The sequence below is a fragment of the Corynebacterium sp. KPL2680 genome (assembly GCF_040225675.1).
Classification (GTDB): domain Bacteria; phylum Actinomycetota; class Actinomycetes; order Mycobacteriales; family Mycobacteriaceae; genus Corynebacterium; species Corynebacterium rhinophilum.
In genome coordinates this window covers 57,045-112,914 of record NZ_JBEHFM010000005.1, presented here as the reverse complement: position 1 = coordinate 112,914, position 55,870 = coordinate 57,045, and the positions used below count along the sequence as shown (strand labels likewise).

General features: G+C 59.0%; 55 protein-coding genes (2 of these 55 only partly in view). 39 read left to right on the top strand and 16 right to left on the bottom strand.

Annotated elements, in window-relative coordinates; all coding sequences use genetic code 11:
- Positions 1-572 carry the 3' portion of a type I methionyl aminopeptidase gene (map, locus tag ABRP66_RS04155; RefSeq protein ID WP_284784337.1) on the top strand. It extends 298 nt beyond the left edge of the window, so 572 of the gene's 870 nt are visible here — the last part of the coding sequence; its start codon lies off the left edge, out of view; it ends in the stop codon at positions 570-572.
- A 117-nt stretch (positions 573-689) separates the two neighbouring features.
- Here map and mtr read toward each other — a convergent pair whose 3' ends face one another.
- Both mtr and ABRP66_RS04145 read right to left on the bottom strand, forming a co-directional pair.
- Complete coding sequence (gene mtr / locus ABRP66_RS04150) at positions 690-2,090, bottom strand: mycothione reductase (RefSeq protein WP_284782153.1); 1,401 nt, start codon at positions 2,088-2,090, stop codon at positions 690-692.
- A 35-nt stretch (positions 2,091-2,125) separates the two neighbouring features.
- Entirely contained in the window at positions 2,126-3,163 is a 1,038-nt protein-coding gene (locus ABRP66_RS04145) for an alpha/beta hydrolase (protein WP_284851988.1), read from the bottom strand.
- Between the two features lie 285 nt (positions 3,164-3,448).
- Between ABRP66_RS04145 and mqo the strand changes: the two genes are divergently transcribed.
- A complete protein-coding gene (gene mqo, locus ABRP66_RS04140) occupies positions 3,449-4,945 on the top strand; it encodes a malate dehydrogenase (quinone) (RefSeq protein WP_284782151.1) in 1,497 nt (498 codons plus the stop codon).
- Between the two features lie 110 nt (positions 4,946-5,055).
- Here mqo and ABRP66_RS04135 read toward each other — a convergent pair whose 3' ends face one another.
- Both ABRP66_RS04135 and ABRP66_RS04130 read right to left on the bottom strand, forming a co-directional pair.
- A complete protein-coding gene (locus tag ABRP66_RS04135; protein ID WP_349838375.1) occupies positions 5,056-6,411 on the bottom strand; it encodes a protein adenylyltransferase SelO in 1,356 nt (451 codons plus the stop codon).
- 1 nt (position 6,412) lies between these two features.
- Positions 6,413-7,237, bottom strand: coding sequence for a PhzF family phenazine biosynthesis protein (locus ABRP66_RS04130; protein ID WP_349838374.1), 825 nt, complete (start codon positions 7,235-7,237; stop codon positions 6,413-6,415).
- Positions 7,238-7,303: 66 nt separating this feature from the next.
- Between ABRP66_RS04130 and ABRP66_RS04125 the strand changes: the two genes are divergently transcribed.
- Genes ABRP66_RS04125 through ABRP66_RS04110 form a run of 4 tightly spaced genes read left to right on the top strand, consistent with a single transcriptional unit; the run spans position 7,304 to position 10,964 of the window.
- The gene (locus ABRP66_RS04125; RefSeq protein ID WP_349838373.1) at positions 7,304-8,485 is read left to right on the top strand and encodes a sensor histidine kinase; all 1,182 of its coding nucleotides are present in this window, start codon (positions 7,304-7,306) and stop codon (positions 8,483-8,485) included.
- The gene (locus ABRP66_RS04120) at positions 8,478-9,239 is read left to right on the top strand and encodes a response regulator (protein ID WP_284769609.1); all 762 of its coding nucleotides are present in this window, start codon (positions 8,478-8,480) and stop codon (positions 9,237-9,239) included. Before ABRP66_RS04125 ends, ABRP66_RS04120 begins: the two co-directional genes overlap by 8 nt.
- 59 nt (positions 9,240-9,298) lie before the next feature.
- Complete coding sequence (locus ABRP66_RS04115) at positions 9,299-10,198, top strand: ABC transporter ATP-binding protein (RefSeq protein ID WP_284782146.1); 900 nt, start codon at positions 9,299-9,301, stop codon at positions 10,196-10,198.
- A gap of 28 nt (positions 10,199-10,226) precedes the next feature.
- Positions 10,227-10,964: an ABC transporter permease gene (locus ABRP66_RS04110; RefSeq protein ID WP_349838372.1), complete on the top strand. Its 738-nt coding sequence runs from the start codon at positions 10,227-10,229 to the stop codon at positions 10,962-10,964.
- Positions 10,965-10,986: 22 nt separating this feature from the next.
- Here ABRP66_RS04110 and yaaA read toward each other — a convergent pair whose 3' ends face one another.
- Complete coding sequence (yaaA, locus tag ABRP66_RS04105) at positions 10,987-11,709, bottom strand: peroxide stress protein YaaA (RefSeq protein WP_284769612.1); 723 nt, start codon at positions 11,707-11,709, stop codon at positions 10,987-10,989.
- Between the two features lie 30 nt (positions 11,710-11,739).
- Between yaaA and ABRP66_RS04100 the strand changes: the two genes are divergently transcribed.
- A complete protein-coding gene (locus tag ABRP66_RS04100) occupies positions 11,740-13,509 on the top strand; it encodes a proline--tRNA ligase (protein WP_349838377.1) in 1,770 nt (589 codons plus the stop codon).
- Positions 13,510-13,569: 60 nt separating this feature from the next.
- Positions 13,570-13,932 (top strand): DoxX family protein, encoded by a 363-nt coding sequence (locus ABRP66_RS04095; RefSeq protein ID WP_284782145.1) that lies wholly within the window; start codon positions 13,570-13,572, stop codon positions 13,930-13,932.
- 128 nt (positions 13,933-14,060) lie between these two features.
- On the opposite strand, the gene ABRP66_RS04090 is transcribed toward ABRP66_RS04095, so the two are convergent.
- Complete coding sequence (locus tag ABRP66_RS04090; RefSeq protein ID WP_502879903.1) at positions 14,061-14,390, bottom strand: transglycosylase family protein; 330 nt, start codon at positions 14,388-14,390, stop codon at positions 14,061-14,063.
- 182 nt (positions 14,391-14,572) lie between these two features.
- The gene (locus tag ABRP66_RS04085) at positions 14,573-15,421 is read right to left on the bottom strand and encodes a DUF4439 domain-containing protein (protein ID WP_284769615.1); all 849 of its coding nucleotides are present in this window, start codon (positions 15,419-15,421) and stop codon (positions 14,573-14,575) included.
- A gap of 38 nt (positions 15,422-15,459) precedes the next feature.
- On the opposite strand from ABRP66_RS04085, the gene rimP reads away from it, so the two are divergent.
- The 9 genes from rimP to ABRP66_RS04040 all read left to right on the top strand — a co-directional run bounded on the left by rimP (position 15,460) and on the right by ABRP66_RS04040 (position 24,983).
- Entirely contained in the window at positions 15,460-15,999 is a 540-nt protein-coding gene (rimP, locus tag ABRP66_RS04080; protein WP_284769616.1) for a ribosome maturation factor RimP, read from the top strand.
- 23 nt (positions 16,000-16,022) lie between these two features.
- Positions 16,023-17,039 (top strand): transcription termination factor NusA, encoded by a 1,017-nt coding sequence (gene nusA / locus ABRP66_RS04075; protein WP_284769617.1) that lies wholly within the window; start codon positions 16,023-16,025, stop codon positions 17,037-17,039.
- 84 nt (positions 17,040-17,123) lie between these two features.
- On the top strand, positions 17,124-17,486 hold the full coding sequence (locus ABRP66_RS04070; RefSeq protein ID WP_284769618.1) for a YlxR family protein: 363 nt from the start codon (positions 17,124-17,126) through the stop codon (positions 17,484-17,486).
- 107 nt (positions 17,487-17,593) lie between these two features.
- Positions 17,594-20,467, top strand: coding sequence for a translation initiation factor IF-2 (gene infB, locus ABRP66_RS04065; RefSeq protein ID WP_284769619.1), 2,874 nt, complete (start codon positions 17,594-17,596; stop codon positions 20,465-20,467).
- A gap of 221 nt (positions 20,468-20,688) precedes the next feature.
- Complete coding sequence (rbfA, locus tag ABRP66_RS04060) at positions 20,689-21,132, top strand: 30S ribosome-binding factor RbfA (RefSeq protein WP_284769620.1); 444 nt, start codon at positions 20,689-20,691, stop codon at positions 21,130-21,132.
- Positions 21,133-22,101, top strand: coding sequence for a DHH family phosphoesterase (locus ABRP66_RS04055; protein ID WP_284769621.1), 969 nt, complete (start codon positions 21,133-21,135; stop codon positions 22,099-22,101).
- Positions 22,091-23,401 carry an MATE family efflux transporter gene (locus ABRP66_RS04050; RefSeq protein ID WP_284769622.1) on the top strand — a complete coding sequence of 437 codons (1,311 nt, stop codon included), beginning with the start codon at positions 22,091-22,093 and terminating at the stop codon, positions 23,399-23,401. The genes ABRP66_RS04055 and ABRP66_RS04050 overlap by 11 nt, the downstream gene beginning before the upstream one ends.
- 101 nt (positions 23,402-23,502) lie before the next feature.
- The gene (locus ABRP66_RS04045) at positions 23,503-24,309 is read left to right on the top strand and encodes a metallophosphoesterase family protein (protein WP_284769623.1); all 807 of its coding nucleotides are present in this window, start codon (positions 23,503-23,505) and stop codon (positions 24,307-24,309) included.
- A complete protein-coding gene (locus tag ABRP66_RS04040; RefSeq protein ID WP_284769624.1) occupies positions 24,309-24,983 on the top strand; it encodes a 4'-phosphopantetheinyl transferase family protein in 675 nt (224 codons plus the stop codon). Before ABRP66_RS04045 ends, ABRP66_RS04040 begins: the two co-directional genes overlap by 1 nt.
- 48 nt (positions 24,984-25,031) lie before the next feature.
- On the opposite strand, the gene truB is transcribed toward ABRP66_RS04040, so the two are convergent.
- On the bottom strand, positions 25,032-25,925 hold the full coding sequence (gene truB / locus ABRP66_RS04035) for a tRNA pseudouridine(55) synthase TruB (protein WP_284769625.1): 894 nt from the start codon (positions 25,923-25,925) through the stop codon (positions 25,032-25,034).
- A 23-nt stretch (positions 25,926-25,948) separates the two neighbouring features.
- On the opposite strand from truB, the gene ABRP66_RS04030 reads away from it, so the two are divergent.
- From ABRP66_RS04030 to ABRP66_RS04015, 4 genes are all read left to right on the top strand, one after another.
- Positions 25,949-26,971 (top strand): bifunctional riboflavin kinase/FAD synthetase, encoded by a 1,023-nt coding sequence (locus tag ABRP66_RS04030; RefSeq protein ID WP_349838370.1) that lies wholly within the window; start codon positions 25,949-25,951, stop codon positions 26,969-26,971.
- Complete coding sequence (locus ABRP66_RS04025; RefSeq protein WP_349838369.1) at positions 26,972-27,913, top strand: nucleoside hydrolase; 942 nt, start codon at positions 26,972-26,974, stop codon at positions 27,911-27,913.
- 149 nt (positions 27,914-28,062) lie between these two features.
- Positions 28,063-28,332: a 30S ribosomal protein S15 gene (gene rpsO / locus ABRP66_RS04020; RefSeq protein ID WP_005278802.1), complete on the top strand. Its 270-nt coding sequence runs from the start codon at positions 28,063-28,065 to the stop codon at positions 28,330-28,332.
- 213 nt (positions 28,333-28,545) lie between these two features.
- Positions 28,546-30,792: a polyribonucleotide nucleotidyltransferase gene (locus ABRP66_RS04015; protein WP_284769628.1), complete on the top strand. Its 2,247-nt coding sequence runs from the start codon at positions 28,546-28,548 to the stop codon at positions 30,790-30,792.
- A gap of 85 nt (positions 30,793-30,877) precedes the next feature.
- On the opposite strand, the gene ABRP66_RS04010 is transcribed toward ABRP66_RS04015, so the two are convergent.
- Positions 30,878-31,609: an AMIN-like domain-containing (lipo)protein gene (locus ABRP66_RS04010; RefSeq protein ID WP_284769629.1), complete on the bottom strand. Its 732-nt coding sequence runs from the start codon at positions 31,607-31,609 to the stop codon at positions 30,878-30,880.
- Positions 31,610-31,726: 117 nt separating this feature from the next.
- On the bottom strand, positions 31,727-32,116 hold the full coding sequence (locus ABRP66_RS04005; protein ID WP_284769630.1) for a VOC family protein: 390 nt from the start codon (positions 32,114-32,116) through the stop codon (positions 31,727-31,729).
- A 125-nt stretch (positions 32,117-32,241) separates the two neighbouring features.
- Between ABRP66_RS04005 and dapB the strand changes: the two genes are divergently transcribed.
- From dapB to ABRP66_RS03970, 7 genes are all read left to right on the top strand, one after another.
- Positions 32,242-32,988, top strand: a complete 747-nt coding sequence (gene dapB / locus ABRP66_RS04000; protein WP_284769631.1) for a 4-hydroxy-tetrahydrodipicolinate reductase — start codon at positions 32,242-32,244, stop codon at positions 32,986-32,988.
- A 4-nt stretch (positions 32,989-32,992) separates the two neighbouring features.
- Complete coding sequence (gene thyX / locus ABRP66_RS03995) at positions 32,993-33,739, top strand: FAD-dependent thymidylate synthase (RefSeq protein WP_284769632.1); 747 nt, start codon at positions 32,993-32,995, stop codon at positions 33,737-33,739.
- A 54-nt stretch (positions 33,740-33,793) separates the two neighbouring features.
- Positions 33,794-34,702 (top strand): 4-hydroxy-tetrahydrodipicolinate synthase, encoded by a 909-nt coding sequence (dapA, locus tag ABRP66_RS03990; RefSeq protein ID WP_284769633.1) that lies wholly within the window; start codon positions 33,794-33,796, stop codon positions 34,700-34,702.
- A 2-nt stretch (positions 34,703-34,704) separates the two neighbouring features.
- Positions 34,705-36,855, top strand: coding sequence for a ribonuclease J (locus tag ABRP66_RS03985; protein WP_349838368.1), 2,151 nt, complete (start codon positions 34,705-34,707; stop codon positions 36,853-36,855).
- 65 nt (positions 36,856-36,920) lie between these two features.
- Entirely contained in the window at positions 36,921-37,559 is a 639-nt protein-coding gene (locus ABRP66_RS03980; RefSeq protein WP_284769802.1) for a TIGR03085 family metal-binding protein, read from the top strand.
- 254 nt (positions 37,560-37,813) lie between these two features.
- Positions 37,814-41,038, top strand: a complete 3,225-nt coding sequence (locus ABRP66_RS03975) for an FtsK/SpoIIIE family DNA translocase (protein ID WP_502879904.1) — start codon at positions 37,814-37,816, stop codon at positions 41,036-41,038.
- Between the two features lie 169 nt (positions 41,039-41,207).
- Positions 41,208-42,329, top strand: a complete 1,122-nt coding sequence (locus ABRP66_RS03970) for a TerC family protein (protein ID WP_349838366.1) — start codon at positions 41,208-41,210, stop codon at positions 42,327-42,329.
- A gap of 4 nt (positions 42,330-42,333) precedes the next feature.
- Here the strand turns inward: ABRP66_RS03970 and ABRP66_RS03965 are convergent, their stop codons facing one another.
- Positions 42,334-42,624, bottom strand: a complete 291-nt coding sequence (locus ABRP66_RS03965) for a YciI family protein (protein WP_284864379.1) — start codon at positions 42,622-42,624, stop codon at positions 42,334-42,336.
- Between the two features lie 59 nt (positions 42,625-42,683).
- On the opposite strand from ABRP66_RS03965, the gene pgsA reads away from it, so the two are divergent.
- The 4 genes from pgsA to ABRP66_RS03945 all read left to right on the top strand — a co-directional run bounded on the left by pgsA (position 42,684) and on the right by ABRP66_RS03945 (position 45,166).
- Positions 42,684-43,268 carry a CDP-diacylglycerol--glycerol-3-phosphate 3-phosphatidyltransferase gene (pgsA, locus tag ABRP66_RS03960; RefSeq protein ID WP_349838365.1) on the top strand — a complete coding sequence of 195 codons (585 nt, stop codon included), beginning with the start codon at positions 42,684-42,686 and terminating at the stop codon, positions 43,266-43,268.
- 5 nt (positions 43,269-43,273) lie between these two features.
- Positions 43,274-43,789 carry a CinA family protein gene (locus tag ABRP66_RS03955; protein ID WP_284782133.1) on the top strand — a complete coding sequence of 172 codons (516 nt, stop codon included), beginning with the start codon at positions 43,274-43,276 and terminating at the stop codon, positions 43,787-43,789.
- Positions 43,790-43,797: 8 nt separating this feature from the next.
- The gene (locus tag ABRP66_RS03950; protein WP_005278839.1) at positions 43,798-44,175 is read left to right on the top strand and encodes a helix-turn-helix domain-containing protein; all 378 of its coding nucleotides are present in this window, start codon (positions 43,798-43,800) and stop codon (positions 44,173-44,175) included.
- Between the two features lie 133 nt (positions 44,176-44,308).
- Positions 44,309-45,166, top strand: coding sequence for a PspA/IM30 family protein (locus ABRP66_RS03945; protein WP_284782132.1), 858 nt, complete (start codon positions 44,309-44,311; stop codon positions 45,164-45,166).
- A 124-nt stretch (positions 45,167-45,290) separates the two neighbouring features.
- Here ABRP66_RS03945 and ABRP66_RS03940 read toward each other — a convergent pair whose 3' ends face one another.
- The 3 genes from ABRP66_RS03940 to ABRP66_RS03930 are packed head-to-tail and all read right to left on the bottom strand — an operon-like array spanning position 45,291 to position 47,184.
- On the bottom strand, positions 45,291-45,914 hold the full coding sequence (locus ABRP66_RS03940; RefSeq protein ID WP_284852006.1) for an energy-coupling factor transporter transmembrane component T family protein: 624 nt from the start codon (positions 45,912-45,914) through the stop codon (positions 45,291-45,293).
- A 14-nt stretch (positions 45,915-45,928) separates the two neighbouring features.
- Positions 45,929-46,621, bottom strand: coding sequence for an energy-coupling factor ABC transporter ATP-binding protein (locus ABRP66_RS03935; RefSeq protein WP_349838364.1), 693 nt, complete (start codon positions 46,619-46,621; stop codon positions 45,929-45,931).
- On the bottom strand, positions 46,621-47,184 hold the full coding sequence (locus ABRP66_RS03930) for a biotin transporter BioY (protein ID WP_284769642.1): 564 nt from the start codon (positions 47,182-47,184) through the stop codon (positions 46,621-46,623). Before ABRP66_RS03930 ends, ABRP66_RS03935 begins: the two co-directional genes overlap by 1 nt.
- 130 nt (positions 47,185-47,314) lie before the next feature.
- On the opposite strand from ABRP66_RS03930, the gene ABRP66_RS03925 reads away from it, so the two are divergent.
- From ABRP66_RS03925 to ABRP66_RS03905, 5 genes are all read left to right on the top strand, one after another.
- Positions 47,315-47,530: a DUF3046 domain-containing protein gene (locus ABRP66_RS03925; RefSeq protein ID WP_284769643.1), complete on the top strand. Its 216-nt coding sequence runs from the start codon at positions 47,315-47,317 to the stop codon at positions 47,528-47,530.
- 181 nt (positions 47,531-47,711) lie between these two features.
- On the top strand, positions 47,712-48,848 hold the full coding sequence (gene recA / locus ABRP66_RS03920) for a recombinase RecA (protein ID WP_005283473.1): 1,137 nt from the start codon (positions 47,712-47,714) through the stop codon (positions 48,846-48,848).
- 39 nt (positions 48,849-48,887) lie between these two features.
- Positions 48,888-49,487 (top strand): recombination regulator RecX, encoded by a 600-nt coding sequence (gene recX, locus ABRP66_RS03915; RefSeq protein WP_284784281.1) that lies wholly within the window; start codon positions 48,888-48,890, stop codon positions 49,485-49,487.
- Positions 49,488-49,658: 171 nt separating this feature from the next.
- The gene (gene miaB, locus ABRP66_RS03910) at positions 49,659-51,185 is read left to right on the top strand and encodes a tRNA (N6-isopentenyl adenosine(37)-C2)-methylthiotransferase MiaB (RefSeq protein WP_349838363.1); all 1,527 of its coding nucleotides are present in this window, start codon (positions 49,659-49,661) and stop codon (positions 51,183-51,185) included.
- A 23-nt stretch (positions 51,186-51,208) separates the two neighbouring features.
- Positions 51,209-51,835 (top strand): Rv2732c family membrane protein, encoded by a 627-nt coding sequence (locus ABRP66_RS03905; RefSeq protein ID WP_284853255.1) that lies wholly within the window; start codon positions 51,209-51,211, stop codon positions 51,833-51,835.
- Here ABRP66_RS03905 and ABRP66_RS03900 read toward each other — a convergent pair.
- On the bottom strand, positions 51,832-52,932 hold the full coding sequence (locus tag ABRP66_RS03900; RefSeq protein WP_284853254.1) for a GNAT family N-acetyltransferase: 1,101 nt from the start codon (positions 52,930-52,932) through the stop codon (positions 51,832-51,834). The two genes, ABRP66_RS03905 and ABRP66_RS03900, sit on opposite strands and share 4 nt — an antisense overlap.
- Positions 52,932-54,236 (bottom strand): DUF349 domain-containing protein, encoded by a 1,305-nt coding sequence (locus ABRP66_RS03895; protein WP_349838362.1) that lies wholly within the window; start codon positions 54,234-54,236, stop codon positions 52,932-52,934. The genes ABRP66_RS03900 and ABRP66_RS03895 overlap by 1 nt, the downstream gene beginning before the upstream one ends.
- A gap of 136 nt (positions 54,237-54,372) precedes the next feature.
- On the opposite strand from ABRP66_RS03895, the gene ABRP66_RS03890 reads away from it, so the two are divergent.
- Together ABRP66_RS03890 and miaA are read left to right on the top strand one after the other, a co-directional pair.
- A complete protein-coding gene (locus ABRP66_RS03890) occupies positions 54,373-54,993 on the top strand; it encodes a protein-L-isoaspartate O-methyltransferase family protein (protein WP_284769649.1) in 621 nt (206 codons plus the stop codon).
- A protein-coding gene (gene miaA, locus ABRP66_RS03885; protein ID WP_284769650.1) for a tRNA (adenosine(37)-N6)-dimethylallyltransferase MiaA crosses the window boundary here: on the top strand, positions 54,975-55,870 show its 5' portion. The gene runs 4 nt beyond the window's last position; 896 of the gene's 900 nt are visible here — the first part of the coding sequence; it begins with the start codon at positions 54,975-54,977; its stop codon lies off the right edge, out of view. Before ABRP66_RS03890 ends, miaA begins: the two co-directional genes overlap by 19 nt.

Here is a 55,870-nt window from a genome sequence, read left to right as displayed (position 1 = left end):
GATTTACCAAGGGCACCTGTGTATCGCTTAATGAAATCGTCTGCCACGGCATTCCGGATACCACCGTGATTGAAGAGGGCGACATCGTCAATATCGATGTCACTGCTTATAAGAATGGCGTGCACGGCGATAATAACGCTACCTTCTTGGCCGGTGACGTATCTGAGGAGCACCGACTATTAGTAGAGCGCACCAAAGAGGCCACGATGCGCGGCATTAAGGCCGCAAAGCCGGGCCGTGAGATCAACGTTATCGGCCGCGTTATCGAGTCTTATGCCAAGCGCTTTGGCTACAACGTTGTACGTGATTTCACCGGTCACGGCGTAGGGCCCACCTTCCACAATGGGCTGGTGGTCTTGCACCACGATTCCACCACGTACCGCGATATCTTGGAACCGGGCATGACCTTGACGGTAGAGCCGATGATTAACCTGGGTTCGCTGGATTACGATATTTGGGATGATGACTGGACCGTGCAGAACCGAGACGGTAAGTTCACCGCCCAGTTCGAGCACACCTTGGTCATTACAGAGGATGGCAATGAAATCCTGACCATCCCAGATGAGGATTAACCGCTGCGGCCCTTCTTAAAAGGCCCGAGGCACAGCGAAAGCCGCCTCCTTTTTCACTCGCGTGAATTACTGCGCGAGGGTCGGGGAGGCGGCTTTAGCTATGGGGCCTTTGGGGCTTTAGTCCCACTCGAGACCCAAGATGGCGTTTTCTACGACCTCAGGAAGAGCTGGGTGGATCCAGTACTGCTTGCGGGCAAAGTCGCGCAGGTCGATCTCGTAGGTCATTACGGTAATCAGCTGCTGGATCAGGGTGGAGGACTGCGGGCCCATCAAGTGGGCACCGAGGAGCTGGCCCGTCTTGCGGTCCGCAATCAGCTTGCAAATACCCGTGGTATCTTCCATGGCCCAGCCGTAGGCCACATCGCCGAAGTTCTGAATCTTCACGGTGACATCGAAGCCCTGCTCCCGAGCTTCTTCTTCCTTCAAGCCCACAGTAGCGATCTGTGGGTGGGTGAAGATGGCGGCAGGAACGTTGTCGTGCGGAAGCTCCTGCAGATCCTCTGGGTGGAGCAGGTTGTGCTGGATGGTGCGGGCTTCGGCATTGGCAACGTGCTTGAGCATGTAGGGCGAAGAGACATCGCCAAGCGCCCATACGCCCTCTGCATCCGTGAGGCCATGAGCATCGGTGGAAATGCGGCCATTGTCCAGTAGCTTGATGCCGGCGTTGTCCACATCCATGAGATCGCCGTTCGGCTTGCGGCCAGTGGCGACCAGGATCGCATCTGCCTCGAGGGTATCGCCATTATCGAGCTCGAGCTTCACACCCTTGTCGGTTTCTTCCAGCTTGGTGCCATTAGCAATCCGCACATCAAAACGCTCGCGGGCAAGCTCGTTGAAGCGCGAGGAGAGATCGGAATCGAGGTGGCGCAGCAGGGTTTCGCTGCGGTTGACCACGGTGACCTTGGTGCCGAGGCCATCGAAGACGTGGGCAAACTCCATGGCGATATAGCCGCCGCCTACGATGATCAGGCTTTCTGGTTGGCGGTCCATCCGCATGATGTCTTCGTTGGTGTAGTACTTCACGCCGGAATTGGCGTAGACCTCAGGGATTACCGGGCGGGAGCCAGTAGCGACGACGATCTGGTCGGCGCTGATGACGTGATCGCCGGTCTGGATGGTCTTAGGGCCAACGAAGCGAGCGTGCTCATCGTAGACGGTGATATTTGGGGTCTTGTCACCGCGGCGGTAGTCCTCGCCGCTTTGGGCGATCTGGTCAATGCGGTTGTGGAAGACGCGCTCCACGATGGAGCTCCACTCCACGTTGTTGACCTGGGCATCAATGCCGAGGCGCTCGCCTTCGCGGGCGGCGAGGGCGACATCGGCGGCGTAGACGTACATCTTGGTGGGGATGCAGCCGACGTTCAAGCAGGTGCCACCGAAACGGCCCTTTTCGATGATGGCAATCTTCTTATCGTGAAAGTCGCGGTTAGCAATGGAGTTGCCGGAACCGGTGCCGATGATGATGAGGTCGAAGTGTTCCTCTGCGGCAGGAGTATTTGCTGTATCAATTGTGGTCATATCTGTACCTTAATTCATGTGTCCAATTCGGGTATTTATGCTGGTGTAGGGGCTTCCACGATGGTGGGAAGCCACGCATCGCACGCTGCGAAGGCCTCTTCTAGGGGGTGGGGGAGGGATAAAAAGACATCGTGGCGCGCGCCTTCGATGGAATACAGCGTGTAGTGCGCGTCGAGCTCTTTTGCCCACCGCCGGGTCTGGGCGACATCGATGATGCAATCCGCATGATTGACCGCATCGCAGTACGGAGTTCCCAATAGGGAGCGGGTAGATTGCAGCGTCAATACGGGGACTCCGGTGTTAATACGGCCGCTGTGAATGGCATCGAAACCGTGGAATACGGCGGCCAACCATCCGATATATTTTTTATGCCCGGCTAGGGGTTTCATGCTGAGGTCATAGTCCCACTCGCCGTAGTAATCACTGTGCACCGATTCGCCGTAGGCAGTGAGGTTGCCCCCAAACAAGGCGGTCTTGGGTGCAATTTTGGCGGTGGAATATATGACAGGCTTCAGCGCGGAGACTGCCCAACCGGGAACGCCCATCATGTCGAGCCAAGGGCTATTGAGAATCAGCCCCTTAAGGCGGGAGAACCGCTCCGGATCATGGCGGCGTAAAAAGTCCATCCATAGCGGCGCAATCAGGCCACCGGTGGAGTGGGCCATAACGATTACCTTGTCATTCGCAATGGCATCGAGGGCCACGGAAAGATCCGCGTTGTATAAGAACAAATCTGAAACGTAGTGCCAGGACTGGCCCGGGCGATGCGAGCGGCCGCATTTGCGCAGATCGACCGCATAAAAGTCATAGCCTTGCGCCGCAAAGTGTTCTGCAACGTGTGAGTGAAAGAAGTAGTCAGTCATCCCGTGCAGCCACACCAGGGCCGGGCGGGAAGGCGATGAAGAATCGGCAGAGCCCGCCGCCCCGGAGCCTTCGCTTGATCCTGGTGCGTAATGGACGAGGGTGGTGACAACGTCCCCCTCGCCATCGGGATCGGGGCCAAGGTCGAGGGTGGCTGATTGAAAATCGGGGCCGAGGATATCGGGCCCCCATGACGGAGTTGCTGTAGCCATGACACGAGTCTAGTCAACTCTAGGGGTTCGCTACGGTAGCTGCGTGACCTGCCATTACTTCCACTCAATGTGAAGTGTATTACACGGCGTCCTATAATGTGGCGGCCAGGGTGGGGGAGAAAAACCAATCGAGTGGAGAAAAGCGTAAGGTAAGGCGTTAATGCGTGACACATCGGCAGGTTGGCTGTGCAAAACAGTCGCGGTGTGGGGCGCAAAGCGCTTAAAATATATGGTGCAGAACGCGCCGATGTATATAAATTTTCAATTCGAAGAGGTTATAACACAGTGTCCTCAGCAAAGAAGACAGCACAAGTTGTAGATGAGGTCGATGTCGCACTGGTTGGTGCCGGCATCATGAGCGCCACCCTGGGCGCTATGCTCCGCGAGTTGGAGCCCAGCTGGACCCAGATGATCTTTGAGCGCCTTGATGGCCCCGCCCTGGAATCCTCCTCTCCGTGGAATAACGCTGGTACCGGTCACTCCGCCCTGTGCGAGCTCAACTACACGCCAGAGAAGAACGGCCGCATTGATATCTCTAAGGCCATTGCCACCAACGAGAAGTTCCAGAAGTCGCGCCAGTTCTGGTCCCACCAGCTCAACAACGGCATCCTGACTGAACCTAGCGAGTTCATCAACCCAGTCCCACACGTGTCCTTCGCTCAAGGTGAAATCCAGGCGGACTACCTGAAGCGCCGCTACGAGGTGCTGAGTGAAAAGCACATGTTCCCCGGCATGCAGTTCTCTGATGACGAATCCACCTTCGCGGAGAAGCTGCCGCTCATGGCTGACGGCCGCGACTTTTCCAATAAGGTCGCTATCTCTTGGACCGAAGTCGGAACCGATGTGAACTTCGGCGCCCTGGCCAAGCAATTCCTGACCGCTGCGCGCGCATCTGGTACGGAGATCCGTTACGGCCACGATGTCTTCGATATCGACCGTGATGGAAATGACTGGAAGGTCTATTCCAAAAATAAGCACACCGGCGATATCACCGTGGTGAAGGCGAAGTTCGTCTTCGTCGGTGCCGGCGGCTACGCCCTAGACTTGCTCCGCAAGGCAAAGGTGAAGGAAGTGGCAGGATACGCCGGATTCCCCATTTCCGGTCTCTGGTTGCGTGCCAAGAACCCGGAGCTCATTGAGCAGCACCAGGCCAAGGTCTACGGTAAGGCTGCAGTGGGTGCTCCTCCGATGTCCGTGCCGCACCTGGATACCCGCGTTATCGACGGCGAGAAGGGCCTGCTGTTTGGCCCGTACGGCGGTTGGAGCCCGAAGTTCTTGAAGAAGGGTTCCTACCTGGACCTTTTCAAGTCTATCCGCCCGGATAACATCACCTCCTACCTGGGTGTTGCGGTACAGGAATTCGGCCTGACCAAGTACCTCATTGATGAGGTGCGCAAGGACTTTTCTGACCGCGTCGAGTCCCTTCGCGAATACGTCCCGAATGCGAAGGAAAGCGACTGGGAGACCGTGATTGCCGGTCAGCGCGTACAGGTCATTAAGCCTGCAGGCGCACCGCGTTTCGGTTCCCTCGAGTTCGGAACCGCATTGGTCAATAACCAGGAAGGCAATATTGCCGGCCTGCTCGGCGCTTCCCCGGGTGCTTCCATTGCCCCAGCCGTCATGCTGGAGCTGCTCGAGCGTTGCTTTGGCGAGCGCATGATTGACTGGAGCGATAAGATTCGCGAGATGGTCCCGTCCTACGGCATGAAGCTGGCCAATGATGAGGACTTCTACAACGAGATGTGGGAATACACCCAGAAGACGCTGAAGCTGGAGCGCTAAACACCCACCCTTCGGCTTTGGGCTAATTCCTGGCCCCTGCCCTCCGTGCAAAACCTATTGCGCGGAGGGCTTTGTGATGCCCAACCCCTGAATTCGGAGTTGTTAGAAAATTAGGTGCCGCAGTAGGTAAGAAAACCTGCAAGCCCATCCGGATCGGGTTGTTCGTAAGACGGATTCGGCTGCCACGGATGGGTCGCGGCGTGGAGCAGATCAGTAAAGGGCTGCATATCGCCTGCCTCAGCGGCGCGCAGTGCGGCTTCGACGGCCATATGGCGGGGAATGACCCGGGGCATGGCAGCATCCACGGCATCCGGGGAGGGGTGAGTGGCTAGATAGCTATCCATGAAGTCCGTGTCTGCGAAGAGTTCTTGGGCAGGAAGGGTGCGGCCGCGGGCGGCATCGGCAAGCGCACGGTGCGCCAGCGTGATATCCGGCCGGTAAAGCTGCATGGCAGTAAAGTAGGCCGAGGCTACCTCGGTGGAGGTATCGAGGGCGCTTGCCAGATCGCTGCGGCGCTGGGAGGCGAATTTCTCCTGAAACCCATTGATGGTTTCTTGCGCGAAGTCGACCCCGGCATTGATATCGGCATCGAATAGCGGCACCAGTGATTCCGCGAGCCGGGCGAGGTTCCAGCCCAAGATCGCTGGTTGATTGCCAAAGGCATAGCGTCCCTGCTGGTCAATGCTGGAAAAGACCGTATCGGGTGAGTAGGACTCCATAAAGGCACACGGGCCATAATCAATCGTTTCGCCGGAGATGGTGGTGTTATCCGTATTCATCACCCCGTGGATAAAGCCCAAGCGCATCCACGAAGACACGGTGGCAATCTGGCGGTCCATGACACCTTGGAAAAACTCCCGGTAATCTGCCCCAGGGTAGTGGCGCGCTATGGCATAGTCCGCGAGGTCTTGGAGGTGGCCAGACTGCGCGGCATAGTGAAAAGTTCCGACCCGGATATGGCTTGCCGCCACGCGGACCAGGACGCCAGCCGGCTGTACGTGGCCGCGCTGGATGGGACGGCCGGTAGAAATCACAGCAAGCGAGCGGGTGGTGGGTACGCCGAGGGCGTGCATGGCCTCAGAAACCAAGTACTCGCGCAGCATGGACGAGAGGGTGCCGCGGCCATCGGCACCCAACCGCGAATAAGGGGTAAGCCCCGTGCCCTTGGCGTGGAGATCCCAAAGTTTTCCGTCTTTGTCCACCTCGCCCAAGAGCATGGCCCGGCCATCTCCCATCTGTGGGTTGAAGGAACCGAATTGGAAGCCGGAATAGGCCATGGCATGCCCGCCGTCGCGGCCTAAAAGGAAATCCAGGCCGTCTGCAGAGCGCAGCCAGTCAGTATCCAGGCCCAGCTGCACTGCCAGCTCTTCATTGAGGACTACGAGCTTAGGATCCGGTTGTTCTTCGCCGTGGGTTGCCGCCACAAATTCCGGCAGGTGATCGGCATAGTCGTGGTGTAGGTGCATTTTAGACCTCCAATTGTCCTTGCACGCGGATGTGGACGCGGCCACCGACCCAAATATCGGTGCCGTCATCGTGGATAAAGACCTCGCCGTTTCTTCCCAGCTGGCTGCCCTGGCAGGCGGTGTAGCGGGCGGGAACCAGCCCGCGCGAGCGCATGAATTGCGCGGCCCCGCCGTTGAAAGAGCCGGTGACGGGATCCTCGAATTCTGCGGTAAACGCGCGCACTTCATAGGCAGCGGAGCCCGCGTCTGCGGCGCTATCACGCATTCCCACCACGCCCACCTTGGGACGAGTGGCAGCGGGCTGAACCGCGCGCACGGCCGCGGCATCGCGCAGCTGTATAAGCCGCCAGCCGGGCCCATTATCCACCCAGGCGGAATCAAGGACGTCTGCTTCCGAGATATTCAATCCCGCACAGGCCTCTGCAAGCTCAGCACTGCTCAGTGGCCCACTAGCGCGCAGAGGCGGGGCGGCAAAAGAATAAATACCCTCGTTCTCGCGCACGGAGACCAACCCCACCCCGCATTCCTGCACTATGGTGCCTTCCTTCTGAGGTTCATTGCTGAGCGCCCGCCAGATGGCGGCGCTACCCAAGGTGGGGTGGCCGGCGAAATCAAACTCCTCGTGCGGGGTAAAAATGCGCACGCGATAGTCCGCCGCGGGATCGGTGGGCTCGAGCAAGAACGTGGTTTCAGAAAAATTGGTCCAGTGCGCGATGGCCTGCATCTGTTGCGTCGAGAGCCCATCGGCATGGGCCACGACGGCGAGCGGGTTACCGGAAAACGCCGAGGTGGCAAAGACATCGACTTCAAAGAACTGGAGTTGCATGCCAGCCAGTCTAGTCAGCCCTGAGGATGAGGCCGGCGGGTTAGCTTCTGCGCTAGCCTTGCCCTTATGTCTAAGCTTTGGCCGGATCGTCTGCGCGACTGGATTGGCCCGCCGTGGCGAATCCTCATCCCCGTGTTCTTCGGCGTGCTTTTGCCCAACGCCGCGAACTTTTTGCACACCGATTCACCCTTCCAGGCCATCGTGGCGGTCTTGTACACCGTCGGCATTCCGCTCGCGCTGTGGCTGCATCCCAAGCTGCAAGAAAAGTCCATTTTCTTCATCGCCGGCACCATGACGTTGTGCATTTTTACGCCCTTGGCCTCCCTGGCGAACTTCCACGCCCCGATTTTCGCCTACACGGCTTTTCTCATTGGCACGCACTCGCGCAAGCGCTTGCGCTATATCTGGCTTGCATGGATTGCCCTGGGCTCCCTGGCGGGAACCACCGCAAGCCTGTTTGGTGAAAAGGTCTTCGCGGGCAGCGATATCGGCTTGGGCGATGCGACCATGAGCCCGCTGCTTGCCTATGCCGGCACGGTCTTGCTCGGCTGGCCGGTCCTCGGCTTTTTCTACTTGCTCGGCACCAATAACCGGAAGCGCCGGGAGGGCCAACAGCTGCTCATCGAGCGCGCGGAGATGGCCGGCGCCGTGGAGCGCAACCGCATCGCCCGCGAGATGCACGATATCGTCGCCCATAACCTCGCCGGGGTCATTGCGCTTGCCGATGGCGCCCGGTTCGCCGCCGCAAAAGACCCCAAGGTAGCCACGGAGGCGCTCGATACCATCGCCTCCACCTCCCGCGAATCCCTAAAACAGATGCGTAGCCTGCTATCCGTCTTGCGCGAAGAAGACGCGCGCGGGGAAACCAAAGCCCCAGGCACCTCAGACATCGCAGGCCTATTTTCGGAGGCCCGGCGCGCCGGCTTCGATATCACCGTTTACGGCATGGAAAAGCTACCCGCCGATAGCGACGAGCTTTATCAATTCACCATCTACCGCATCGTGCAGGAGATACTGACGAATATGCTGAAATACTCGAGCCAGAACAGGGGAACTCTGCGCTTTCGCAGCGATAAGTCGACGCTCACTATCGAAGGGTACAACCCCATGGCGCAGCCGGACGAGGACCACAGTCCCGGCTATGGGCTCATCGGGATGGAAGAGCGTGTGAAGGCCTATGGTGGCAGTGTGTCCACCAAGGCCGAGGATGAAACGTTTGCAATCACCGTGGAGATACCGCATGTCTAATCCGGAACAGGAACCTGAGCCCATTCGCATTGCGCTTGTCGATGACCAACCGCTCCTGCGCGCCGGGTTCGCCATGCTGATTGGCTCGCAGGAGGATATGAGCGTGGTCTGGCAGGCCTCCGACGGCGATGAGGTACTGGACCTGGCGCGGCAAGAGCCCGTCGATATCATCCTCATGGACGTGCAGATGGCGCGGGTCAATGGCATTGCGGCCACGGAGGAAGTGCTCCCTGAATTCCCAGATACCAAGGTCATCATGCTGACCACCTTCGATGATCACAACTTTGTCCACGGCGCAATCTCTGCCGGGGCATCCGGATTCTTGCTCAAAGACGTCGAACCCGAGGAGCTGCTCTCAGCCATTCGCACCGTGCACTCAGGCGAGGCCGTGCTCTCACCGCGCATTACCGCTCAGGTGCTCCAACAAGTCCGCAGCGAGGAGGGTGGGGACAGCAGGAAGGCGCACTCGGCTGCGCACACCGCTGCGGATGCACAGCCAGGCGCCACCACCGCGACGGCTCCGCCGTCCGCGGAACTTACCCCGCGCGAGATGGATATTTTAAGGCTTATGGCGCTGGGGTATTCCAATACCGAAATCTCTGAAGAGGAGTTTGTCTCTATGGCAACGGTCAAGACCCACGTGCGCCACGTGCTGACCAAGACCGGGTCGCGCGACCGCGTCCAGGCCGTGCTGTATGCCTATACCCATGGGGTGGTCACCGTGGAAGAGCTGCTTTCTCATCCCCAGGGATGAACGGCTAAATCCGCCTCGAGGATGGTTACATCGCGCCGGGAAAACGACACGATAAAACCATGCTCACAGTCACACAGCTTTCCAAGAAGTACGGTTCCTTTACAGCAGTAGACAACCTCTCCTTTGAGGTTCCCGATGGCCAAGTCACCGGGTTCTTGGGGCCCAATGGCTCCGGCAAATCCACCACGATGCGCATGTGCGTGGGGCTAGAAAATCCCACCTCCGGCACCGCTACATTCGATGGCACCCCATTTCGCGAACTACCCGATCCCGCCTCCACGGTGGGCACCTTGCTTGATGCCAATTGGTTCCATCCCGGCCGCAGCGCCCGCGCGCACCTACGTTATATGGCGGCGCTGCAGGGGGTATCGATGGATCACGTCGATGACACCCTGGAGCGCGTTGGGCTCGGAAAGGTGGCGAAAAAGCGCATCGGGGGTTATTCGCTTGGCATGAAGCAGCGCCTCGGCCTTGCCTGCGCCATGATGGGAGAACCTAAGCACTTGCTTCTCGATGAACCTGTCAACGGCCTCGACCCCGAGGGCGTTCACTGGATGCGCGACCGCATCCGGGAATTCGCCGCTGGGGGATGCTCCGTGCTGGTTTCTTCCCACCTGTTGTCAGAAATGCAGCTGACGGCGGACCGCCTGGTGGTCATCGGCAAGGGCAAGCTCGTTGGCGAAGGAACGGTAGAAGAATTCGTCAATGCCTCCGGTGCCGCCACCGTGGAGGTCGTGGTGGACCAACCAGAAGAACTGGCCCGCTTGCTGCACGGTTCGCAGGCACAAACCTCCTTCGATGGGGAAGTGCTGCGCATTACCGGCCTAGACCGCGATGAGGTCGGCCAATTGTGCTTTGACCACCGCATCCGCATCAGCAGCCTTGAGGTCAAGCACCCCTCCTTAGAAGACGCCTTCCTTGGCGCTACCGCAGATCACCTGGATTACCGCTCCGCATAACTCGCTTAAGAAAGGCAGATGACGAGCCATGAGTACCATCGTTTCCGAATCCTGCAAGATATTTTCCCTGCGCTCTACGTGGGTCTACCTCGCTATCATCACCGTTGGGCTAACAGCCGCCAACGTGCTGATGGGAGCTCTCCGCACTGACGACAGCGCCCTCCAATCCTCCGATCTAGCCATCGGCGCCATCTTTGCCGTGGTCATCATGATCTTTTCCTCGGCCACGCTAGTCGGCGGAGACCTACAAAAAGGCACCGTAGCCTGGAGCTACCTATCTACCAATCGGCGCCTGCAGGTGCTTTCGAGCCAAATCCTCGTCATTACCGTGGCCAACGTCGCCGCCGCGGGCCTGGCCGGCGTCCTCGGAATGTTGTTTAACGCTGCGCTCGGCAGCTCGTATGACTTCTCCAGCTTCGTGCACTACCCGGATAACGCCGTGTTTCTGTTTACCTTTATGGAATACATCGTCTATACCCTGCTGGCCACCAGCCTGGCTTATATCCTGCGCAGCGGCACCTTTGCGGCCATGCTGCTCATTATCGAATACTTCGTCATCGAAAGCGTGCTGACCTCGATGGACATGGGCTGGGCCAAAATCATCCTGCAGATTTTTCCCGATGCCAACCTGCGCACCTTCTTTCAAGGCCAAGACACCTTCGGGCTCATGGCCCCGCAATGGGCATCCGGAGTCATCGTCTTGGCCATGGTGGTAGCGGTCCTCGGCGGGGCCGCGGCCGTCCAGCGACGCCGCGCCGTGGTCTAGGCTCCCCGCGGACACTCACACCTTATGGGGATACGACGAGGGTAAGCTCCCTTGAGCCGTGCGGTGGTTCTTCTACCGTCATGCCGGCAGCGCGCGCAATAGCGGCGACATCGGCGGCGCTGAAGGCATCGGCAGGCGAAAGCGCCAGCTCCCGGGCCAACAGGCCTTTATAGTGCTTATTAAAGTGGCTGACCACTTTGCGCGAGCCATCCGGCTGCACGCTTTCTACCCGCACCGTCACGGCCGAAGGCAGCCGGCCCAGTTGCTGGTAGGTGCCCGAGCGCAGATCCACAACCAGCTCATCGATGTTTTCTAACGCCTGCGTTACCTGCTTGCCCCAATAAGACTTCATGGTGCGACCGCCCAGCTTGGTACCGCCCGATAAGCGGTAATGGGGGATAGGGTCGTCCGCGCGCAGGAGCCCGAAGAGGGCATCGCCAATAGCAAGGCGTTGCCATGAGGGAAGGGTGGATGCAGAAAGTGCATCAAAAAGCACGCCAGTATAGCGCTCGAGTGCCGGCATGGTGGGGGTGGTAAAAAGCTGATTGTTCGATTCAGCCTCACTGCGTAGCTTCTCCGAGAGCTTAAGCACAACCATCGCCTCATCGATGGGAAGAGACTGCAGCTCAGCAGCGATTTCGCGCCGGGTATCGCTTAGTTCGGGAAAAGATAGGTTGGCAAAATCAAGCGGCTTTCCCGTGCCGCCATGAGCCTTGGTTTCTGAAGGAGGGAGGACAATGAGCATATAGATAGGGTAGCGATGTATATTTTGACCATGATTACCCGCCTTTCTGAACTATTTCTCCGCACCCTTCGTGAGGACCCAGCCGATGCCGAGGTCCCCAGCCACAAGCTGCTGGTGCGTGCCGGTTATGTGCGCCGCGTCGCGCCGGGCATTTATACCTGGCTGCCGTTGGGGCTGCGCACCCTGCGCAAGATTGAAGACGTAGTACGCCAAGAAATGGACGCCATAGGCGGGCAAGAGATGCTGTTCCCGGCGCTGCTACCGCGCGAGCCCTATGAAAAGACCAACCGTTGGGTGGAATACGGTCCCAACCTATTCCGGCTGCAGGACCGCAAGAACGCGGACTTGCTGCTGGGCCCCACGCACGAGGAAATGTTTGCCAATGCCGTTAAGGACATGTACTCCTCGTACAAGGATTTCCCAGTCACGCTGTATCAAATTCAAACCAAGTACCGCGATGAGGAACGTCCCCGCGCCGGGGTGCTGCGCGGGCGCGAGTTCGTGATGAAGGATTCCTACTCCTTCGATATGAACGATGAGGGCCTCGATTCCTCCTACGCCCGCCACCGCAAGGCGTATCAAAATGTTTTTGACCGCTTGGAAATCGATTACGCCATTTGTAAGGCCACTTCTGGGGCGATGGGCGGATCCGCCTCCGAGGAGTTCTTGGCAGTTTCTGAGGTGGGCGAAGACCTTTTTGTTCGCTCTACTGAGGGCGATTATGCAGCCAATGTAGAGGCGGTCGTGACCCAAGCGCCCCCAGAAAAGGACATCGCGGGCCAGCCGGCGGCAAAGGAATACCGGACCCCGGATGCCGCCACCATTGAAGCGCTTGTGCACTGGGCGAAGACCGAGGACATTGCGGTCGACGGTCATGAGGTTCGGGCCACAGATATCCTCAAGTGCGTCATGGTGGAGGTAACCCACCCGGCGCTAGAGGATTATGAAGAGAAGAAGGAATTGGCGGCCGTGCTGATTCCGGGCGACCGCGAACTAGATCCCAAGCGCCTTGAAGCGGCCTTGGAACCGGCAGAGTTCAGCCTGGCAAGCGATAAGATTTACGCGCAATACGATTTCTTGGAGCAGGGCTTTGTGGGCCCTCGCGTGCTGAATTCCAATGGCGTGAAGGTCTTTGCCGATCCCCGCGTGGTCAAGGGATCTTCCTGGATCACCGGCGCCGATGCACAAAGCTGCTACGTCGTGGGCTGCGTGGCAGGCCGCGATTTCCACGTCGATGAGTTTGTGGAAGCGGCCGAGGTTAAAGAGGGCGATCCCGCACCAGATAACCAGGGCACCTTGGCTTTGCAGCGCGGCATCGAGCTGGGCCACATCTTCCAGTTGGGCCGGAAGTACACCGAGGCTTTTGACGTGCAGATTCTTGATGAAAACGGGAAGCGCGCTATTCCCACAATGGGCTCTTATGGTATCGGCATCTCCCGCATGCTGGCCGTGCTGGCAGAGCAGCGCCACGATGATAAGGGCCTGAATTGGCCGGTTGCGGTGGCGCCGTACCAGGTGCACGTGGCGGTGGCGAATAAGGATGCAGCGGCCATGGAGGCCGGCGATAAGTTGGTAGAAGAGCTGTCCCAGGCGGGCCTTGAGGTGCTTTTCGATGACCGCCCTAAGGTCTCTCCAGGCGTGAAGTTCAAGGATGCAGAGCTGCTCGGCATGCCGTTTGTGGCCATCTTGGGACGCGCCTTCAAAGATGGCATCATCGAGCTGCGCATCCGCGGGCAGGAAACGCTGGAGGTCCCAGCGGAGAAAATCGTGGATAAACTCCTCGAGTTGGTGCGGGCTTAGCTCAAAGCACCGCGCCAAGGCCCAGCGCTCATAAGCAGCGGCAAGGTATCGTGGGGAAGCATGAGACTTAATAAGAAGGTGCTTCCCACGGCTCTTATCGCCATGGGAGCGTTGCATTTCCTACGCGCGAAGAATTTCGAATCCATTGTGCCGCCGCAGCTGCCGGGCTCGCCGCGGTTGTATAACTTTGCCTCCGGCGCCTGGGAAATAGCTACGGGCTGTTTGCTTACCGATCGCGCCACCCGCGAATCCGGCGGCGCGTCAGCCGCGGCGCTATTTCTTGCCGTGTGGCCGGCGAATATGTACCACGCCTGGATCGAGCGCGACGCAGGATGGCCGAAGAAGCTTTATCACATCATTCGGCTGCCGCTGCAGATTCCGTTGATTCGCTACGCATGGAAGATTGCGCAGGGTAGGGCATAAAACCAAAAAGAACCGACTCCCCTGTTTTCCCGGGCAATAGGGTCCGAGAAGAATACCGGGGGGAGTCGGTTGTCTGCGTGATGCCGCGCTGGCGGCGGCATCACGCTACCGCTGTGGGAGGAAGCCGATTAGCCAGCCACGGGGCCGCCGCAATTAGGCCATGCGCCAGCACCCTGGGTGGCAAGAACGTTTTCAGCGATTTCGATCTGCTGTTGCTTGGTGGCTTGATCAGCGGTAGGCGCGTACTGGGTGCCGCCGCTACCGGCCCAGGTTTGCTGCGAGAACTGCAGACCGCCGTGGTAGCCATTGCCGGTGTTGATGTGCCAGTCACCGCCGGACTCGCACGCGGCGACCTGGTCCCACGCGCTTTCCGGGGCGGCGTTGGTGGCAGGGGCGGCAATGCCCGCGATGCCCAACGTAGCTGCGGCCATAGTGAGCAAAGTCTTCTTCGTACGCATTGAGAAAGCACTCCTTCTCATTGTGTTTTTGGGGCTTGTGGTATCTCCACCAAGCACGTAATCCACCAAATTACGTAAGGGCCGAACGAATTATCAATGAATATCGGCCTATAACTCGCTGACTTTTCTCTGCCCGCCGAACAGTGAATATTCAGGTAGACACGGTGGGTCAATACTCGAAGCTATGCGGCCTTGGCTTCGGCGGCGATGCCGATTAACCAGTTCAGCCACTCCTGGTTTGGGCTTTCTTGTTGTGCGGCAGCCACCGCAGCCGCGTGCCACTTGTCTGCGTCTAGTTCAACCAAGGTATCGAGGAAGGCTGCAGCGGAGTCCGCATCGCTGGGAAGCGTGGCTGCGCCGGAAGAATAGGCAGGCTCCGGCTGGGGAGCCTCGCCATTCTGGCTAAGCGCCTCTTGCAGTTGGTCGATGCGGCGGTGATGGAGGCTTAAGAGCTTATCGATGCGCCCCTCGGCAGCAGGATCGCTATAAGCCCGAGCGAAATCCAGGCCAAAGATCTGCTCGTATTCCCACTGCAACAAAGCAGCCGCGCTCTCGCGGTGTGGCTGGGAGAGCGTGGGAATATCGGGGGCATCGCCAGGCAGCCAGGCATTAAGCGTGATGGCCTGTTGCGTGACTATGGGCCGCGACTCAGAACTGACCTCATCGGCGGCTTCCGTTGTGGCAGAGGCGGCTTCTTCTAGCAGCTGGGAGGAATCTGTGGCAGGTGGTGCCTGCGTCGGGCGTTCCACCTCACAGCTGTGTGGGACGTTTCCTTGGTCATCGGTGCCGCAGAGGCGCGCAATCTCCTCATACAGCGCATCGGCCTGCGAGCTGCGCATATCCGCGGCCGCATCATCGACGCCCTGGAGGGCGAGGCTATCGCTCGCGGCGGCCACGGCGAGGCGCTCGAGCGCGTCTTCTGGGCGCGGGCCAAAATAGTCGACGACGGAATCGACTGCGGAACAGCCCGCGAGGGCGGGCAGCGCGGCAGTCGAGGCTACACAGGTTAAAGCAATACGTCGGCGGTTCACCCAAAAGACTGTACCTCGAAGGACGTAGGCTAGTGGGCATGGCTTTCCCAGATGCACAACAATTAACTGATTTGCTCCAACCTCGCCTAGAAGCCCGCGGGCTGGACGTGGAGGATATTAAAACCACCAAGGCGGGAAAGAAATCACAGGTCATCATCCGCATCGATGGCGATAGGCGGCCCAGCTCTGACGTATTGGAGGAAGTCTCCGACGATATTTCAGCCTTCTTCGATGAAAAAGAGGCGGCGGGCGAGCTGAATTTTGGCGCCGGATATACATTGGAGGTCTCTACCCCCGGTGTGGATTTGCCGCTGACCGCACCGCGTCACTGGCGCCGCAACAAGGGGCGGAAGGTGACTTTTAACCGCGGCGACGACACGAGCCACACCGCGCGCATCGGCGCGCTCAACGCGGACGAAGATGCCGTTGTCCTTATCACCTCTGAAAAAAACGAGGTGCATACAGAAGTGGAGCGATTGGAAAACATTGCCCACGCAGTGGTAGAAATTGAGTTTGCACAGCCATCACAGCGTGAGTTAGACGCCGTGCACCAGCCATTTGCAGAAGCCGAGAGTTAACCGGCAATCGAGAGGATAGACAAGTGAATATTGATCTTGAGGCACTTCGTACCATCGAATCCGAACGGCAGGTCCCCGTCAATGACCTGTTGGAGTCGATTGCAAGTGCCTTGTTGTATTCCTACCTGGATTACCGCGAATCCACCGCGGAGAGCAAGGCCGAAGGCACCAAGTCCCGAGTAGACATCGACACCACCACCGGTGCCGTCAGTGTCATCGTTACCGAGCGCGACTCCGAAACCGGGGAGGTAACCAGCGAGTACGATGACACCCCGGATAACTTTGGCCGCGTGGGTGCACGCGCCGTGCGCGAAGCCATCTTGCGCAAGCTGCGCGAGGCCGAAGCCGAGCGCACTTTTGATTCCTATTCGGAGCTTAGCGGGCGTGTAGTCAGTGGCATCGTCCAGCGCGATGCGCGTGCCAATGCCCGCGGCATCGTTGTGGTCCAGCTCGGTTCCGAGTTGGAATCGCAGGACGGAATCTTGCTTCCCGCAGAACAAATCCCCGGAGAGAAGCTGCAGCACGGTGACCGCATCAAGGCTTATGTGGTGGGGGTAAACCGCAATGGCGCCAATGTGCAAATCAACTTGTCCCGGACCCATCCGGAGCTAGTGCGCGGGCTTTTTGAACTGGAAGTTCCGGAAGTTGCGGATGGCAGCGTGGAAATGATCGCCATCGCCCGCGAAGCTGGGCACCGCTCCAAGGTCGCTGTTATTGGCCACGCTAAAGGCCTCAACGCCAAGGGCGCGTGCATTGGCCCGCGCGGTCAGCGCGTGAATAACATCATGCGCCAGCTCGGTGGGGAAAAGATCGACATCATTGATTACAGCGAGGATCCCACCGTATATGTGGGCAATGCTTTGGCCCCCTCCAAGGTGATCAAGGTGACCGTGCTCGATAGCGAAGAGCAGGTGGCGAGAGTTATCGTCCCTGACTACCAGCTGTCCCTTGCCATTGGTAAGGAAGGCCAGAACGCGCGCCTAGCCGCCCGTTTGACCGGCTGGAAGATCGATATTCATTCAGACGCGGACGCGAATTAAGGAAATGCGGATAAATAGCGTAGGCTAGTAAACGGCCCAGATGCAGAAAGGGACATGCAGACGCAGCGAAAGTTAAGGAGTTCGATGTCGCAGACTCAACGGCTTCGTACTTGCATCGCTACGCGTCGCCGCATGCCCGATACGGAGCTGCTGCGGGTGGTCATTGATGCCAATGATCCTCAAGGCAGCCGCGCGGTGGTGGATCCATTCCGGCGGCTTCCCGGCCGCGGCGCATGGATTAGCCCCACGCTTTCTGCACTCGAGCTAGCTGAGCGCAAACATGCTTTCAAGCGCGCGCTCCGCACGTCCGCATCCGTGGACACAGGTCAGGTACGTAGATACTTGGAAGCACAGTACGAAAATGTACAGGGCGAAAAAGTACCGTGTGCGGAACAAGCTGCACAAGATTCGTACACACCAGAGTTAAAAAGGAAGACCGAACACTGATGAGCGAACAACGATGAAGCATCAGCGATGAAAGTCCAGAACGTTTAACTAGGAGTCAGGCCAGTTTTTCGCGGCCTTGGCTCCTAGGCGATACCAAGAGGAGACAAGTGCCCGGAAAGCTACGTGTTCACGAGTTGGCAAAACAGCTCGGAGTAACCAGCAAGGAACTGCTCGCCACCCTGAAAGAACAAGGCGAGTTCGTGAAAACCGCATCCTCGACCATCGAACCACCGGTGGTCAAGAAGATGCGTGCTCACTATGAAGCACAGTCCGGTGGCGATGCCACCGAAGCTAAGGCAGACAAGGCTGAGAAAACTGCCAAGCCCGCTAAGCCCGGTCAAGGCAGCGCCAAGAAGCAGGCATCGCCTGCGCCAAAGCCAGGCGCTGGCGCACAGGGCGGAGCGAAATCCGCTGCGCCTAAGCCCGGCGCACCGAAGCCAGGGGCACAGGCACCGAAGCCATCCGACGCTGCGCCGAAGCCAGGCGCAGGGTCCGCTAAGGCTGCCCCCAAGCCTGGTAAGGCAGCACCAAAGCCGGGCGCTGCCGCTGGCAAGCCAGCACCGAAGCCCGGCCAAGGTGCACCGAAGCCAGGTCAAAACGCAGGCCAAGGCGATGCCAAGAAGTCGGGCGAGCGTCCGACCCCAGGCAACGCCATGCCGCGACCGATGCCTAAGCCCGGTGGATCCCGCCGCGTTGCCAATAACCCATTTTCCACGGGTGGCGGCGATAACCGACCAGGCCCACGTCCCGGTGGCTCCAAGGGCCAGCGCGGCGGCAACCGGCCTGGCGATAACCGCGGTGGAAAGCGCGGCGGCCGCAACGAGGGCGGCACTAACCGTCAGGGCCAGGATCAGAATCAAGGCCAGGGTGGCGGCGGTGGACGTCGTCCGTCGCCAGCCATGATGCCTTCGCATCCGAACCCTGCCTCGATGCCCTCCAAGGCACCGAGCGGTGGTGGACGCGGCGGCCGCGGTCGAGGTGGTCACGGCGGACCTGGTGGTCCAGGCGGCCCAGGCGGCGGTCGTCCCGGCGGTTTCCGCGGTGGACGCGGTGGGCGTCGCGGCGGCACCGCTGGTGCATTCGGCCGTCCAGGTGGCGCACCACGCAAGGGCAAGAAGTCGAAGCGGCAAAAGCGCCATGAGTTTGAAGAGCAGCAGAAGCACGTCGTAGGCGGCGTCCGCTTGCCAGATGGCAAGGGACAGACCGTCCGCCTGCGCCGCGGCGCTTCGCTGTCTGACTTCGCGGAGAAGATCGGTGCCGATCCAGCAGCATTGGTACAGGCACTGTTCAACCTTGGTGAAATGGTCACCGCAACCGCATCCGTATCGGAAGATACGCTGCAGCTGCTCGGTGACGAGATCAACTACAAGGTAGAAGTCGTCTCCCCAGAAGACGAGGACCGCGAGCTGCTCGAGTCCTTCGACCTGCAATTCGGCGAGGATGAAGGCGGCGAAGAGGCCCTCGAACACCGCCCTCCAGTCGTCTCCGTCATGGGTCACGTTGACCACGGTAAGACCCGCCTGTTGGATACCATCCGTAAGACCAATGAGGCAGCCGGTGAGGCCGGCGGTATTACCCAGGGAATCGGTGCTTACCAGACCACGGTTGACGTGGATGGCGAGCGCACCATCACATTCCTGGATACCCCTGGTCACGAGGCCTTTACCGCCATGCGTGCCCGCGGTGCGAAGTCTACTGACTTGGCCATCTTGGTAGTCGCCGCCGATGACGGCGTCATGCCACAGACGGTTGAGGCCATCAACCACGCCAAGGCTGCCGATATCCCGGTGGTCGTGGCCGTGAACAAGGTGGATAAGCCGGAGGCGCAGCCGGAAAAGATCCGTGGCCAGCTCACGGAGTACGGCCTGGTGCCTGAAGAGTACGGCGGCGATACGATGTTCGTGGACATCTCTGCTAAGCAGGGCCAGAACATCGACCAGCTGCTGGAATCTGTCATCCTGACTGCCGATGCCGCCCTCGAGCTCACGGCTAACCCAGAGATGGATGCCCAGGGTGTGGCCATCGAAGCTCACTTGGACCGCGGTCGCGGCCCGGTGGCTACGGTCATCGTCCAGCGCGGTACGCTGCACGTCGGCGATTCCATCGTGGTAGGCGATGCACACGGTCGCGTGCGCCGCATGCTCGATGAGTTTGGTGAGGACGTCAAGGAAGCCGGTCCTTCCCGCCCGGTACAGGTGCAAGGCCTGTCCGGCGTTCCAGGTGCTGGCGATAACCTGCTCGTGGTTGATGATGACCGCGTGGCCCGCCAGATTGCTAACCAGCGCGATGCTCGTAAGCGTTCTGCCTTGCAGGCAAAGCAGCGCAAGCGCGTGTCCCTGGAGGATCTGGACAAGGTATTGCAGGAGACTTCGACCCTCAACCTCATTCTCAAGGGCGACAACGCCGGCTCCGTCGAGGCGCTGGAAGATGCCCTGTTGGACATCAAGACCGAGGACGAAGTCGAGCTCAACATCATCGACCGCGGTGTTGGTGCCGTAACGGAGACCAATATTTCGTTGGCCGCCGCTTCCGATGCCGTCATCATTGCGTTCAATGTTCGCTCGGAGGGCAAGGCCACGGAGATCGCTACCCAAGAGGGCGTGGATATCCGCTACTACACGGTTATCTACAAGGCCATCGAGGAAGTCGAGGCCGCTCTCAAGGGCATGCTCAAGCCGATCTACGAGGAGCGCGACACCGGTGCGGCCGAAATCCGCGCCCTGTTCAAGTCCTCCTCGGTGGGTACCATCGCCGGTTGTATGGTCACCGAAGGCAAGGTTGTCCGCAACGGCAAGGTTCGCCTGCTCCGCGATAACAACGTGGTTACTGCCGATGCCAAGATCGAGTCCCTGCGTCACGAAAAGGACGACGCTACTGAGATCAAGGCCGGCTATGAGTGCGGTATGGTGCTGTCCTACCCGGATATCCAGGTAGGAGATATCATCCAGGCTTATGAAGAAGTCGAGGTACCGCGCGACTAGTCGCTGCTAGTTTCGGCCCGCTGTGCGTGCCCACCTCAAGATTCTTTCTCCCCGGAGGGAGATCGCGAGGTGCGGCAGGTAGAGCGGGCCGTTTCGCGTTTTCGCATGTGAGGTTTTCAAGCGGTTTCCATTGGGTGCGGTGAGTAACTAAACTGGTGGTTTCTGATACCGCGACACGGTAATTTAGGAATAAATTTTTCCCCTTTAGCTTGGAGGTTCTCATGGTCGATCACGCACGCGCGGCGCGGCTAGCAAAACGAATTCAGGAAATCGTGGCTAGTGCGATTGAGCTGCAGATTAAGGATCGCCGCTTGGAGATGGTCACCGTGACCGATACACGCGTCACCGGTGATTTGCACGACGCTACCGTCTTTTACACGGTGCGTGGCCACGATATCGATGCGGAACCCGATTATGACCAGGCTGAGGAAGCACTCAAGCGCGCGAAGGGACAGTTGCGCAAGATCGTTGGCGATCAGTTGTCCGTTCGCTTTACCCCAACCCTTGCTTTTGAGCTCGATACCGTCCCGGAAGCCTCCGCGCACATGGAAGAGCTCTTGGCGCGCGCTCGGGCTCGCGATGAGGAGCTAGCAAAATTGAAGGAAAACGCTAAGCCCGCGGGCGAGGCCAATCCGTATAAAACCTCCGATGAAGACGAGGCTTAAGTGACCCGCAAGGAATATCAGGACGCAGTCGATGCCATTTCTGGCGCGCAAAGCATCTGTATTATCACTCACTTGCGCCCGGATGCCGATGCCATTGGTTCAGCCACGGCGTTGCTCTTAGCCGTGCAACAAAGTGGGAAAGAAGCCTGTGCGGTCATTGGCCAGGACAAGGACTTTGCGCCTAATCTTTACTCCATTCCCGGCGCAGATCACGTTAAGGTCATGCGGGAGCTCCCGCAGGGATATGACCTTTATGTCACCGTGGATTGTGGGTCGATCGATCGCACTGGTTTGTTTTCTGCAGATATCGCCGAGCTGACAGAGGCAGGGCGCGTGCTGTGCATCGACCACCACTCGTCCAACCTCGGGTTTGGCTCAGTGAACTTGGTTGATTCAGAGTGCGAGTCCACCACGGTGGCCATATTGACCATCCTGGATATGCTGTCGGTGCAAATCGAAAGCAGCATCGCACACTGCCTGTATGCGGGTCTTTTGACCGATACGGGTAGCTTCCGGTGGGGCAGGCCCGCCATGCACGATGTGGCCACGCGCTTGATGCGCTATGGCCTGGATACCAAGCAGATTGCCACGGATCTGCTCGATGCCACGACTCCAGATGATCTGCAGATGGTCGGCCGCGTGCTTGCAGGACTGCGCATTGAACATGCTGGTGAAATGGGTGTGGGCATCCTCGTTGCAGGCTTGGCCGATATCGAAGGTCATTCGGATTCCGCAGTCGAGTCCCTAGTAGATTTCGTGCGTGCCCTTGAAGGCACCGAATTGGGTGTGGTCTTTAAGGAACAGTCGCCTGGGATATGGGCGGTATCGCTGCGTTCGACTACGATCAATTGCGCCGCCTTGGCAACCCAATTTGGTGGCGGCGGGCATATTCCCGCTGCTGGGTACATGACATCGGGAAGCGAAGAACGAATCGTCGCGGAGCTGGTGAGTGCCATCGATGAGCACTAGGCAGTCAACCCCCACGACAGTAAGCGCACGCGAGGTCTTCGGCCTCGCGTTTCCTGCGCTTGGAGTCCTGGCCGCGATGCCGCTCTACCTCTTGCTCGATACCGCAGTGGTGGGGCGCCTGGGTGCCCAGGAATTGGCTTCGCTCGCCGCGGCAACCACGATCCATACCGTGGTGACCACGCAGCTGACCTTCCTGTCCTATGGCACGACGGCTCGCTCGTCTCGCCTTTTTGGCGCTGGTAAGCGCGCCGAGGCAGTGGCAGAAGGTGTGCAAGCAACCTACGTGGCCCTGGGCGTTGGTGGGCTTTTAGCCCTCATCATGTGGATCTTCGGCGGTGTTTTTGCCCAGTGGCTTACCGGGGATCCTACGACTGCGGCCGGAACTGCACTGTGGCTGCGGATCGCTGCACTGGCGATTCCCGTAACGTTGGTGGAAATGGCCGGAAATGGCTGGATGCGCGGTGTGCAAAATACCAAGAAGCCGCTCTATTTCACCCTTGCCGGAATGATTCCCGGAGCCATTGCCGTACCCGCATTCGTGTATTGGTGGGGCCTTGCCGGGTCTGCCATTGCCACCGTATTGGGGATGAGCATTATCGCGAGCCTCTTCGTGCGCGAGCTGTATAAACAGCACGAAGGTTCGTGGAAATTTCGGTGGCACATCGTGCGTAAACAGTTGATCTTGGGCCGCGACCTTATCTTGCGCTCCGCTAGCTTTCAGGTGGCCTTTCTAACTGCAACGGCCGTGGTATCCCGCGTGGGCACGGCCGCGTTGGGCGGCCACCAAATCATGATGCAGCTGTGGAATTTCATGTCGCTGATTTTGGATTCCTTGGCCATTGCCGCTCAGGCCTTGACTGGAGCTGCCTTGGGCGCTGGTTCGGCGCGCCACGCGCGCAGCGTGGGAAGCAAGGTAGTGATGTATTCTACGATTTTCTCAGCCTTCCTCGCCTTGGTTTTCGCCGCTGGGGCCGGGTTCATTCCGCGCGTCTTTACATCCTCTCAGGAGGTCATCGATGCCATGAGCCAACCATGGTGGATCCTGGTCGGCATGGTCATCGCCGGTGGCGTGGTCTTTGCCCTGGACGGCGTTCTATTGGGGGCAGGGGATGCGGCATTCTTGCGCAGCCTGACTATTGCCTCGGTTCTTCTGGGATTTTTGCCCGGGGTGCTCCTCGCACATGCCATGGGCACGGGCCTTACCGGCGTGTGGTGCGGCTTGGCTGCATTCATTACTTTCCGCCTCATTGGCGTGGTCTACCGCTTCTATTCCATGAAATGGGCTGTAGTAGCAGAGTAGTACCTGCGCTACAGTGACTGTAACGAGTAGCAACAGCACTACAGATTTAACTACAGCGAGAGACTCCGTAACGATGATGAGCAAGGCGGGTGGGAGCGGTAATGCCAACGCTATGGGCAGTAGCAGACTTGCACGGCGCGATCCGTGAAAATTTAGCGCGCATTGCAGAACTTAACCCACCCGATCCGGCCGATTGGCTCATTGTGGCAGGCGATGTTGCAGAGCGCAGCGAGCTTATCCTGCGCATCTTGCGGGACTTGGCCGCGCGCTATGACACCGTCATTTGGGCACCAGGCAATCACGATTTATTTTCTCGTTCCCAAGACCAGTACAAGGGGCGCGAAAAATACGATTACCTGGTGGCCGCCTGCCGGGAAATCGGCGTTATCACCCCAGAGGACCCCTATCCGGCTTTTAATGGGATAACGATTGTGCCGCTTTTTACCCTGTATGACTACAGTTTCCGCCCACCGGGTACCTCGGTGGAAGAAGCGGTGCAGCAGGCACACTCTAAAAAGCTTGTCATGACCGATGAGGTAGCAATCGCTCCCTTCGTAGACGTGCGCGCATGGTGTTGGGACCGCTTGGCGTATTCCATTAAGCGTTTATCCCGAGTACAGGGCCCAACTATCTTGGTTAACCACTGGCCACTGGTGCAAGAACCTACGATGGTTCTGCGCTTTCCAGAGATTGCCCTGTGGAGCGGCTCGCGGCATACGCGTTCGTGGCCGCGACGGTACAAGGCAGAAGCTGTCATTTACGGCCACTTGCACATGCCTTCAAAGATGAATGTGGATGGGGTAGACCATATCGAAGTCTCATTAGGCTACCCGCGCGAATGGCGTAACCAGCCGCACCGTATCCCGTGGCCATACCCAGTTACTTCGACGTTTGGGGAGGTGAATTGATGTTATACCCCGACCTGTTCCCAGAAACTACCCGGTATTGCTATGTGCGTACGGATGCCCGCGAGTCCGACCTACTCAACTATGATCAGCTCGACCCTAAGGAACAGTCCATAGTCTCGCAGGCGGTCGATATCCGGAAGTCCGAATTTGGCGATGCCCGGTGGTGTGCGCACCAGGCCCTGCGCGAGCTGGGCTTTACAGGTACTAACCCGATTATGCGCGGAGAGCGGGGCATGCCGCTGTGGCCCGAAGGATTTATCGGATCCATGACGCATACGGAGGGCCTGCGCGCAGCGGTGGTGGCCTCCACTACGGATTTTCGCTCCATTGGCCTTGATGCGGAGCCGGCGCAGCGGCTGCCCGAACATGTGTTGACCATGATCGCCCGATCCGGGGAAATGCCGCAGCTGCCGCGCCTAGAAAAGGCGGGGGTGCACTGCCCAGACCGCCTGCTATTTTGCGCCAAGGAGGCCACCTATAAGGCGTGGTTTCCCATGACGCATCGGTGGCTCGATTTCGATCAGGCAGAAATCGATATCCGCGAAGATGGAACCTTTATTTCTTATATCCTGGCCCGCCCCACGCCAGTGCCGTTTATCACTGGCAAGTGGATCCTAAAGGGCGGTTATGTCGTGGTTTCCACGCTGGTTCCGGCCCTTGATTTCTCCGCCTAAACCGAACGTTCGCACTGGTCCCCTTGGTCTTCCCTCTAAGGCTCTGGTTTAGAGGGTAGACGGCCGCGCCACAAAGACCGTGGCCAACCTTTTTCCCTTCTCCTTAATGAGCGCGATGGCCTGGCCATTGGGGGCTACCGCCGCATGCACCCCGGATAGCCCGCGCGGCTCGAGCCATTTGCCCATCGCTAAAGCCGCGGCCTCGTCCTCGGTGACGGGCAGCACGGGGAAACTGCGCTTGAGTGCTTCGTCGAGGCTCAAGGACAGGCGGGGGTTTTCTGCGAGATCGTCGAGGAGGTGGGCATCGGCAAGCGCAAAGGGCCCCACCGTCGTGCGGCGCAGGGCGGTTAAATGCCCACCGACGCCAAGTGCCTCGCCCATATCGCGCGCCAAGGAGCGGATATAGGTGCCGGAGGAACACTCCACGGATACATCGATGTCTAGAAAATCGCCCTCGGTGCGCATGTCATGAATATCAAAACTGTGGACGGTGACCGGGCGGGCGGGGATATCTACCTCTTTTCCCTCGCGCACCAATTCATGCGCCCTTTTACCTTTGATCTTGATGGCGGAAACCGCGGCGGGCTTTTGCATAATCTCACCGGTCAATGTGGCAACCTCGGCCTCGATGGCGGATCGATCAAGCGCTGCTGCGGGCTTTTCCCAGCGAAATTCGCCCTCGGCATCATCGGTGGTGGTAGAAGCGCCGAGGCGAATGGTGGCCGAATAAGACTTGGTGGAAGCAACCATGTGCGCGAGGAATTTGGTGCCGCGTTCGATGCCAAGGACCAGCACCCCAGTTGCCATGGGATCTAAGGTGCCGGCGTGGCCGACCTTTTTGGTGTGAAAATACCTGCGTAGGCGGCTAACAACATCGTGAGAGGTCATGCCGGCAGGCTTATCAACAATGACAAGTCCGGAATGTGCGAGCGCATCAGTCATAGGGTACAAGTCTATGCTCTACGATGGATTACGTGGATATTTGTTACGGAATCGATGACATCCCCGCGGATGTGGGGCCGACCTCGGTAACCATTGGCGTCTTCGATGGCTTGCACCGCGGCCATCAACAGCTCGTTTCTGCCTGTGTGAAACACGCGCGGGCGAATAATCAGGTCCCCGTCATGGTGACCTTTGACCCGCACCCGGTCTCCGTTTTCTTGCCGGAGCGCGCGCCGCTGTCTGTGGTGAGTTTCGAGCGCAGGCTAGAGCTCGCGGAAGAAATGGGCATCGAGATGGTGCTTGTCATTGACTTCACCAAGGAACTAGAGGGCGTGGAGCCGCGCCCCTATGTGCGCGACCTCTTGGTGGGCAAACTCCATGCGCACCACGTGGTGGTGGGGGAGAACTTCACCTTTGGCGCTGGGGCCAGCGGCACCGCGGAAGCCATGCGGCAGCTGGGACAGGAGTTTGGATTTAGCGTCGATATCATCCCGCTCCTGGATGAAGACGGCGTGCAGATTTGTTCCACCTATATTCGCCAAAGCTTGTCCCGGGGCGCAATAGAATCGGCGAATTGGGCGCTTGGCCGGCACTTTACGGTCACTGGTCCTGTGGTGCGCGGTGCGGGGCGCGGTGGCAAGGAACTGGGATTTCCCACGGCTAATCAGTATTTCCCGGATACCGTAGCCATTCCCGCGGACGGGGTTTATGCCGGTTGGTTTATTGTGCATTCTGACTCGCCCCTCGATGGGGATATGCAGCCCGAAGTAGCCTATGCCGCGGCGATTTCCGTCGGTACGAATCCCACCTTTGGTGATGAAGAGCGGTCCGTGGAGTCTTTTGTCTTGGACCGCGATGCCGATCTTTATGGCTATGAGGCAACCGTGAAATTCGTGGGCCACCTGCGGGATATGGTGAAGTTTCATTCCGTCGATGAGCTTTTGGAAGCCATGGCCCAGGACGTCGCAGCCGCCCGCAAGGTGCTGGCTGCCGATGCTCGCGCGCAGGGCTGCAATAGCGAAGACTATTTCTTAAAGGAGAAGTAAATGAAGGCCATCCTCGATCTTGATACCGGCATTGATGATGCTTTGGCCTTGGCTTATGCCCTGGCCCACCCCGATCTTGAGCTCATCGGTGTGACGTGTACTTATGGCAACGTCACGGTGCCGCTGGCGGTGCGCAATACCCTGGCGCTGCTGGATTTGCTGGATAGGTCTGATATCCCGGTCTTTGCGGGCCGCAGCCCGGACGGTTTCCAGCCCAGCGAGATTTCCTCCTTCATCCACGGCCAGAATGGCGTGGGCGAGGTCGCGCTTAGCCCGTCCGGTAAGACCGAGGACACGCAGCCGGCCACGGATTTCCTCTTGCAGGCCGTGCGCGATTACGGTGATGACCTGGTCATTATTCCTACAGGTCCGTCGACGACCATCGCCCAGGCTATGCTTGCCGATACCACCTTTGCCGCCAACGCCCACATCGTCATGATGGGCGGAGCGCTGACCGTTCCTGGCAACGTCTCCGCGTGGGCAGAGGCCAATATTTCCCAAGACCCGGATGCCACCGATTACCTCTTCCGACACAGCCAAGATGTCACCATGGTCGGCCTTGATGTCACCTTGCGCACCCTCTTGACGGAAAAAGAAACCGCGCGCTGGCGGGAGACCGGAACGACCGCGGGCGAGGTTTTCGCCAATATGGTGGATTACTACATTCGCGCTTATGCCACCACGGCTCCCCACTTGGGAGGTTGCGGTCTGCACGATCCGCTGGCCGTGGCGGTAGCCGCAGATCCGTCGTTGGTAGAGGTCATCGAAATCAATATGAAAACGGATACGCAAGGCCCCACCCGCGGGCGCACCATTGCCGATGAAACCCGGCTGAGCCAGGAACCTACCGCGAAGGTGGCCGTGGGCGTGGACAACGAACGCTTCGTCCATGAATTCGTGGACTACCTCGAAGAACTTTTCCGGACGGTGGGCGCCAAGTAGTGCAGCGTTTTGATTTGCCGCGCTAATTGGCTGTAAGATGACGATTTGGCTTAGCGACTGTGGTTCACGACAGTTGCGGCACGCGGAGCTCGCCACGGCGGCGCTGCGCGTTGAAGAATAGTGTGGACTGAAATAAAGGAGAAATACTCATGGCATTGACCACTGAGAAGAAGGCCGAAATCCTCAAGGAGTACGGCCTGCACGAGACCGACACCGGTTCCCCCGAGGCACAGGTTGCCCTGCTGACCTCCCGCATCAATACTTTGACCGAGCACCTGAAGTTCCACAAGCACGATCACCACTCCCGTCGTGGTCTGCTGCTGATGGTTGGTCGTCGTCGTGGCCTGCTGAAGTACTTGGCAGAAAACAACGTGGATCGCTACCGTGATCTGATTTCCCGCCTGGGCCTGCGCCGCTAATTGCGACGCGGCTGCGGCCGAATTATTCCCCTTGCCTTGCGGCAAGGGGAATTAGTGGTTTTATTACCCACTTTATCCTTGTGAGGAGAGGGGCGTTTGTAATTGCCGTAGCTCAAAAGTACGGAATCTCTGTTAGAATTTTCACCGTTGTCAAAAACAATGTGGAAAAGGCGGCACCGACGATCGCCTAAAACATTCAAGGAGATTTACTAGATGAGCGTTCAGAACTCCGTAGAGTTCAATATCGATGAAGAATTCGGTATTACCGAAGCTATCGCTGTCCTCGACAATGGGGACTTTGGTACCCGCACCGTTCGTTTCGAAACCGGCCAGCTGGCCCGCCAAGCAGATGGTTCCGTAACCACGTACCTCGACGATGACACGATGCTGCTGGCCACCACGACTGCCTCGAACCAGCCGCGCGAGAACTTTGACTTCTTCCCACTTACCGTGGACGTGGAAGAGCGCATGTACGCAGCCGGCAAGATCCCCGGCTCCTTCTTCCGCCGCGAGGGGCGTCCCTCCACCGAGGCCATCTTGGCGTGCCGCCTCATCGACCGCCCGCTGCGCCCCACCTTTGTCAAGGGCCTGCGCAACGAAGTGCAGGTGGTCATCACCGTCCTGTCGCAGGACCCAGAAGAGTACTATGACGTCGTAGCCATTAACGGCGCGTCCGCAGCAACCCAGCTTTCCGGCCTGCCGGTCTCCGGCGCCGTCGGCGGCGTGCGCATGGCGCTCATCGCTGATGACAAGCACCCAGAAGGCCAGTGGGTGGCGTTCCCGAACCACGAGCAGCACGAGCGCGCGCTCTTTGAAATGGTGGTTGCAGGCCGCATCGTTACTAAGGGCCGTAAAGAAGACGTCGCCATCATGATGGTGGAAGCTGGCGCCGGCACCAACGTTGCTGAGCGCATTGCCGATGGCGCCCCGGCACCGCAAGAAGCCGCCGTCGCCGAGGGCCTCGAGGCAGCCAAGCCGTTCATTAAGACCCTGTGTGAGGCCCAGAACGGCCTTGCAGAGCGTACTGCCAAGGAGACCCAGGAGTTCCCGCTCTTCCCGGCTTATGAGGACGATGTCTTCGACGCCGTGGAAAAGGCTGCTTCCAAGAAGCTGGAGAACCTGCTGACCATCCCAGGCAAGCAGGAGCGCGACGAGGCTACGAATGCACACATGGAACAGGTAGAACAAGACCTGTTGCCGCAATTCGCGGACTTGGAAGAAGCAGTGGCCTCCAAGCAGATTCGTGCTGCTTATAACGAGGTCATGAAGAAGATCGTGCGTCGCAAGATCTTGACCGATGGCTTCCGCATCGATGGCCGCGGGCTTACCGATATCCGCGACCTGTCCGTCGAAGTTGACTTGGTACCACGCGCACACGGTTCTTCCTTGTTCGAGCGCGGTGAAACGCAGATCCTCGGTGTAACCACCCTGGATATGCTGAAGATGGAGCAGCAGATCGACTCGCTTACTCCTATCGAATCCAAGCGATACATGCACCACTACAACTTCCCGCCATTTTCTACCGGTGAGACCGGCCGCGTCGGCTCGCCCAAGCGCCGCGAAATCGGCCACGGTGCACTAGCCGAGCGCGCCCTGCTTCCGGTCATTCCGTCGCGCGAGGATTTCCCGTATGCCATCCGCCAGGTCTCTGAGGCGCTCGGTTCCAACGGTTCCACCTCCATGGGTTCTGTGTGCGCATCCACCCTGTCCCTCTACAATGCGGGTGTTCCGCTCAAGGCGCCGGTAGCCGGCATCGCCATGGGCTTGGTTTCCGGTGAGGTTAAGGGCAAGGAAAAGTTCGTCGCACTGACCGATATCCTCGGTGCCGAGGATGCCTTCGGTGACATGGACTTCAAGGTTGCAGGTACCTCTGAATTCATCACTGCGCTGCAGTTGGACACGAAGCTCGATGGCATTCCGTCTAAGGTCTTGGCTCAAGCACTCGAGCAGGCCCGCGATGCCCGTGCCACCATCCTGGAAACCATGGCTGAGGTCATTGATTCCCCAGATGAGATGTCTGGCCTGGCCCCGAAGATCACCTCGGTGAAGATTCCGGTTAATAAGATCGGTGAGCTCATCGGGCCTAAGGGCAAGACCATCAACCAGATCACCGAAGATACCGGTGCTGAAGTCTCGATTGAAGACGATGGCACGGTCTACATCTCTGCGGTAACCGGCGAAGCAGCGGATGCTGCGATTGAAAAGGTTAACTCCATTGCCAATCCGCAGTTGCCCAAGGTAGGCGAGCGCTTCCTCGGCACGGTAGTCAAGACCGTTCCATTCGGCGCCTTCGTATCCTTGACCCCAGGCCGCGATGGATTGATCCACATCTCCAACCTGGGTGGCGACGAGCGCATCGAGAAGGTCGAAGATGTCGTCAACGTGGGCGACAAGGTACAGGTAGAAATCGCGGATATTGATAACCGCGGCAAGATTTCCCTAGTGCCCGTTGAGGACTAATTCCTCGCGCGCTCGTTAGAGCAATGGCCCTGTTTCCCGCACATGCTGGGAAACAGGGCCATTGCTATGCCTTCGCTATGATTACCTAATTTTGGAAATCAAGCACGAGGCGCTTGGGGTTCTGCAGGAAGGTCACGGAATACGGCGTTTGCTTCTTCAGACCGATGATCAACTGCGTTTGCGCCTCGAAGGTGGTGGTGTAGTTGATCTCTTGCACCACGCCGGCACCTGGGGTGATGCCAGTATCCATGAACTTTTGCTCCAACTCTGGCGTCGATGGCCACGGGGTGCCCTCGATGCCAAGGTTGAGGAATGTAGCGCCTTTTACCTCGACAGGAAGTCCCGAGGCCTGGTGGGCGGGCTGATCCGTATAGGTGGTAAACCACCCGGCTTCGCCGTCTCCTTCAAGGTCGACCACGACGCGGGTGAAAGAATCGTGCGCGGCTACCCGGATCTCTGTGGGAACGAGGCCACCCAATCCAGGAGGAAGGTGGTGTTGATCCTCGAGGGAGGGCGTGCCCATGCCACCAAAAGTCGGCTTTGGATTATTGCCTTGCGCCTTTTGTTGATTGTGGCTTAACGGGGCGGTGTCTTCTACCGTCTTGGTTGGGTCATCGTCAGTGGTCGTGGTAGAAGGCTCTGACTTCTTTGCCGATGACGTCGTCGACTCTGCAGTGGAACTGGTTGATTCCTCCTGCGTGGCAAATGAGGCATCGGCGGCCTTGTCATCGCTGGGGCTAGCGCAAGCAGCCAATGAGAGCATGCAGCTTATACCGGCGCCAGCAGCGATAACGCGGGTGAGAGTAGATCGAGACATTGTGACCACTTCCTAGGTTGTCTACCTTGTTGTCTCTTTCAATTCTACCGGTACACAAGTGGCTCAACTGGGGAAGTGATGCAATTGTTGTACAAAGAAAACTAGCGAAGGTGTGGACTAACGCTTCAACTGGACGAGCTGGATGAGGTTGCCCACGGTATCGTCAAAGACCGCGATGATGGAGGGTCCAACGTCGGTGGGCTCCATGGTAAAGTCCACGCCCTTGTCCTTTAGTTCGGCGTATTCTTTCTCCACATCCTGCGACAAGAATTGGGTGACCGGGATATTATCCGCCTTCAGCGCTTCGGTGTACGTCTTGGCGGCTGGGTGGCCCTCGGGCTCAAGCAGCAATTCAACGCTGCCATCGCCGTCGGCGTTGGTGACCGTCAGCCACCGGAAATCGCCGTGTGTGACGTCATCTTTTACGCGGAAGCCAAGGACATCGACATAGAAATCGTGGGCACGAGCAACGTCATCTACTGGAACGGAAGCAATATAAATCTGCATGGCAGCCAGTCTAGCAGTGGTATTTCTGGTGTCCGGAGGGCTGCCCGCCGCGCATGAGCGAGCGCGATAGGATAGTTAAACAAGTAGAATTTTAACGCAAAGTTGTTAAGAAAGTGAGGCCCACAATGGCGATCAAAGTAGGAATCTTGGGAGCGCAAGGGCGCGTCGGCAAGGCGATTGTTGAAGGCGTGAATGCCGAAGATGATTTAGAGCTCGTAGCGGAAATTAGCCGCGGGGATGAACTGCAGCAATTAGTTGATAATCATGCAGAGGTCATCGTGGACTTCACCCAGCCTGATTCGGTGATGGGAAACTTGGAGTTTTGCATCGCGAACGGCATCCACTGCGTGGTGGGTACCACTGGCTTTGATAAAGAGCGCTTGGACCAGGTTGAGCAGTGGACCCGCCAAGAAGGTGCTGGCAACGTGCTGATCGCACCTAATTTCGCTATCTCTGCTGTCATGACAATGGTGCTTGCTAAGCAGGCAGCGAAGTTCTTTGAGACTGCTGAGGTCGTGGAATTTCACCACCCCACCAAGCTGGATGCGCCTTCCGGCACCGCTATCCACACCGCAGAAGCCATTGCCCAAGCGCGCCGCGACGCCGACTTGGGGGAGATGCCGGATGCAACGGAAAAGTCCCTCGATGGGGCACGTGGGGCGAATGTAGACGGAATCCCGGTGCATGCCGTGCGTACCCGCGGCATGGTGGCCCACGAAGAGGTCATTTTCGGTGCGCAGGGACAGTCTCTGACCATCCGCCAGGATTCTTACGATCGTTCCTCCTTTACTCCCGGCGTACTGGTCGGCGTGCGGGAGATTGCGCAGCACCCAGGATTGGTCGTCGGGCTAGACAAGTACCTGGGGCTGTAGCGGTATGGCCACTGCGAGTGAGCTTAAAATCCAGCTCATTGCCGCTACCGAGTTTCATCCGCCGCAGGGAACGCAGTGGAGCGCTGATGACACGGCGACTGACGGCGAGGCCCTCGTCGAATTCGCCGGACGGGCGTGTTATGAGTCTTTTGATAAGCCCAACCCGCGCACCGCTACGAATTCCGCCTACCTGCACCACATCATGGAGGTAGGCCATACGGCGCTATTGGAACACGCTACGGCCACGATGTACATCACGGGGCTCTCGCGCTCTGCCAGCCATGAATTGGTTCGACACCGGCATTTTTCCTTCTCGCAGCTATCCCAGCGCTTTGTGCATCCAAAGGAGACGCAAGTAGCGCTGCCCAAGCTGGTGGAAGAAGATGAGCAATTGCGCCGGTTGGTCATGCAGGCGGTCGATGAAACCCGTTTTGTCTACGATGAGCTGCTAGAAGCCTTGGAAGAAAAGCTCGATGAGCCGAATGCGCTGCTGCGAAAGAAGCAGGCGCGCCAGGCAGCGCGCGCAGTATTGCCCAACGCTACGGAAACTAGGCTCGTCGTTACCGGTAATTACCGCGCGTGGCGCCACTTCATTGGGGCGCGGGCGGCCGAGCACGCGGATACGGAATTGCGCCACGTAGCGGTGGAGTGTTTGAAGCATTTGCAGGAGCAAGCACCAGCGCTTTTCGATGACTTCCATATCACCACGTTGGCCGATGGAACGCAGATGGCCGCAAGCCCCTACGCTTAACACGCGGCACCCCGATGCGGCCAAAAGGTGTCCTAGCGGGTAACCTTGACGGCTATGAGCACAGGTATGACAGCAAAGACTGGCGTTGACACCTTCGGTCGCATTGGCGTCGCCATGGTCACTCCGTTTGATCGTGACGGTGCGCTGGATTTAGAAGCGGGTCGCCGCCTGGCAGCTCATCTCGTAGACAACGGCGTGGATTCACTCATCTTGGGTGGAACGACGGGCGAGTCTCCAACCACGTCCTTGGATGAAAAGTTGGAGCTGCTCAAGGCCGTAAAAGAGGAAGTAGGAGACCGCGTCCGGATCTGTGCGGGCGCCGGAACGAATAATACCGCCACCTCCATCGAGGTGGCCCAAGCTTCCGCCGCCGCCGGAGCCGATAGTTTGCTCGTGGTGACTCCCTATTATTCTAAGCCCTCCCAAAAGGGCGTCTACGAGCATTTTGCCGCAGTTGCTGATTCCACGGATCTGCCGATTTGCGTCTATGACATCCCTGGCCGCTCGGGCATCCCAGTGGCGTCGGATACGCTCCGCCGCCTTGCGGAATTGCCGACTATCCAAGCCGTGAAAGATGCCAAGGGCGATCTTTCTGCGGCCGCAGAACTCATCCAAGAAACCGACTTGGCGTGGTACTCCGGTGATGATCCGATTAACCTGCCGTGGCTATCCCTCGGCGCTTCGGGTTTCATCTCCGTCATCGGCCACGCCGCACCGCGTGCCTTGGTAGAACTCTATGAAGCTTTCGATGCGGGCGATTTGGCCCGCGCGCAAGAAATAAATTACTCAACGCTTCTTCCACTGACCCGCGCTCAAGCGCGGTTGGGCGGAGCGACATTTGCAAAGGAAGCTCTGCGCCTGCAGGGCTTTGAAGTTGGCGAGCCCCGCCTTCCTATCACCGCCGCGAGCGAGGAGGAACGCGAGGTACTTCGCCGTGATTTGGAACAATCTGGAGTCCTTTAAGAATGACTGAACCCCGTAACCGTTCCCGCAAGGTCACCCGCAAGGCGGGTCCACCTTCGGAAACTGAGACCGCCTCCAATGAGGCGGCTTCGCCCGTATTTCAGGCCCCTGCCAATAACGCCGGCAATGCCGGAAATGAAGACCAAGGCAACTCTGGCAAGAATAACTCTGCCGATAACAAGAACGACGGCGATAACAACGGCCGCCGCTCGCGTTCCCGTGGCGGCCGCGGTCGTGGTCGTGGCGGAAACGGCAATAATGGCAATGGCCAAGGAAATAACCACGGTGGTAATGGCCACGGCGGCAATAACAAGAACAACAACGGTGGCAACGGAAAGAACGACAAGGGCCGTGGCCGCAATAACAATAACCGCGGCCGCCGCAACGTGCCGAAGTCCATGCAGGGCGCTGATTTAACCAAGCGCCTGCCAGAACCGCCAAAGCAGGCGAAGGATACCCTGCGCATCTACGCCTTGGGCGGTATCTCCGAAATCGGCCGCAACATGACCGTTTTTGAGTACGGCGATGAGCTGCTCATCATTGACTGCGGTGTGCTCTTCCCATCGTCTGGCGAGCCTGGCGTGGACCTCATCCTGCCGGACTTCGGGCCGATTGAAAAGAAGATCGACAAGGTCAAGGCCCTCGTGGTCACCCACGCCCACGAAGACCACATCGGTGCCATCCCGTGGCTGCTGAAGCTGCGCCCGGATATCCCCATCGTGGCCTCCCGTTTCACTATCGCGCTCATTGCGGCGAAGTGTAAGGAACACCGCCAGAAGCCGAAGTTCGTTGAGGTCAACGAAAAGTCCGATGTGACCTACGGCTGCTTCCGCGTTCGCTTCTGGGCGGTTAACCACTCCGTGCCGGATGCGCTCGGCATCATGCTGGGCACCCCGGCAGGCAATATCATCCATACCGGTGATATCAAGCTGGACCAAACCCCGTTGGATAATCGCCCGACCGACCTTCCGGCGCTGTCTCGTTACGGCGACGAGGGCGTCGACCTCATGCTGTGCGATTCCACCAACGCCACCGTGCCGGGCGTATCCGCCTCCGAGGGCGATATCCCAGCCAACTTCAAACGCTTGGTGGCTAATGCGAAGCAGCGCGTCATCTTGGCTTCCTTCGCCTCGAACGTCTACCGCGTGCAGGCTGCCATCGATGCTGCCGTGGCCAATGGCCGCAAGGTGGCCTTCAATGGCCGCTCGATGATGCGCAATATGGAGATCGCGGAAAAGATGGGCTTTTTGAAGGTCCCTCGCGGCACCATCATCCCCATCGATGAGGCCGCGAAGATGGCCCCGCATAAGACCATGCTCATTACCACCGGTACGCAGGGTGAGCCAATGGCTGCGCTGTCCCGCATGGCCCGCCGCGAGCACCGCCAGATTACGGTGCGCGATGGCGATACCATCATCTTCTCTTCCTCGCTCATCCCGGGCAACGAAGAGGCCGTCTTCGGCGTTATCAATATGCTGTCCCAGATTGGTGCCAACGTCATCACCAACCAGGACGTCAAGGTCCACGCATCTGGCCACGGCTACTCCGGCGAGCTGCTCTTCCTGTACAACGCGGCGCGCCCGCGCAATGCCATGCCGGTCCACGGCGAGTGGCGTCACCTGCGCGCCAATAAGGAATTGGCGATTTCCACCGGCGTGGCCCGCGACCGGACGGTCTTGGCGCAAAACGGCGTTGTGGTGGATCTGCGTAAGGGCCGCGCGGAGGTCGTCGGCCAGCTGCAGGTTGGCCACCTCTACGTCGATGGCGTGTCCATGGGCGATGTCGATGCCGATACCTTGGCAGATCGCACCAACCTGGGTGCCGGCGGCGTGGTATCCATTACCTGCGTGATTGATAACCGCACCTCCCGCTTGCTGGAGCACCCGACCGTTGCGACCACCGGCTTCTCCGACGATGACCGCGGCGTCGTGCCCGAGGTGGCAGAGATGGTGGAAAACACCATGAACGATCTCGCCGCTGAGGGTGAAAATGACACCTACCGGATGGTGCAGAAGCTGCGCCGCAAGGTCTCCAAGCTCATGGATTCCAAGTACAAGCGCGAGCCGGTCATTTTGCCCACCATCGTGCCGACGAATTCCGGGACGCTGCTTGCCGATGACGCCGATGTCGATGCCAGCCGCGAGTCCCTGTAGATTCTCCTACAAAAGGATTTAATTCCGGCATAGTTTCTGTGCCCCAGCATTTCGATGTCCTCGGTATGCTGGGGCACATGTCGTTTTCATCTTCCGAACGCGCCAAGATGGTCGCGCTTTTTCATCAGTTAGGTCCAGATGCCCCCACGTTGTGTGAGGGCTGGACCACGCGCGACCTAGTTACTCACCTCTGGGTGCGCGAAAACCGTCCCGATGCTGCCGCGGGCATGTTCCTTTCGGTCTTTAAGTCTCACCTGGACAAGGAATCCGCCAAGGTCGCCCGCCGCGATTTCGATGAGCTGGTCGATGCCTGGGGGAGGGGACCGGCAAAGTTCAACCCCGCACGCTTTCTTGATTCCCAGCAGAATTTGGCCGAGCATTTTATCCATCACGAGGATATTCGCCGCGCCAATGGCGAGACTGAACCGCGCGATTTTTCCGCTGCGGTACAGAAGAAGCTGCACCGCTTTTTGAAGATCTGGGCTAAATTTAGCCTGCGCAAGTCCGCCCAACCGGTCATCTTGCAACCGGATGGGCTGCCGCGCATCGTCGTGGCGGATAAGCACGGGGTGGCCGATCGTGGTGATCGTGTGGTCCGCGTCAGCGGGGAGGTCGGGGAACTACTGCTGTGGGCGTACGGGCGCGACGTTGTCCAAGTCACCATCAATGGCGATGAGTCCGCCATTGAAATGTCAACCCTCTAGCCTAGAAATAGGCACTTTTCCTGGCCAGGCGGCAACATTTTGACGCAGACACTGCATAATTTCCAGTTTGCGGACCGCGCCACGCGTGTGGCGTATGTGATTTGTGGGGTTTTCCGGTTAAGGTAAATGACATGTCTGTCAAAAATGCCTCCTCGCGCGGATCGCGCCGCAACCAGACGCGAGCATCGAAAAGCGCGCCTGGCCGGAAAGTCAACCGGTCGCGCCCGTCTGGCCGCAGTCAGTCCAGCGCCGGTATGCCAGAGACCCTGGAGATGACCTCGTCTGGGCGCGCGGCAGGAACGACGCAGGAGCGTACGGGGAGCGCATTTCGGGCCGTCGGCAAGGGGCTTGGCTCTGCATTTGGTGCCACCGCGCGCGGAATGGGCAATGTCGCCCGCGGCCTAGGAAATGGCCTCGCGGGCTTAAAGCCGAGCCAGGATGCACCCGCAGACGGCACGGAGGATTTCGAGAGAACAAGGGAGCCACAGGAAATTTCTGACAGCGCCGGGAAAAAGAAGAAAAGCAAGGTAACTCGCGCGCGCGATATCGCGGCCGAGGAGGAAGCACAGGCTGCCGAGGAGGCCGCGCCATCTTCCCGGGGTGGGTTCCGCGTCAATAATCCGGATGCGGTTGCCTTAGTGCTCATTGGCGTATCCATCGTCCTCGCCGCCACCGTGTGGTTTGGCGTCGCCGGCCAGGTGGGTGCCTGGGTGGGTAACCTGGTGCGCTACGTTATCGGCGCCGGCGCGTGGGTACTTCCCATTGCGCTCGTCGCGCTGGCCATCTCGCTCATGATGGAAATGGACGGTCCATCCGGTCGCATCAATCCGCGTATTGCCGGTGGCACGTCGATCATCGTGCTGGCGATGCTGAGCCTCATCCACATCTTTGCCGGCAATCCGCCGCTCGGTTTTACTACCGATACCGCGGGCGGGGCCGGAGGTGTTGTTGGCTTTGCCATCGGCGGGATCCTCGATGCCGCGTTTACCTCGTATGTTGCGGTGCCGCTGCTCTTCCTTGTCATCATTTACGGTGCGCTGCTGGTTACCGGTATTACCATCCGCGAGGCCTACGAGCTCGTTGCGGATTCGCTGCGCTCGGCCTTTTCCCGCTTTGGCGGCAGCGAGGCGGACTACGACGATGCCGATGAAGACGATCTTTACGGCCACGTATCTGGCGATATCGACGATATTGCGCATGGCCGCGAGCGTTCCGAGCGCTCCGCCCCGAAGCGCCGCAGCACGTCCACTCCGCGCAAGACTGGCAGCTCCTATCCGGTGCAGTCGCTTGCCGAAGTCCCCGAGGACGACCACACCGTCGCCTTCAACACCCCAGTCCGCGCGGGCTATGAGCCGGTGGACCGCAGCGACGAAGAGCTGGGCTACGGCGCGGACTCCCAGGTTGGGGATACCGATGCCTTCCCAGCAGTAGACGACGCTGACTACACTGACGACGCGGAATCCACCCAACCGGCGTTGCCAGAAAGCGAGCCCACCCGCGTTTTGGGTGCTGCCACTGGCGGGTCATCCGCCGGCCGCAAGAAGGGCGATGCAGCTTCGCGCGCTGGTCGAGCCGCGGGTGCCGCTGGTGCTGCTGCTTCTGGGGTGGCTGGTGTTGCTGGTGCCGCTGGCAAAGCCAAAGGTGTTGCTGGAGCCGCCGCGGGCGCGGCTGCCGCAGGTGCTGCCAAGGCCGGATCTGATGCCGTGTCTTCGGCGCACGAGGAGGCTCGGCGCCTGTTCCGTGAGCGCTCTGGTCGCGATGCCGCCACCGGCGCACAGGTAGAATCCGCTGCGGCGGAGCAGCCTGCCGCGCAACCCCAAGCGCCCGCCCCAGCGCAGTTTGGCAACGACAACTATGCGGTGCCCTCTACAGATCTCCTTACCCCTGGTACGCCTGCGAAGGAACGCACCGAGATCAATGACCGCATCATTGAGGCCATTACTGATGTCTTCGAAGAGTTCAACGTCAATGCTCAGGTCACGGGTTTTAGCCGTGGCCCCACGGTGACCCGCTATGAGATTGAACTTGGACCAGGCGTGAAGGTCTCAAAGATTACGAACCTGCAGTCCAACCTGGCCTATGCCGTAGCGACCGATAACCTGCGTTTGCTTACGCCGATTCCAGGCAAGTCCGCGGTGGGCATTGAGGTGCCTAACCCGGACCGCGAAATGGTCCACCTGCGCGAGGTCTTGGATGCGCCAAATATGACGTCTTCCCCAGATCCAATGTTGATTGGTTTGGGCAAGGACATCGAGGGTGAATACACGTCCTTTTCCGTGCAGAAGATGCCGCACCTGCTGGTTGCCGGTGCCACCGGTTCCGGTAAGTCTGCATTCGTGAACTCCATGCTGGTTTCGCTGCTGACCCGCGCCACCCCGGAGCAGGTGCGCCTGATCCTCGTCGATCCAAAGATGGTCGAGCTCACGCCGTATGAAGGCATCCCGCACCTGATTACGCCCATCATCACCCAGCCGAAGAAGGCCGCTGCGGCACTCCAGTGGCTAGTGGAAGAGATGGAGCAGCGCTACATGGATATGAAGGCCGCGCGTGTGCGCAAGATCGAGGACTATAACCGCAAGGTAGTCTCCGGCGAGTACCAGGCACCGGCCGGTTCCGAGCGCGAGGTTCGTCCTTATCCTTATATCGTCTGCGTCGTAGACGAGCTGGCGGATTTGATGATGACCGCCCCGAAGGAAATTGAGGACTCCATCGTTCGCATCACCCAGAAGGCCCGCGCTGCCGGCATCCACTTGGTGCTTGCTACCCAGCGCCCGTCCGTCGATGTGGTCACCGGCCTGATCAAGACCAACGTGCCTTCCCGCTTGGCCTTTGCTACCTCGTCCTTGACCGACTCTCGCGTCATCTTGGACCAAGGCGGTGCGGAAAAGCTCATCGGCATGGGCGATGGCCTATTCATCCCGCAGGGAAAGCGCCCAGTGCGCATGCAGGGCGCATTCGTTTCCGATGACGAGGTCATGGATGTCGTCGAAGCCGCCAAATCCCAGGCTGCCCCGAACTACACCGAGGGCGTGACCGAGGAAAAGCAGTCCGAGGCGAAGAAGGAAATCGACGATGACATCGGCAAGGACATGGATGACCTCCTCGAGGCCGTCGAACTTGTGGTGACCGCCCAGCTGGGTTCCACCTCAATGCTGCAGCGCAAGCTGCGCATCGGCTTTGCCAAGGCGGGCCGCCTGATGGATCTGATGGAATCGCGCGGTGTCGTGGGGCCATCGGAAGGCTCCAAGGCCCGCGAGGTGCTGGTCAAGCCCGAAGAGCTCGACACCATCCTGTGGATGATTAAGGGCGCCGATCCTGCCGATGCCCCCAAGGAAATCCAGGACGAGATGAACCAAGAAGAGGCAGACGATGATGCGGGCGATTCTGCAGAGTCTGCTACTTCCGATGCCCCCGATGCGCCCAATTCCGATACGCGGACGGTGCAAGCAACCTATAACCCATCGCCCGGGGCGTTCTAAGTAGTGTAAGATGGTCACGGTCTTGGAGGGGAGTACCCCACATACGGCATAGATCGTCAACACGGTAGCCTGGCGCTCCCGGTCGTGTCGGCCCAGCAAGGAATAGTCGCTGGGCGGGGGAGACCTCCGGTCACTTTCTTAAAGTAAATTCGACCGGAGGGATCTCGCGATGAATATTCCATTGTGGGTGTGGCTGGTCACCGGTGCGGTGATTCTAGCCTTTTTTATATTCGACTTTTATTCTCACGTGCGCAGCCCACATGAGCCCACCTTGAAAGAGTCGGGTCTGTGGACCCTTTTCTATATTTCCGTCGCCGTAGTTTTTGGCGGCGTCGTCTGGGCCGTTTGGGGCCATGAGCACGGCATCCAGTTCTTTACCGGTTATGTCACCGAGCAAGCGCTCTCTGTGGATAACCTCTTCGTATTTGCGCTTATCATGGGGTCCTTTAAAATCCCGCGCAAATATCAACAAAAGGTGCTGCTCATCGGCATCATCATCGCCCTTTTCTTTCGCTTGGTATTCATCCTGCTGGGCGCGGCGGTTATCGCGGCGTGGTCCGATATCTTCTACCTCTTCGCCATCTTCTTGCTGTATACCGCCATCAAGTTGGTCATCGATGAGATTCGGGACGCGCCGGAGACCAACCCGAACGATATGGCCATCATCAAGCTCGTGCGCAAGGCGGTAGATGTTACCCCGCAGTACCACGGGGACAAGCTCACCCACCGTGCGTACGATGGCTCAAAGAAGGGTAAATTTGCTTTCACGCCGCTGTTTGTGGCGCTGGTGTCCATTGGGCTTATCGATGTCATGTTTGCCTTCGATTCCATTCCGGCAATCTACGGCATCACCTCGGAGGCGTTTTTGGTCTTTACCACCAACGCATTCGCACTGATGGGCTTGCGCCAAATGTACTTTCTTATCGATGGCCTCTTGGACCGCCTCGTCTACCTGCCTTACGGCCTGGGCATCATCCTGGGCTTCATCGGCGTCAAGCTGCTTTTCCACGCTTTGCACGAGAATAACCTGCCGTTTATCAATGGCGGCGACAATATCGAATCCGTGCCGGAAATTTCCACCATCGGCTCGCTAGTGGTCATCGTTGGAGTTCTGGTCATCACCGTTCTTGCATCGGTTATTAAGAACATGCGCGATAAGACCCAAGGCGTAGTGGCTGTCTCCCACAACCGCTACGACTGGGATGAGGAAGGAAATAAGATCGTGCGCAATACCCGCGGGGATTACTTGGGCAAGGCCGAGGAGCTGCCCAAAGAAGATCTACCCAACTAGGGGCCTAAAAGCGGGCTTTGACCGGGTTCCACTCGCGGAAGCTTCGGCCCTGGAGGCATCCTTCTTGATAGAAGGGGTCACCGTTCATCAGCTGGATGACATCGGCAACCTGGGTGTCATCATCGTCAAAGCACACAATGATGAGTGCGCCTCCCTGGGAATCCGTGAACGGTCCCGAGGCCACGATGGTGCCCTCATCAAATAACTTCCCAGTGAACTCGCGGTGGGCAGGGCGCACCTTCGCTATCTCTGGATTGGCTGGGTTGTATTCATAATTGACTGCAAAATATTTCATACCTCCCAGTATAAATTCTCGGGGGAGTGTGCCGCGAGACCAGAACCCAAGCGGGTAGTATGTATAGGGTGAATCAACCCGGAGCACAGTCAGCGCAGTCCTCGGATGTGAATCCGCAGGTCTCTAATTGGAATCTGCCAAATGTCCTTACCTGCCTGCGTATCGTTTTCATTCCGGTCTTTGCATGGCTGGTCATCGGCGGCCACCAGTGGTGGTCTTTCGGCGTCTTCGCCGCATTAATGCTCACGGATAAGCTCGATGGCGATATTGCCCGCGCCCGCGGGTTGATTACTGATTTTGGCAAGATTGCCGATCCCATTGCTGATAAAGCGCTCATGACCACAGCGCTTGTCTGCCTTAATATCGTCGATCAGCTTTCGGTCTGGATCACCGTCATTATCTTGATCCGAGAATTCGGCATCACCATCTGGCGCATGGCCCTGCTGCGCCGCGGAAAGGTCGTCCCGGCCTCTAAAGGTGGCAAGTTGAAGACCGTCCTGCAGTCCTTCGCCGTGGGTCTATACTTGTGGCCGCTTCCCTCGTGGATGGATATTCCTACCTCTTTCATCATGTGGATGGCCGTCGTGATTACGGTCGTTACCGGCGTGCAGTATCTCATCGATGGACAAAAGCAAAATAGCTAAACGCAATGACCTTCACAGAATCTGACCTCGTTGCCCTATTGACAGGGCGCCACGAGACTGTGGCCTTGTGCGAATCGCTGACTGCCGGCTTAGCCAGCGCTACCATCGCTTCGGTGCCTGGGGCGTCTGCCGTCTTGCGTGGCGGCCTTATCACCTATGCCACCGAGGTAAAATCTCACTTCTTGCATAAACCAGTCTCAGAGATCGAACGCGTAGGCGTCGTCTCTGGTGAAACCGCAGTCGATATGGCCCGCGCCGCCACCGCGGAAACTGGGGCCGATTGGGGGATAGGGCTTACCGGTGTTGCTGGGCCGGACAAACAAGAAGGAAAAGATCCCGGCACGGTATTTTTAGGAATCTATTCTGCCGACCGCATAGCGCAGTCTTATTGCCTGCGCGACTTGGGTACTGCACGCAACGAAATTAGAAACGCCACGGTAGGAGCAGCGATCGCCCAACTTGGTGCGGTCATCAAAAATTTTCCTACCAGTGGGGAACAAATTTCATCGAAGGAGCGTTAAAACTTACGATGAACATTTCTACAGCAGTCCTCGACCACTCGGCGCAGACTGCCGCGGAACCTGCGGCAGCGGCACCATCGGCGCCACAACCTGCCCGCGCACCCGAGCCACTATTGCGTGAAGCATTGGGCTTGACCCTGCGTGCATTCCGCGCGGATAAGTCAGTTACTCTACGCGAATTGGCTAGCGTTGCCCGCGTGTCACCGGGCTACTTGTCGGAGCTCGAGCGAGGCCGCAAGGAAGTTTCTTCTGAGCTATTGGCCTCCGTGTGCCATGCGCTCGACGCGTCTGTATCGGATGTCCTGATCGAGGCTGCTGGTTATATGGCGCTGCCCTCGATGGATGAAGAGCTCGCGCATACTGCGCCGGCTGCTTCTGAGCTTTAACGCGTGCGCGACTCTAAAGAGAGTAGCCGCGGTGGATACCTGCGATTAGTGGCGGCAGAGCCCTAGGCGTTGGGTTACTATAAACACGACAACGCGACGCACTCCCACATTCCTTAGAAAGGTCTAGAGCATAATGGCGAATCCATTTGTTAAGGGTTGGAAGTACCTCATGGCACTGTTCGATAATAAAATCGAGGAGAATGCCGATCCGAAAATTCAGATTGAGCAGGCCATCGAAGATGCCCAACGTCAGCATCAAGAGCTATCGCAGCAAGCCGCGGCAGTCATTGGCAATCAACGCCAGCTGGAGATGCAACTTAACCGACGCCTCGCCGAGGTTGAAAAGCTGCAGGGCAATACCCGCCAGGCGCTCGAACTTGCCGATAAGGCACGCGCTAATGGCGATGAGAGCAAGGCCGTGGAGTACGAGAACGCCGCTGAGGCCTTTGCCGCTCAGCTGGTTACCGCAGAGGAGTCTGTCGAGGACACGAAGAAGCTCCATGACCAGGCATTGCAACAAGCTGAGCAGGCAAAGCGCGCTGTAGAACGCAATAATGCCGCACTGCGTCAGAAGGTTGATGAGCGTTCGAAGCTGCTATCGCAGCTGGAACAGGCAAAGATGCAGGAAAAGGTTTCTGAGTCTTTGAACTCCATGAACGAGCTCTCGGCCGGCGGCAACACGCCTTCGCTCGATGCCGTGCGCGATAAGATTGAGCGCCGTTACTCCAAGGCTCTGGGGCAGGCGGAATTGGCGGAAAATTCTGTAGAAAACCGTATGGCGGAGGTTCAGCAAGCAGGCATCCAGATGGCCGGCCACTCCCGCTTGGAGCAGATCCGTAGCGAGATGAACTCCACGAAGTCCGTAGAAGCTAACCACACTCAGGCCATCGAGAGCAATAAGGCCTCTGGTTCCGCTGCGGATCAGGCCGCTCAGCCGACGTCGAATGATGACGCCGTCCAGGCCCGCCTGCGCGAGCTACGCGGAGAGTAACTCCCTCACCCCTCGCTCTTCATTACGCAAACTGCGCAAAAGCCTCCGATCTTTCCTTTCCCGCTCCGAGCGGTGGGGGAAGGCGGAGGCTTTTGGCGCTAGTCGGGCGTGTGCCTTTGTTGCCTTAGTCTCCGACGCCGCGGGCCTGGAGGGCCTCGCCAATGGCCTGAGCGCGCCGAATAGAGCGGATGATGACGGGCGTGACAAACGCCGAGGGGGAAAACCCAGCCCCGCGCGCCTTCCGTGCATCGAGAACCTCATAGACCGTTTCGAACATGAGGGGGATGAGGCGGATTGTCAGGGACATCGCCAAGCTGATGTTCTCTACTGGGACGCCGAATCGTTTAAGCGGCTGGAGGGATTCCTCCAGGGACTCCATGATCGCGTCGACCGTTGAGGTAAGAGTTAATAAGAAGGCCAGAATCATGGCGGCCAAGATGTTGAGGAACATCACGGCGGCGTAGCCAAAATCTTTCGCCCACCACTGGAACCCGGCAAGAGGAATGAGGATTATCAGGGGCGGCCAGAGCTGGCTCCACGCAATCCGTGGGGGAATGCGGGCAACGATATACGTCAACGCTGCGGCAATTACCGCGCCGCCAGCCCACGGCAAAGAGTCGAAAAAGATGCTGGTAACCAGGATAAATACCAGCAGGATGAGTATTTTCCAACTGGGCTTCATCCGGTGGATTACCGTCGTGCCCGGAACATACACGGAAAGCGGAATATTGGTTTTGCGGCGAGTCATTAGTTGGTGACTTTCTAGAGTGGCCGTTGCGCCATGAGGTCTCGGTAAAAATCGATGACCTCTTGGGGAGCTCCATCGGCGGCAACCTTGTGGTCATCGATGCAGATGACGCGGTCAAAATCCGTGAGAAATTCCAGATCGTGAGTAACCACGATGAGCTGCTGGTCGAGCTGTGCGAACTCGCGCTTAATGCGGCCGCGATTGCGAAGGTCGAGCAGCGTCGTTGGCTCATCGGCGATGATGAGCACCGGGTCAATGACCAGTACGGCGGCTAAGGCGAGTAATTGTTTCTGTCCACCAGATAGCGTGTGCGGGGAACGTTCGGCGAAGTCTAGAAGCCCGAACCGCTCTAGGGCGGCATCGACTCGCGCAGTGCGCTCGGCCTTAGATAACTTGAAACGGCGCAGCGAAAAAGCGATGTCATCGCGCACGTTGGACATGACGATCTGATTTTCTGCATCAGAAAAGACGAAACCCACCTTTTCGCGCACCTTTTTGCCCTCCTCGCTGGGACTTATGCCGTCGACGGTGACGGTACCCGCGGAGGGCTCACCCAGGCCATTGATTAGCCGGGTCAGCGTGGACTTTCCGCCGCCATTTTGACCGATGATGCCGATCCTCTGCTCGCTTAAAGTGAGGTTGATGTCATCGAGGACCACCGTCTCATCAAAGGTTACTGTCACCGAGGAAAAGTCGATGGTGGGCACTAGGAGGCCTTCTTACCCATCAGGTCGGGGAATGCGGAGTGAACACCGACGGCGATGATGATGGCCACGATGAGCTTTGCAGTGTCAACGAGGACGAACGGGCCTTGCGCCGCGATGGCCGGGCCGACGTCCAATCCGGAGCGAAGCATCAAGCCGATCGCGCCACAGGTGTACTGCACCAGGAGGCCTGCGATGGCCGCGATAGCGAGAACAATGGTCATGCCGCCCTTTCCGCGTGGGGCGCGGTAAGCAATGGCGCCTGCGACGATTGGGGAGAGCACGTATCCGACGATGTATCCCACGGTGGGGCCGGCGAGCGCGCGGAGCGTGGTGCCACCGCCTGCCAAAACGGGCAATGCCAAACCAAGAAAGAGGAATAGGAGCCCAACGTAGCCGCCGCGTTTGCCGCCTAAGATGAGTCCGGCCAAAATGAGCGCGGCGTTTTGCAAGACGATGGGGACGCCGGCGGTGCCTACGGGGATAGAAACGAAGGCTAAAACGATAACGAGGGCGGTAAATACCGCAACATAGGCAATGGTGGTTGCCACGGAGTTCTTCTGCATGGGAAAAGATTAGCATCTTGGGTAAAGGCGCTGTAGACATGCATATTTGAACGTTGTTCAAGTACAACATTTTTAGGGTCCTGGTAAAGGCTTTGGAAAAATTTCCATGGTGGTGGGTAGGATTGCGCGCATGCGATTGACGGAGTACCACCAATTGGTTGTGGATGAATTTGGCGAATCAAAAGGGGCGTGGATTAGCCATTCGCATGTTTTATCTGCGCTCAATGGAACGCCGGATGAACTTATCGAACGTGGCGTCGATCCCCGCCGTGTATGGATAGGGCTGTGCGATGACTTCGATGTCCCCCAAGAGCGCCGTCTCGGCGTAGATTACCCAACCTTATAGGGCCTGAGAAAAGCCGAAAATGCGTGTCCATTTTCGATATTCGAACAGATGTATGTACTCTAGTTGGGGTGTCGGTGTGGGCGACTACAGTGGGATTGCAATGAGGGCGGAACCATTTAGGGCTCTGCAGCAGTCTAATCAAGTGTTCACGCAGTGTCGTACGAGATAAGGATTTATAACAATGGCAACGAAAAAGAAATCATCTTCAGCCGCAACCAAGGGAGATGACCGCCAGAAGGCGCTAGATGCAGCTATGGCCATGATTGAAAAGGATTATGGCAAAGGCGCCGTTATGCGCTTGGGCGATGATGACCGCCCGCCCATCAAGGCCATTTCTTCCGGCAACACGGCAATCGACGTGGCGCTGGGTATTGGCGGCTTTCCCCGCGGCCGAATTGTGGAAATCTATGGCCCAGAGTCCTCTGGTAAGACGACTGTGGCACTGCACGCAATTGCCTCGGCGCAAAAAGACGGCGGCATTGCAGCGTTTATCGATGCCGAGCACGCCCTCGACCCCCAATATGCACGCCTGCTAGGTGTCGACACCGATAACCTCCTCGTATCCCAGCCTGATACTGGTGAGCAGGCCCTAGAAATCGCAGATATGCTGGTGCGCTCCGGCGCCATCGACATTATCGTTGTGGACTCCGTGGCGGCGTTGACCCCAAAGGCGGAAATTGAAGGCGAGATGGGCGATAGCCACGTGGGCCTGCAAGCTCGCCTTATGTCCCAGGCCTTGCGCAAGATGACCGGTGCGCTATACAACTCCGGTACCACCGCAATCTTCATCAACCAGCTGCGCGAAAAGATCGGTGTGATGTTCGGTTCCCCGGAGACCACCACCGGTGGTAAGGCGCTGAAGTTCTATTCCTCCGTGCGCTGCGATATCCGCCGTATCCAGACCCTGAAGGATGGCCAAGACGCCATTGGCAACCGCACAAAGCTCAAGGTGGTAAAGAATAAGGTCTCCCCACCATTCAAGATCGCCGAGTTCGACATCATGTACGGCGAGGGTATCTCTCGGGAGTCTTCCATCATTGATCTCGGCGTAGAAAACGGCTTCATCCGCAAGTCCGGCTCCTGGTTTACTTACGAAGGCGATCAATTGGGCCAAGGTAAGGAGAAGGCCCGCTCCTTCCTTAAGGACAACCCAGACCTTGCCAATGAGATCGAAAAGAAGATCTTCCAGAAGCTCGGCATTGGGGAAGAGGCGGCAAATGGTGAAGAAGCTACCGCCATGGATGTCCCCGGCTCCGATGACCCATTGACGGATGAATCCGTAGATTTGGTCCCGAACGTCGACTTCGATGACGACTAATCCTGTCCACCTGCAATCCCATCGCTTTTAACCCGCGCTATGAATCAACCCGCCCCTGAAAAGTTAGAGCAACTCCGCCAGGCCCTTGAGGCCTATGAAAAAGGAGAAGCCGGGGGCGGGCTTTTTGATCGGGAGGCCGAAGAGGCAAAATCCAAGGTTCGTTCCCGCGCCTTGGGTTTGCTGGATCAACGTTCGCGATCCCGTCAGGAATTGTATGACCGTCTAGTACAAGCCGAATTCGACCCCGAGGTGGTTGAAGATGTCCTCGATGACTTAGCGCATGCGGGCCTCATTAACGATGCTGCCTTTGCCGCCGAATGGGTGCGGCAGCGGCATAAGCGGAGGGGGAAATCGCGCAGCGTCCTCGACCGCGAGCTCCGGGAAAAAGGCGTAAGCCAAGCGGATAGAGACGAAGCCCTCGAGCAAATTGATGCCGCCGATGAAGAAGCTATGGCCCGAGCCTTGGCGGAAAAGAAGGCGCGCAGCCTGAAATCCGTTCCTGCGGATAGGAAGGAACGGGATAAGGAGCTGCGCAGAATCGTAGGCGTATTGGCGCGCCGTGGGTTCAACGAGGGAATGTCTTTGAACATTGCCATTAGCGCCCTCGAGGAGCGTTGCGAGGAGCTGTCTTCTCCTTAAATCCGTACGCCTAGTGGGACACTAACCTAGGCACTCGCGCGCGCATCCCCACGCACAGCGGGTGCGCACCCTAACGCAGTGCACCACGCCCTGGTCTCATCTTCCAGTCTTCATGGGCGCCTAGCAGCGACGGTTATGAGTTGTTCTGGGTGATGGCTAGACTATGCCGACGTGGAGCAGACAATTCCTGAAACCCGTACCTATGAAGTCCGAACCTTCGGCTGTCAGATGAATGTGCACGATTCTGAGCGCATCTCTGGCCTGCTTGAGGAAGCTGGCTACGCGGCCGCCGACGAGGCCACAGAGCCGGATCTCATCGTCTTTAATACGTGCGCAGTCCGCGAAAACGCCGACAAGCGCCTGTACGGCACGCTGGGCGCATTGAAGAAGACGAAGGAGAACCACCCAGGCATGCAAATTGCCGTGGGCGGTTGCCTTGCGCAAAAGGATAAAGACACTGTCCTTGACAACGCACCGTGGGTGGATGCCGTCTTCGGCACCCACAATATGGCAGCATTGCCAACCCTCCTCGAGCGCGCCCGCCATAACGAGGAAGCCCAGGTAGAAATCGTCGATTCGCTAGAGGCGTTCCCCTCGGTTTTGCCCGCTAAGCGCGAATCCGCCTACGCGGGTTGGGTGTCGGTGTCCGTAGGCTGCAATAACACCTGCACTTTCTGCATCGTTCCCTCCCTGCGCGGTAAGGAAGAGGACCGCCGGCCGGGCGATATCCTGGCCGAGGTACAAGCGCTGGTGGACCAGGGCGTCTCTGAGGTCACCCTGCTGGGCCAAAACGTCAACGCCTATGGCGTGAATTTCGCCGATCCAGAAATGCCGCGCGATCGCTTCGCTTTCTCTAAGCTGCTGCGCGAGGTGGGAAAGATCGACGGCCTCGAGCGCCTGCGGTTTACCTCCCCGCACCCGGCAGAATTTACCTCAGATGTTATCGACGCCATGGCGGAAACCCCGGCGGTGTGCCCGCAGCTGCATATGCCGCTGCAATCCGGCTCGGATAAGGTCTTGAAGGACATGCGCCGTTCCTACCGCACGAAGAAGTTCTTGCGCATCCTCGATGAGGTTCGCGAGAAGATTCCAAACGCGGCGATTACTACCGATATCATCGTCGGCTTCCCGGGCGAGACCGAAGAGGATTTCCAGGACACCATGGAGTTGGTTCGCCGCGCTCGCTTCGCCTCGGCGTTTACCTTCCAGTATTCCCCGCGCCCTGGCACCCCCGCGGCAGAGATGGAAAACCAAGTGCCTAAGGAAATCGTCCAGGATCGCTTCGAGCGGCTCGTTGCGCTGCAGGATAGCATCCAGGCAGAAGAGAATCAGAAGCTCGTGGGCACTGAGGTGGAGCTCTTGGTCCAGGCAGAAGGCGGGCGCAAGAACGATGAGACCCACCGCATGTCGGGTCGGGCCCGCGATGGGCGCCTCGTGCACTTTAGCCCCATCGACGACAACGGCGCGGATATCTCCGCCGAGATTCGCCCCGGCGACGTCGTGCGCACCAAGGTCACCGGTGCAGGCTCGTTCTTCTTGCTTGCCGATGCCGCAGTAAACACCCACACCCGCACCAAGGCCGGCGACATGTCGGCGGCGGGCCAAACCCCCACTACCGCTCCCATTGGGGTGGGGTTGGGACTGCCGGGCATCGGCAAGCCCGCCGGCGCTGCCACAGCGGATTCCTGCGGCTGCTAACCGGGGGAGTAGGCTAGGGTGCCATGACAGAGCGAAATACCACCAGCGCCGCCCAGGAGGCGGCACAGGCGGAGCGCCGAGCAGCACAAACCATGGATCTGCGTGGGCAGCAGCTGACGCTGTTGATCGCTGTGGCGGCCTATATTGTCTACCTCATCGTTCCTTATGCCGGCTCTGCCCACGGGTGGCAGGTTCTGAGTTTTGGCACCACCGATGACGGGGTGAAGATCTCGCTGATGGAAACCGTCTCCGCGTGGCTCGCGCTACTCGGCGTGGGCGTGCTGACGACGGCGACCTTGCTGACCCGCCGCGCCACCCTCGGGCTGATTGCGTGGATGATGGTGACGGTTTCTTTCTTCGTCAACCTGTGGGGCTTTTGGTACCGCGGCTCCACCGCAGACGGCCCGGCCATTGGCATGTGGGTGGGCATGCTGGCCACCTTCCTGGCCTTCTTGGGCTTTAGCCTCGTCGCCCTGCGCCGCAGCCCGGAGCAACGCGCGGCCGAGGAGAAGGTCCGCGCCTCGGCGGGCCAGCTGGATGAGGTAGGCAAAATCCAGTCCGATATTGCGTCCCCACAGCCGCAGGAGATGCTTATCGATGACCGCCGCAAGAAGGCCGCCGAGCGTCACCGTCACCAGCAGGAGGGCTAAAGGTGCAGCTCCCAGGCTGAGGATTGGGAGATTTCCCGCGCCCCGAGCCGTGCGTATAGCGCGTTCATAGCTGCGTCACCGGCGGCGACGGAACAATAGCAGCGACGCACCTGCGGCCAGACCTGATTGACCTCGTGCAGGGCGGTGAGTTTTGCCAATTGCGCCAAGCCTTGCCGGCGGTGGTCGCGGTCGGTGACGGTGAGGGTCCATTCGCAGACCTCCGGATCCGCAGCCTCATGGCGCGCCAGTTCCGTGAGCGCCACGATGTCGCCGGCGTCATCAATGAGCGCTACGAGCAACGTATGTCCGCGCCGCGAACGCAGGCGTTGGTGCGCCTCCTCCAATCGCTGCCGAGACCACACGATGGGTTCGGTGGACAGGGTGCCGGTATCGGCATCTGCGGAGGCGACCGTTAAAAGGCGCATGACATCGTCGATGTGTTCTTCCGGAATGGCATAGTCCTGCCATACCGCGGCCGAAAGCCCAGGCGGAAAGAGGGCAGCAGCCGACTGTTCTGGAATATCGATGGTTAGTTGCCGCTCACTATGGCGCTGCGTAAAGCCCAGGGATTGATAGACCTCCGCCATCGCGTCGTACTCCGGCGAAGTCTCCGGCGGGTGCAGCAGACCCACGTGCGCGACGCTGCGGCCGAGCTGTTGGGTGATCTTTAAGGCGGTATCTCCCATCCAGGTAGCCACCTTCTGCCCCTTGGCATCAAGGGGTTCTCCGGGCAGTGGCAGATCGCAGAGGACGCACTCGATTTCCGCGGCATTGCGCTCTTCTAAAAGCGGCAGGCTAATGTGGATAAATCCTACATAGTCCAGCTCGGGGCTCGGTGCGGTGGCGGGGATTTGGGGCAGGCCAAGCTCGGAGACAGGACCGAGCGTCGCCGGCGCATCGACCACGGCGAAAAGGTAGGTCTGCGATTCGCCCGAACCTTGCAGGCGGTGCACCACGCGGCTAGGCGAGGTCGAGGCCGCCGCATCCCCACTGGCTTCCTGCGCCGCCAGGTTTGCCCAGAAAACAAAGGATCGGATGCAATCCGCCGGTTCAGCCTCGGATACCTGGGTGGGGCGCGCAATCTGAACGAGGTGCACTATTTATCGTTGACGGCATTGGCAGCGGCATCGGCAAATTCCTGCCATTGCTCCGCCTGCGCGCGCAGCTCCGCGGCCTTCTTCTCTTTGCCCTTAGCTTCCGCGGCCGCGGACTGGGCCTTGAAGTCTTCCACCTTGGCCTGGAACTGGGCCACGCGAGCCTGCGCTTCAGGGTCGGTGCGCCGCCATTCGGATTCTTCCGCCTGGGTGACGCGCTTTTCTAGCTGCTCGATCTTGGATTCGTACTCGCGCACCTGATTGCGGGGCACAAAGCCGATTTCCTCCCACTTTTCCTGCAGCTCGCGCAGCTTAGCCTTGGCCTTGTCCATGCTTTGCGATGGGTCAATCAGGCTATCGTATTCCGCAAGCAGCGCGTCCTTTGCCTTGGCGTTTTCGGCGAACTCGCGGTCCCGCTCGTCGTTGACGGCATTGCGGGCATCAAAGAAGCGGTCCTGTGCCGCGCGGAACTTTGCCCACAGCTGGTCATCGACCTCGCGTGGGGCGCGGCCAGCCGCCTTCCACTCCGCCATGAGATCGCGGTAGGCGCGGGCGGTAGGGCCCCAGTCGGTGGAGTCCTGGATGGCTTCAGCGCGCTCGACGAGTTCTTCCTTCTTCTTTCGCGCCGCCGCGCGGGCGCGATCGAGTTCTGCAAAGTGCGAACCGCGGCGCCTATTGAAGGCATCGCGGGCGCGAGAGTAGCGTTTCCACAGGCCGTCATCGGTCTTCTTATCGATGCCCTTAATCTGCTTCCACTCTTCCAAAATGGCGCGGATGCGGTCACCGGCGGCCTTCCATTCGGTGGAATTTTCGGCAATCTCTTCCGCCTCGGCGGCGAGTTTTTCCTTCGCCGCAATGGCATCCAGTCGGCGCTTTTCCTTATCCGCCTGCGCCTGCTCCCCGGCCACAACGGAGTGATCGATAACCGCGCCCAGGCGGCGATCCAATGCGGCGATATCGCCAATAACCGCAGCGGTAGGCAGGGTCTCGCGCAATTCCGCGGCCGTCTGCTTGATTCCTGCGGCTTCGCTGGGGTTGGCGCGCAGGCGAGCCTCCAAAAGCTCGATCTCGGTGGCTAGATCGTCATAGCGGGCGCCGAAGTGCTCGAGGCCCTCTTGCGCAGAGCCTGCCTGCCATTCCCCAATCTTGCGCTCGCCCTCGGGGGCGGAAACGAAGACGGACCCATCGGCATCGACGCGCCCCCACTTGGTTGGATCGTTCTTGCTCGGAGATTGAACGGGCACGGGCTTGGCTGTAGGGCGGGGGCCCTTCTTGGGCATGGAACCTGGAGTAGGGGTGGGAGACATGGAAAGCCCTCCTAGACATATATCGCCGCGCGTCACGGCTGCCGGATGAAATCACTGGTTACATTACCGCGAAAAATCGCTGTGTGCCTAGAATCTATTTAATTACCTCCTCTTGGGTAGATAGTATGGAGGAATAATGTTCAATCTCATGGTTATGCCCGCCTCGCCGGCGCTGGCAGTCGAGCTAGCTCCCAACGACGCCGCCTCGCGGGCACTGCTCGCGGCGGCGCGCACCTTGGCGGTTGAAGCCGCTGCCGCCGGCATTAACGAGGCAGAAATTATCGGATCCCGCTCCCCACGGTGGCATACTAGCCACACCGGAAGCCTGCGCGCCTGGGGGGCCGACCAAGTGCACGTGGGCGCCGGAAGCTACCTGCCAGAGATCATGGCCCACTACGTCTTATCCACGGTCCCACAGATAACGGTCCGCGATAGCCGCGATCGCCTGGGCGCGCCAGACCCTAAGGTCCTGAGCGTTGTGGTCGCAGACGGCAGCGCAGGTCTTACCGAGAGGGCACCGCTGGCCCTTATCCCCGGCGCGCAGGAGGCGCACCGGTGGTGCGAGGAGGTGCTGATGGGGGCATCGGCAAGCAGCAATGCCGAGTGGCTTCAGCAACGTGGCGTGGAAGAGCCGGAGCTCTGGTTGGAGCTTGCTGGCTGCACGCCCAAGCGCGCGCAGGTGCGGGCGACGGATGCCACCCTCGGAGTAGGCCGCTACGTGGCTGGTTGGGAGGTAATATGCGCCCCATCGCAGTAGTTGGCCCCACCGCCTCCGGCAAATCTGCGCTCGGGCTGGCCCTAGCCCATGAACTGGGTGGGGAAGTGGTCAATGTCGATTCCATGCAGCTATACCGCGGCATGGATATCGGCACCGCAAAGCTTTCCCCCGCAGAGCGCGAAGGCATTCCGCACCACCAGCTCGATGTCTGGGACGTGACGGAAACCGCCTCCGTGGCGCGCTATCAGCAGGCGGCCTTGCGCGATATCGAGGACATCATGTCCCGCGGTAAGACGCCCATCCTCGTCGGCGGATCCATGCTCTATGCTCAGGCATTGGTGGATGATTGGCAATTCCCGCCCACCGATCCGCAGGTCCGTGCCAAATACGAGGCCCGCCGCGCCGATATCGGAACCGACGCACTCCACGCCGAGCTGGCGCGCGTCGATCCGGCCGCGGCCGCCATCATTGAGGACAAAGACCCCCGGCGCACCGTCCGGGCACTCGAGGTCATCGAGCTGACCGGCAAGCCCTTTAAGGCCAGCCAGCCGCCGAAGAATGGCCCGCCTCGGTGGGGAACCAAGCTGCTGGGGCTGCGCACAGACAGCGAGTGGTTGAACCCGCGCATCGAAAAGCGCACGCGCCTCATGTTTGAGCAAGGCCTCGTCGAAGAAGTAGAGCGCCTGCAGGATAAGGGGCTTGTGGCCGATTCCACCGCGGGCCGCGCGATTGGCTATGCGCAGGTGCTACAAGCCCAGCGCGGCGAACTGACGTGGGAGGATGCGGTAGAACGCACGATTACTGGCACCCGCCGGTACGTGCGCCGCCAGCGTTCCTGGTTCAACCGCGATAAGCGCATTACCTGGCTCGATGCCGCGGGCGATACTACCGCCGAGGCTTTGCACGCGCTTCGGCG

Excerpts from the sequence above, each read along its gene's own strand:
- ABRP66_RS04045 (WP_284769623.1), top strand. The coding sequence starts at position 23,503 with ATGCCAACGCTATGGGCAGTAGCAGACTTGCACGGCGCGATCCGTGAA.
- ABRP66_RS04125 (WP_349838373.1), top strand. The coding sequence starts at position 7,304 with ATGTCTAAGCTTTGGCCGGATCGTCTGCGCGACTGGATTGGCCCGCCG.
- ABRP66_RS04025 (WP_349838369.1), top strand. The coding sequence starts at position 26,972 with ATGAAGGCCATCCTCGATCTTGATACCGGCATTGATGATGCTTTGGCC.
- thyX (WP_284769632.1), top strand. The coding sequence starts at position 32,993 with ATGGCCACTGCGAGTGAGCTTAAAATCCAGCTCATTGCCGCTACCGAG.
- ABRP66_RS04030 (WP_349838370.1), top strand. The coding sequence starts at position 25,949 with ATGGATTACGTGGATATTTGTTACGGAATCGATGACATCCCCGCGGAT.
- ABRP66_RS04120 (WP_284769609.1), top strand. The coding sequence starts at position 8,478 with ATGTCTAATCCGGAACAGGAACCTGAGCCCATTCGCATTGCGCTTGTC.
- ABRP66_RS04050 (WP_284769622.1), top strand. The coding sequence starts at position 22,091 with ATGAGCACTAGGCAGTCAACCCCCACGACAGTAAGCGCACGCGAGGTC.
- truB (WP_284769625.1), bottom strand. The coding sequence starts at position 25,925 with ATGACTGATGCGCTCGCACATTCCGGACTTGTCATTGTTGATAAGCCT.
- ABRP66_RS04115 (WP_284782146.1), top strand. The coding sequence starts at position 9,299 with ATGCTCACAGTCACACAGCTTTCCAAGAAGTACGGTTCCTTTACAGCA.
- ABRP66_RS03905 (WP_284853255.1), top strand. The coding sequence starts at position 51,209 with ATGACAGAGCGAAATACCACCAGCGCCGCCCAGGAGGCGGCACAGGCG.
- ABRP66_RS03890 (WP_284769649.1), top strand. The coding sequence starts at position 54,373 with ATGTTCAATCTCATGGTTATGCCCGCCTCGCCGGCGCTGGCAGTCGAG.
- ABRP66_RS03965 (WP_284864379.1), bottom strand. The coding sequence starts at position 42,624 with ATGAAATATTTTGCAGTCAATTATGAATACAACCCAGCCAATCCAGAG.
- ABRP66_RS04010 (WP_284769629.1), bottom strand. The coding sequence starts at position 31,609 with ATGTCTCGATCTACTCTCACCCGCGTTATCGCTGCTGGCGCCGGTATA.
- ABRP66_RS03980 (WP_284769802.1), top strand. The coding sequence starts at position 36,921 with ATGCTGGGGCACATGTCGTTTTCATCTTCCGAACGCGCCAAGATGGTC.
- ABRP66_RS03945 (WP_284782132.1), top strand. The coding sequence starts at position 44,309 with ATGGCGAATCCATTTGTTAAGGGTTGGAAGTACCTCATGGCACTGTTC.
- ABRP66_RS03975 (WP_502879904.1), top strand. The coding sequence starts at position 37,814 with ATGCCAGAGACCCTGGAGATGACCTCGTCTGGGCGCGCGGCAGGAACG.
- ABRP66_RS03955 (WP_284782133.1), top strand. The coding sequence starts at position 43,274 with ATGACCTTCACAGAATCTGACCTCGTTGCCCTATTGACAGGGCGCCAC.
- ABRP66_RS04040 (WP_284769624.1), top strand. The coding sequence starts at position 24,309 with ATGTTATACCCCGACCTGTTCCCAGAAACTACCCGGTATTGCTATGTG.
- ABRP66_RS04100 (WP_349838377.1), top strand. The coding sequence starts at position 11,740 with ATGATTACCCGCCTTTCTGAACTATTTCTCCGCACCCTTCGTGAGGAC.
- ABRP66_RS03895 (WP_349838362.1), bottom strand. The coding sequence starts at position 54,236 with ATGTCTCCCACCCCTACTCCAGGTTCCATGCCCAAGAAGGGCCCCCGC.
- dapA (WP_284769633.1), top strand. The coding sequence starts at position 33,794 with ATGAGCACAGGTATGACAGCAAAGACTGGCGTTGACACCTTCGGTCGC.
- rbfA (WP_284769620.1), top strand. The coding sequence starts at position 20,689 with ATGGTCGATCACGCACGCGCGGCGCGGCTAGCAAAACGAATTCAGGAA.
- ABRP66_RS04145 (WP_284851988.1), bottom strand. The coding sequence starts at position 3,163 with ATGGCTACAGCAACTCCGTCATGGGGGCCCGATATCCTCGGCCCCGAT.
- recA (WP_005283473.1), top strand. The coding sequence starts at position 47,712 with ATGGCAACGAAAAAGAAATCATCTTCAGCCGCAACCAAGGGAGATGAC.
- pgsA (WP_349838365.1), top strand. The coding sequence starts at position 42,684 with ATGTATAGGGTGAATCAACCCGGAGCACAGTCAGCGCAGTCCTCGGAT.
- dapB (WP_284769631.1), top strand. The coding sequence starts at position 32,242 with ATGGCGATCAAAGTAGGAATCTTGGGAGCGCAAGGGCGCGTCGGCAAG.
- ABRP66_RS04015 (WP_284769628.1), top strand. The coding sequence starts at position 28,546 with ATGAGCGTTCAGAACTCCGTAGAGTTCAATATCGATGAAGAATTCGGT.
- ABRP66_RS04110 (WP_349838372.1), top strand. The coding sequence starts at position 10,227 with ATGAGTACCATCGTTTCCGAATCCTGCAAGATATTTTCCCTGCGCTCT.
- yaaA (WP_284769612.1), bottom strand. The coding sequence starts at position 11,709 with ATGCTCATTGTCCTCCCTCCTTCAGAAACCAAGGCTCATGGCGGCACG.
- rpsO (WP_005278802.1), top strand. The coding sequence starts at position 28,063 with ATGGCATTGACCACTGAGAAGAAGGCCGAAATCCTCAAGGAGTACGGC.
- ABRP66_RS04095 (WP_284782145.1), top strand. The coding sequence starts at position 13,570 with ATGAGACTTAATAAGAAGGTGCTTCCCACGGCTCTTATCGCCATGGGA.
- ABRP66_RS04135 (WP_349838375.1), bottom strand. The coding sequence starts at position 6,411 with ATGCACCTACACCACGACTATGCCGATCACCTGCCGGAATTTGTGGCG.
- ABRP66_RS03925 (WP_284769643.1), top strand. The coding sequence starts at position 47,315 with ATGCGATTGACGGAGTACCACCAATTGGTTGTGGATGAATTTGGCGAA.
- rimP (WP_284769616.1), top strand. The coding sequence starts at position 15,460 with ATGGCTTTCCCAGATGCACAACAATTAACTGATTTGCTCCAACCTCGC.
- ABRP66_RS04130 (WP_349838374.1), bottom strand. The coding sequence starts at position 7,237 with ATGCAACTCCAGTTCTTTGAAGTCGATGTCTTTGCCACCTCGGCGTTT.
- ABRP66_RS03970 (WP_349838366.1), top strand. The coding sequence starts at position 41,208 with ATGAATATTCCATTGTGGGTGTGGCTGGTCACCGGTGCGGTGATTCTA.
- ABRP66_RS03950 (WP_005278839.1), top strand. The coding sequence starts at position 43,798 with ATGAACATTTCTACAGCAGTCCTCGACCACTCGGCGCAGACTGCCGCG.
- ABRP66_RS04090 (WP_502879903.1), bottom strand. The coding sequence starts at position 14,390 with ATGCGTACGAAGAAGACTTTGCTCACTATGGCCGCAGCTACGTTGGGC.
- ABRP66_RS04070 (WP_284769618.1), top strand. The coding sequence starts at position 17,124 with ATGTCGCAGACTCAACGGCTTCGTACTTGCATCGCTACGCGTCGCCGC.
- mtr (WP_284782153.1), bottom strand. The coding sequence starts at position 2,090 with ATGACCACAATTGATACAGCAAATACTCCTGCCGCAGAGGAACACTTC.
- ABRP66_RS03940 (WP_284852006.1), bottom strand. The coding sequence starts at position 45,914 with ATGACTCGCCGCAAAACCAATATTCCGCTTTCCGTGTATGTTCCGGGC.
- ABRP66_RS04005 (WP_284769630.1), bottom strand. The coding sequence starts at position 32,116 with ATGCAGATTTATATTGCTTCCGTTCCAGTAGATGACGTTGCTCGTGCC.
- recX (WP_284784281.1), top strand. The coding sequence starts at position 48,888 with ATGAATCAACCCGCCCCTGAAAAGTTAGAGCAACTCCGCCAGGCCCTT.
- ABRP66_RS03930 (WP_284769642.1), bottom strand. The coding sequence starts at position 47,184 with ATGCAGAAGAACTCCGTGGCAACCACCATTGCCTATGTTGCGGTATTT.
- ABRP66_RS03985 (WP_349838368.1), top strand. The coding sequence starts at position 34,705 with ATGACTGAACCCCGTAACCGTTCCCGCAAGGTCACCCGCAAGGCGGGT.